The sequence below is a fragment of the Mesorhizobium sp. M0772 genome (assembly GCF_040320135.1).
Classification (GTDB): domain Bacteria; phylum Pseudomonadota; class Alphaproteobacteria; order Rhizobiales; family Rhizobiaceae; genus Mesorhizobium.
Genome location: NZ_JAMYPB010000007.1, coordinates 55,608 through 110,199, shown reverse-complemented (window position 1 = coordinate 110,199; position 54,592 = coordinate 55,608). Strand labels below are relative to the sequence as shown.

The window sequence follows — 54,592 nt, the reverse complement described above, 5'->3', positions numbered from 1 at the left end:
AATGGCTGAAGGACGGCAAGCCGCCGAAACCCGGCCGGCTCAACGATCTGCGCCACATCATCTACAAATCCGCCGATCATCCGTGGCGCCGCGCCCGGCGCAATCTCGGCCTGATGATGCGCGAGGGCCTGCTCAAGGAAAACATCGACGGCGAGGCGTTGTTATGGGCGCACAACCGGCTGATCGCCCGGCCCGAACAGCGCAAGATCCTGATGATGATCTCGGACGGCGCGCCGGTTGACGATTCGACGCTGTCGGTCAATCCTGGCAACTATCTCGAGCGGCACCTGCGCGCCGTCATCGAGCTGATCGAGACGCGCTCGCCGGTCGAGCTTCTGGCCATCGGCATCGGCCACGACGTCACCCGCTATTACAGGCGCGCCGTCACCATCGTCGATGCCGAGGAACTGGCCGGCGCCATGACCGAGCAGCTGGCCTCGCTGTTCGCCGAGGAAAACGTGCGCGATACACGCCGCGGCGGCTACCGGCGCGCCGGATGATTTTTTTGCGCGGCGGGTTTCGGCAGATGCTCTTCGCGGTCACTGCCTTGTCCGGCATGGCGTTTGCGCCGGCCATCGCCGCCGGCCCAAGCGCGGTCGAGCCGGTCGAAGTCTCGGCGCGGCCGATCACCACCTTCCATATCGGCAGCGCCGACAAGCAGTTTGGGCCGCTGGAATTCGTCGGCGGTCTTGAGATGAACTCGACGACGCGCGATTTCGGCGCGCTGTCGGCATTTCGGTTCGTCAAACCCGGTAGCGATTTCATCGGCGTCGCCGATACGGGCTTCTGGTTCTTCGGCTCGATCACCCATGATGCCGACAAGCGGCCGTCCGGCATCCAGAATTTCCGCATGCAGCAGATGGTCGATGAGAAGGGCCGGCCGATCGACAGGAAATGGGAAGTCGATGCCGAGGGCCTTGCAGTCAAGGACGGCATCGCCACCGTCGGCTTCGAGCGCGATCACCGCGTCGCCCAGTTCAAGATCGACCCCAGCAACATGACGGCGCCGTTCAAGCAACTGAACTTTCTGATTCCAGCCCGCGAACTGCGACAGAACCGCGGTTTCGAGACCGTCACCCACACCAATCCTAGCGGCCAGCACGAGGGCGGCCTCGTCGTGGTCTCGGAAAAGAGCTTGGACAAGGCTGGCAACATCTATGCCGCCATCATCGAAGGGCCGCACAAGGGCGTCTTCACGGTCAAGCGCAACGGTGATTTCGACATCACTGACGGCGCCTTCCTGCCGGATGGCGACCTGCTGCTTTTGGAGCGCAGTTTCTCGATGGCCGGCGGTGTCAGGATGCGGCTAAGGTGCATCTATGGCGAAAGCGTCGAGAAGGGCGCGGTTGCCGACGGGCCGGTGCTGATGGAAGCCGACATGGGCTACCAGATCGACAATATGGAAGGACTCGACGTCTGGACCCGCGATGACGGGGCGCTGATGGTGTCGCTGATCTCGGACGACAACCACTCGATCCTGCAGCGCAACCTCTATCTGGAATTCATCCTGCACCAGGATTGAGAGCCCTAAGGCTTGGTGGCGATCCAGATGACGTGGCGCGCGCCGCGCTTGCCATTGGCGCGCGTCTTCACCTCGTCCACGACAAAGCCCGCCTGCTTGAGCCTAAGTGTGAAGCCGGCATCGGGGCCTTGCGACCAAACAGCCAGCACGCCCCCAGGCCTGAGCGCTGCACGCGCCGCGCCGAGCCCGGCAGCGCCATAGAGGGCGTCGTTGCCCTTGTAGACGATGCCTTCGGGGCCATTGTCGACATCGAGCAGGATGGCGTCCCAGGCTGCCTTGTCGGATCTTATGATGTGCCCGACGTCGGCTTCGCGAACCGTCACACGGGGATCGTCGAGACAGCCGGCGAAGACCGCCTCCATGGGGCCGCGCGCCCAGGCGATGACGGCGGGGACAAGCTCGGCAACGGTGATGCCTGCGTCGGCGCCCAATTGGGCAAGCGCAGCGCGCAGCGTAAAACCCATGCCGAGGCCGCCGATCAGGATTTTCGGTTGGGCGCGGCCGCCGATCTTTTCACAGGAGAGCTTGGCCAGCGCTTCTTCGGAGCCGCTGAGGCGGCTGTTCATCAGCTCATTGGTGCCGAGCATGATCGAGAATTCGCTGCCGCGCTGCTTAAGGCGCAGTTCCTGTCCGCCGTCAGGCGTTTTGGCCGAGCCGAGCTGGACCCAAGGGATCACGGCCTAGACAGCCACGGCCGGCTGGCTCCAGTGGGCGGCGAGCAGCCGGTAGGGGATCAGGGCCACAACAGCGATGATCAGCTTCACCGAAAGGTCGCCCAGCGCCCAGGAGACCCAGCGCATGGTCTCGACCGGCAGCACGCCCATCAGCGGCGCCGTCTCCAGCGCAAAACTGTCGTTCGGGCCGGCAAAAGCGAAGGCGGCCGAAAAGGCGATGCTGAAGAACACCAGGGTGTCGAACACCGAGCCGACCAGCGTGCCGACGATCGGCGCGCGCCACCAGCTCTGCCGGCGCAACCGGTTGAACACGGTGACGTCGAGCAATTGCGCGCAAAGGAAGGCCGCGCCGGAAGCTGCGGCGATGCGCACCAGCCGGTCGGCTGATGTCTCGAACTCGATCAGGCCGTGGCGAAACAGGAAGGGCGGGACGAGAATCGAGCAGACCACCGCGGTCATGAAGCCGACAAGGACGATGCGGCGCGCCACCGTCGGGCCGTAGCGGCGGTTGGCAAGGTCGGTGACCAGGAAGGAGAAGGGATAGGTGAAGGCGCCCCAGGTCAGGATGTCGGCCAGCGACAGACCGCCGGCCTGACCCTGCATCGGGAACTGCACGAGGATGTTCGATACCACGACGACAAGCGCCATGGCGGCCACAAAGGGCAGATATCGCGAGAAGGAAGTCATTTTTTTATCCTGGGTAATGGAACCAGCCAGGCGCTAGCCGAAATCCGGATCGCGCTGCCTTGCAAGTTTTGAGCATCGGATTGCTCCGATGCTGCTGCCTTAGAAGTTTTGAGCATCGGATTGCTCCGATGCTCAGGGCGGTCGTCCCCCGCCTTGATATCGTTAAGCGGCGGGCTGGTCGGCCAGCTTCTTGGCGATCTGCTTCTTCAGCAGCCGCGCGCGCTGCGACAATTCCTTGGCGTCGGCCTTGGCCAGGAAGGCGTCGAGGCCGCCGCGATGCTCGACCGAACGCAGCGCGTTGGCCGAAATGCGCAGGCGCACATTCTGGTTCAGCGCTTCCGAAATCAGCGTCACATTGACGAGGTTCGGCAGGAAGCGGCGCTTGGTCTTGTTGTTGGCGTGGCTCACATTGTTGCCGGTCTGGACTGCCTTGGCAGTGAGTTCGCAGGTGCGGGACATGGTTCTAACCTTCAGTTCTGTCTAGCCTGCCAAACCTTGTTCGCCCGCGCCGGGTGGCGCGCGGTTTCAGTCAGGCGGCCTTATGGAAAAGTTGGCGTTCCATAGTTGCATTTCGCCAATGCGTCAAGCTCCGGCTTGCCCACGACTGTGACGAGCGTTTCACATAAAGGCCGGAATTCAGCCTATAAGCGGTCGGACAGGGACATCTCAAGCCGGAGTCGCCCGCCTCCGGTTAAAAAAATCAAGGACCGAGCCCGCCATGCTTCGCCCGTCACATGCCGTTGTCGCCATACTTGTCGCCGCCTTGCCAACATCAACCCTTGCCGCCGCGCCCGCAGCCACCGCACAGTCCTTCAAGGGCGAATACACGGTGTCGTTCCTCGGCCTTTCCGTGGCCAAGGCGACATTTTCCAGCCACTACGAAGGCGATAGCTATTCCATAGACGGCACCGTCTCCAGCGCGGGTCTCGCCACCTTGTTCGACGACACGAGCGGCACGATCTCGTCAAAGGGCAAGATTCTGGGCAAGCAGATGCAGCCGCAGGTATTTCGCGCCGATTATAAGTCCGGTAAGAAGGCTTCCATGGTCGATATCCGCTTTGCCAATGGCGCGGTGACCGCCACCCAGGTCATTCCCGAACCGAAAAAGCGCAATCCCAAAAACTGGATACCGCTGGGCAGCAACGATCTGGCATCTGTGCTCGATCCCATGGCGGCTACCGTTATCCATGCCGACAGCCTCGACCAGGTCTGCGGGCGCAAGGTGAAATTCTATGACGGCGAGATGCGCGCCGACCTGACGCTGACCTACGCCTCGAAAGGATCGATCTCGGTCAAGGGCTACAAGGGCGACACCGTTACCTGCAAGATGAGCTTCGAGCCGGTGGCAGGCTACCGCAAGGGCCGCAAGGCGCTGAATTACCTGAAGAAGAAGAGCCAGATGATGGTGACGTTTGCACCGCTCGGCCAAACCGGCATATATGCGCCGATCCACGCCACGGTCGGGACGCAGATCGGCACCTTGACTGTCAGCGCGGGGCGGTTCGAAGCTACTGAATAGACGCGCCCACCCGAATAGAAATGGGGCGAGTCGCCGGAGACGGGCATGGGGCGCGCAACACTGATCGGTTTCTCGGCGGTCGCCATGTGGGCGCTGCTGGCGTTGCTCACCGATGCGTCGGGCGCCGTGCCGCCATTCTTGCTCTCGGCCATCACCTTCACCATCGGCACCGCGGTCGGGCTGGTTGCCCGGCTGTTCATGCCGGCGACCGATAAAAGCCTGAAGATCCCACGCCAGGTCTGGGTGATCGGCATTGCCGGACTGTTCGGCTACCATTTCTTCTATTTCACCGCGCTGCGCAACGCGCCGGCGGTGGAGGCAAGCCTGATCGCCTATCTGTGGCCGCTGCTGATCGTGCTGGGATCAGCGCTGATGCCGGGCGAGAAGCTGGCCTGGAACCATGTCGTCGGCGCGCTGCTCGGGCTCGCCGGGACCGTGCTGATCGTCACCAAGGGTGGCGGCCTCGCCTTCGATGCTCGCTACACCTTCGGCTATGCGATGGCGGCCGTCTGTGCGCTGCTGTGGTCGTCCTATTCGCTGCTGTCGCGGCGCTTTCCGGCGGTGCCGACCTCAATCGTCACCTGGTTCTGCGCCGCCACGGCAGCCCTGTCCCTCATCTGCCATCTTCTGCTGGAAAAGACGGTGCTGCCCGATGGCCCCGGCCAGTGGCTGGCGGTGGTTGGTTTGGGGTTGATGCCGGTGGGTGCCGCCTTCTACGCCTGGGATATCGGCGTCAAAAGAGGCAACATCCAGGTGCTCGGCGCGGCAAGCTATGCGGCGCCACTGCTGTCGACATTGGTGCTGATCGCGGCGGGCGTTGCCGAGCCGTCGCTGCGTATCCTGGCGGCCTGCGTACTGATCACCGGCGGCGCGGCGCTGGCGGCGAAATCGTTGTTCCTGCGCAAGGCGGCAACTGGCGGGGCAAGCGCATGACGATGCCGTTTGCCGGCGGCATCGACGCCAACGCAAATGCAACATTGATTTTTTCGCTGGTGGCGGCGGTGATCTACGCCTTCACCCTGGACATGCGGCCGACGCTGGCCCACTCGGCGGCAAAGACGCTGGCCGTGGCCATGCTTGCGGCGCTGGCCTTCATGCAAGGTGGGCCGCTGTTGCTCGTCTCTGCGCTGGCGCTCAGCGCCGTCGGCGATGCCTTCCTGTCGCGTGACGGCGAAAAGGCCTTCCTCGGCGGGCTGGCCAGCTTCCTTGCGGCGCATGTCCTCTATGTGCCGCTCTTCCTGCTCGGCGGCGGCGGGCTGGATGTGCTCAGCACCGAGACATGGCGCGGCGCCATCGCGCTTGCCATGGCGGCCTTCGCAGTCGTCATGCTGGCGGCGCTCTGGCGCCGTGTCAGTCCCGGCCTGCGGGTGCCGATCGCCATCTATATCGCGGCCATTCTGGCGATGGGCATCTCGGCGTTGACGCTCGCCAATCCGTGGGTCATCGGCGGCGCTGTTATGTTCATGGCATCGGACGGGCTGCTTGCCACGGAGAAATTCCTGGTTCCGGCAATAGCACCCTATCGCGCCGGCATCCGTTATGCGGTCTGGGTGCTCTACTATGCCGCCCAGCTCTGCATAACTCTTGGTTTTCTTCTGGCCTAAGGCTGCCAGCCCGGCTCGGCCATTTCAAACGCGGCGAAGTCGAAGCCCGGCGCCACGGTGCAGCCGACCAACGTCCATTCGCCGAGGCTGCGCGCCGATTGCCACCAGCCGGCCGGCACGACGATCTGCGGCCGCTCGCCCGCCGCAAGCTCAATGCCGAGCACCTGCTCGATCACCTGGTTAAGCATTGGACTACCTTCCTCGCACATCGACAGCGCCAGCGGCGCTCCGGCATGGAAGTGCCAGACCTCGGCCGCGTCCTTGACCCGGTGCCAGGCCGAAATCTGGTCCTGTTCAAGGAGGAAATAGATCGCCGTCGAATGGCCGCGCCCGGCGCCGTCGCGAAAGGTCTCGGCATACCAGCCGCCTTCCGGATGTGGCTTGAGGCCGAGCGTGGCGATGATTTCAGCGGCGCTGGTCATGGCTGATCCCGGAATGATGCTCAGAAATTGTCCTTGCGCTTGCGGATTTCCGCGAACACTTCGGCGTCGGAGGCCGCCTCCATACCGAGATGCTTGCGGATCGCCGGGTCGTGCCAGCGCAGGAACGGATTGGTCGACAATTCCTCGCCGATCGTTGTCGGCAGCGTCGCCTTGTTGTCGGCGCGCAGGGTCTCGATCTTGGCGGCGCGTTCTTTCAGCGTCGAATTGGTCGGGTCGACGGTCAACGCAAAGCGGGCGTTCGAAAGCGTATACTCATGGCCGCAATAGATGACCGTGTCGGCCGGGAGTGCGGCGAGCTTCTTCAGCGACTCATACATCACCGGCGGCTTGCATTCGAACAGCCGGCCGCAGCCGAGCGCGAACAAAGTGTCGGCGGTGAACGCCACTTTCGAGGCCGGAAAATGATAGGAGACATGGCCCGCAGTGTGGCCGGGCGTGGCGATGACATCGATCCGCTCACCGCCGAGATGGACGACCGAGCCTTGCCCGACGGTCTCGTCGATGCCGGGGATCTTTTCCTTTTCCGCCTCCGGTCCGACGATGCGCAGCTTGAAGCGCTCCTTCAGCGCCAGATTGGCCTCGACATGGTCGACATGGTGGTGGGTGGTCAGGATCATTGTCGGCTTCCAGCCGGTACGCTCGATAGCGGCAATGATCGGCGCTTCTTCGGGTGCGTCGATAATGGCGGTCTCGCCGCTTTTCGGGTCATGCACCAGCACGCCGAAATTGTCGCTGCGGCACATGAACTGTTCGATTTCGACGGGCATTGGCATCTCTCCATCTGTTGGCGCAGACATAGGGCGCTTGGCCGCTGATGTCATCTAGCTTTGCAGAACGTGCCGGCTTTGTTGAACTTGGGCGGCATCGCAGCTACCGTCCCGCGCATGCATTCCGATATCGTCGATCTCCGCTCCTTCTATTCGACCACGCTCGGCCGCCTGGCTGAACGCTCGATCACCATGGCGCTGTCCTCAATATGGGCAACAGTGCCCAATGAGCGGCTGGTCGGGCTCGGCTATACCTTGCCGTGGCTGGAGCGGTTCGGCACCGATGCCGAGCGGGTGTTTGCCTTCATGCCTGCTACGCAAGGCGCCGTCGTCTGGCCGGCGAACGGGCCGACGGCTACGGCGCTGGTCTTCGACGAGGAATTGCCGCTGGTCGATTCCTGCATCGACCGCATGCTGCTCGTGCATTCGCTCGAACATGTCGAAAACCCGCGCGAGACGCTGAACGAGATCTGGCGGGTGCTGTCGCCGGCAGGGCGCGTCGTCATCGTCGTGCCCAACCGGCGCGGTGTCTGGGCGCGGTTCGAGCACACGCCGTTCGGCAATGGCCGGCCGTTCTCGCGCGGCCAGCTGACAGAATTGCTGCGCGAGGCGAATTTCACACCGGCTTCCTGGTCCGACGCGCTGTTCTTCCCGCCATCGCCGCGGCGCTTCATGATGCGGTTCCACAATGTGCTGGAGCGCGCCGGCCGGCGGTTCTGGCCGATCTTTTCCGGCGTCATCGTGGTCGAGGCGCAGAAGCGGCTCTATCAGGGCGTGCCGGTCGCGCAGCGCGCCTCGCGCCGTGTCTTCGTGCCGGTACTGTCACCGCACGGTGCGACGCGGCTTGGCCGCCGGGCGGAAGGGGTGACATCGACGACGCGTCAGGTGACACCTTCGTGATCATCATGAAAACTGGTGTTGCGTGGGTTTTTCCCACCTATCTGTCGCAGATGCATTCGCGGTCCGTTTGAGCGGCGGATGCCTTCAAGTCTCTCCATCTGGTTCAGCAACGCTTCTGAACGCAAGGACCTCGTGCATGGCTGATCAACCGGACAAGTCCGCCACCGCTCAGCCGGCAACCGTCGAAGCCAGCAGCCTGCGCGATCAGGTGGCGACGATCAAACGGGCGCTGGTAGGCTCACCGGTGCGCAAGTGGCTGGTCTGGACGTCGGTCGGCATTATGGCGGTCATCGTCGCCACGTCGATCGGCCAGGTTCTGCTCAACCGCTGGAACCAGCCTTTCTACGATGCGCTGGCGCGTCGCGACATGGCGGCCTTCCTGCATCAGCTGATGATCTTTGCCGTGATTGCCGGCACGCTGCTGCTGCTCAACATCGCTCAGACCTGGCTCAACCAGATGATCCGGCTGAAGCTGCGCGAGGCGCTGACGCTCGACCTGATCGACCAATGGATGCGGCCGGCGCGGGCCTTCCGGCTCGCCAATGCCGGCGCCATCGGCGTCAATCCCGACCAGCGCATGCAGCAGGATGCCGCGCATCTGTCCGATCTGTCGACGGACCTCGGCGTCGGCCTGCTGCAATCCTTCATCCTGCTGGTGTCGTTCGTCGGCGTGCTTTGGCAACTCTCGTCGGGCTTCGTCTTCCACATCAACGGCTGGTCGCTGGCGATACCGGGCTACATGGTCTGGGCCGCGTTCCTCTATGCCGGCATCGCCTCCTGGCTGAGTTGGCTGGTCGGGCGGCCGCTGATCCGCCTCAACAGCGACCGCTACACCCGCGAGGCCGAGCTGCGTTCCGGGATGGTGCGCGTCAACGAGAATGTCGACGCCATCGCGCTCTATCACGGCGAAGCCGATGCCAAGAGACGGCTCGAAATCGACCTTGGCACGGTGCTGGGCGCGATGCGAAACATCTACAAAGCGCAAATCAACCTTTCCTGGGTGACCGATACCTATGGCTGGATCACCGTGGTGGCGCCGATCCTTGTGGCATCGCCGGTCTATTTTTCAGGCGATATCAGCTTTGGCGGGTTGATGATGGCGGTCGGCGCCTTCAACCAGGTGCACTCGTCGCTGCGCTGGTTCATCAACAATATCGGCGGCATAGCCGACTGGCGCGCCACGCTGATGCGCGTTGCCGACTTCCGCATCGCGCTCGATGAAACCGATGTGCTGCACGACAAGGAAAAGCGCATCGAATTCGGCGACAACGCCAATGGCAGCCTGACCTTCGAGAAGCTCCAAGTGGCCTCGCCGGAGGGCTGCACCAAACTTTCAGACAGCCATGTCGAGATCCATCCCGGCGAGCGCGTCATGATCACCGGCGACCCAGGCGCCGGCAAGACATTGTTCTTCCGCGCCGTTGCCGGCCTTTGGCCCTGGGGCAGCGGGCGGATCGGCTTGCCGGCCGGAGAAACGCCGATTTTCGTGCCGCGTGTTCCGTATTTTCCTGCCGGCACGTTACGCGAAGTGCTGCATCCGAATGGCTCGGCGCCGGCTGGCGATGCTGATTTTGGGGCGATACTGGCCGAGGTCGGGCTCGAGCGGCTGTCATCCTCGCTCGACCGTTCCGCACGGTGGGAGCGTGAACTCAACGATGACGAACAGCGGTCGCTGGCCTTCGCCAGGCTGGCCTTGCGGCAGCCGAAATGGGTGATCATCGACGAAGCGATGGACGCGTTCGATGGTCCTTCGCTGCGAAGGGTACTGTCCATGCTGGAGAAACGCCTGCCGGAGACCGCGATCCTCAACATCGGGCGCGGACTGCACAATGGTCATTTCTTTCCACGCGCATTGAACATCGTGAAGGATACGGGTGCTGCGCCACTGAAACCCGCCCGAGTCAGGACCGGCGCCATCGACCCGCCGCCGAAAGCGGCCGTGCGGCGAAAGAAGTAGAAGGGGCTTTATTTCGCCGCGATCGCGGCGAAGATTCACGGGTCGAAACATCCGTGGTGCGGCCATGCTCGATGCGCTCGGCCTGCTTGCCTGCCTTGCCTGCACCACGCCCGTGGCTGCCCCGGCCGTTGCCGTGGATGTTGAACTGGTGCTGGCCGTCGACATCTCACAGTCGATGGACGAGAGGGAGTTCGCGCTGCAGCGCGCTGGCTATGTCGAGGCGCTCAGGCATCCCGATTTCATCAAGGCCGTGCGCTCGGGAACCACCGGGCGCATCGCGCTTGCCTATTTCGAATGGGCGGGCGTCGTGCGCGAGGATGGCGTCATCGCTTGGCAGGTGATCGACAGCGCAGAGAGCGCCAACGCCTTCGCCGACAGAATAGAAGCGCGGCCGTTCCGCAGCTTTCGCGGCACCTCGATTTCCGGTGCGCTTGCCTTCGGCGCCGGGCTGTTCGAGGGCACGGGGTTCGATGCGCCACGCAGCGTCATCGACATTTCCGGCGACGGTCCCAACAACACCGGGCTGCCCGTCGCCACGACACGCGATGCGGCGGTGGCCAAGGGCATCGTCATCAACGGCCTGCCGATCCTGATCAGCCCGTCGCCGACCTTCAGCCATCTCGACCAGTATTATGACGACTGCGTCACCGGTGGGCCCGGCTCCTTCGTGTTGCCGATCTATGCGGCCTCGGAATTCGCCACCGCCATACGCCGCAAGTTGATCCTGGAGGTGAGCGGCATCGCCGATGCGACCGTGGTCCCGATCGATGCCGCCGCACCCATGGACTGCCTGCAGGGCGAACGCGACCGGCGGCTATATTCCGACCCATATCTGCCGGAACTCGACAAATGAGGTTTGAGGCAGTTCGGAGGGGAAAGCCGCTGCGCGGCTTGTCGGCAAACTTCAGGCCGGCCGTGCACCGTATTTGTCGCGAAATTCGGCATAGAGATCGCGGCGCCAGCGCCGGCCGCCGACATAGCCACGCAACAGCTGCGGCAGCGAATAGCCAAGCGCCTTCGACGACCGGTTGGCCATATAGCCGGAGAACGCCTGCGAAACCCTGCCCTTGAGTGCATCGGCGATGAGCTGCCGGGCGATCATGTAAGGCGGAATGTAGGGGTAGCGGTCGGCGATATAGGGGTGCTTGTCGATCAAGCTCGCATAGGCTTCGACATAGCCGTCCCGGCGACCGGAGATCGAATTCTCCGAGTTGTACTTTTTCCAGTCGATCACTTCGGACAGCTGCGCGCCGCTGCGACGGGCAAAGCGCAGCAACAATTCGCGATCCTGCATGCGCGTGACGTCACTGTCGTAGCCGCCGATGGCCAGCAGCGACTCGCGCCGGGCGGTGATTGCCGACCCGGCAATGAAGATGGTCTGCGCGACAAGGGCCCGCTCCAGCGAGTCGCGGCTCAGCAGCGCTTCGCGGTTGACGCAGTTGGTGCGGCGATTGCCCTTCAGCGACACGAAGGAACTGATCAGCACTTCGAGCGAGGGATTGTTGTCGAACTGCTCCAGCGTCCGCGCCAGGCGATCCGGCAAATAGACGTCGTCGGAATCGAGGAATGTCACCACCGGCGCCTGCGCCCGCTCGATGCCGGCATTGCGGGCGGCATTGGCGCCGCGCCATTTCGAGCCAACATAGATCAGCCGTGGATCGCGGATTTCGGCAAGTGCGGCTGCCGTACCGTCGGTCGAGCCGTCATCGACGACAATGTGTTCGAACCGGGGAAAATTCTGCGCCAGCACGCTCTCCACGGCGCGCACCACCTTGCTGCGGCGATTGTGCGTCGGTGTGATCACCGAGATCAGCGGAGCGAGGTCGGTTGCCTTGGACATGTTGCTTCGATTGTGCCCCGAAATGCCTGGAGGCCGGAGGTTTTGATGGTCGCCGTCCAAGCCTTACCCCGGGATGGCATTCGATTCGACGCTACAAAAAACCAGCGGCAATGTCATCACAAACTGTTGAGCCAGGACGCCGGTAAGCCGGCCGATTACCCCAGACGTAATCGACCGATGGCCATCATGTCTGCAGATTGCGCCAACGAAGCCGGTCGTCGGGCTTCGATCTCACAGGGAGTTCAGCCATGGCCGCCTACGCCGTCGCCCATATGCGTCAAGTCACAATGGGCCCGCAGATTGTCGAGTATCTGCAGAGGATCGACGCCACATTGGAGCCGTTCGGCGGCCGCTTCCTTGTCCACGGCGGCGACATGGACGTGGTCGAAAACGAATGGCCCGGGCATCTGATCGTCATCGAGTTTCCGGACAGGGCGCATGCGTGGGGCTGGTACGATTCATCAGCCTATCGGGTGATTCTGGCCTTGCGCACCGACAACTCCCACGCCGATGTGATCATCGCCGATGGCGTTCAGCACCCGCACAAGGCGACGAACGTGCTGGAATAGGGGCAAACTACCGCTTCAGCAAGAACACCGCTTGCTGGCCGAAGAAATTCCAGAACCACCATGGCATCGACAGGCCGATCTTCTGGCCGTTGCCGTCGAGCGCGGTGGCTTTCTCGACCGAAGCGCCGAGTTCCTCGACCAGATTGACGAAGTCGCGGATGGTGCAGAAATGGATGTTGGGCGTGTCGTACCAGGAATAGGGCAGGTCCGCGGTTACCGGCATCCGGCCCTTGACGAACAGCGACAGCCGCACCCGCCAGTGGCCGAAATTGGGGAAGGAGACGATGGCGCGGTTGCCGATTCGCAGCAGCTCGTCGAGCACCAGCTTCGGGTTGCGGGTCGCCTGCAGCGTCTGTGACAGGACGACGAAGTCAAAACCCTTGTCCGGATAGAATTCGAGGTCGGTGTCGGCATCGCCCTGGATGACCGAGAGGCCGCGCGCAACGCATTCATTGACGCCGCGCTGTGACAGCTCCAGCCCGCGGCCGTCGACCTGCTTGGTCTCCTGCAGGAGTTCGAGCAGCAGGCCGTCGCCGGAGCCGACATCGAGCACCCGCGACTGCGGCGGTATCAGGTTGGCCACGACTTCGAGGTCGACGCGCTGGCTGCCATTGACGCTCATGAGGCGAGCCCCCTTGCGCGGGCCGCCGAGCCGATGAAGCCCTTGATGGCGGCAAACAGTTCGGGTTCATCGAGCAGGAAGGCATCATGGCCGCGGTCGGTGTCGATCTCGACGAAGGAGACGGAGGCGCCGGCGGCGTTGAGCGCATGCACGATCGAGCGGCTCTCCTCGGTCGGGAACAACCAGTCCGAGGTGAAGGACACCAGGCAGAAGCGGGTCTTGGTCCCGGCAAAGGCATCTGCCAACCGGCCGCCATGGTCGGCGGCGAGGTCGAAATAATCCATCGAACGGGTCATGTAGAGGTAGGAGTTGGCGTCGAAGCGGTCGACGAATGTCATGCCCTGGTGGCGCAGATAGCTTTCGATCTGGAAATCTGCGTCGAAACCGAAGGTCAGCGCTTCGCGGTCCTGCAGATTGCGGCCGAATTTCCGATGCAGGGCGGCTTCCGACAGATAGGTGATGTGGGCGGCCATGCGCGCCACGGCGAGCCCCTTTTCCGGGCGCTTGCCGTGCTCGAAATATTTGCCGCCATGCCAGTCCGGATCAGCCATGACAGCCTGGCGGCCGACCTCGTGGAAGGCGATGTTCTGCGAGGAATGGCGTGCGCCTGTGGCGATCGGCAGGGCCGAGAAGACGCGCTCGGAATAGCACGATGCCCATTCCAGCACCTGCATGCCGCCCATCGAGCCGCCGAGCACGCAAAACAGCTTTTCGATGCCGAAATGGTCGACCAGCATCAATTGCGCCCGCACCATGTCGCGGATGGTGATGATTGGCAGGTCGAGGCCGTAGGGCTTGCCGGTGGCGGGATTGGTCGAGGCCGGACCGGTGGAGCCGAGGCAGCCGCCGATGACGTTGGAGCAAATGACGAAGAAGCGGTTGGTGTCGATGATCTTGCCGGGACCGATCAGCACTTCCCACCAGCCGGGCTTGCCGGTCACCGGATTGGTGCTGGCGACATGCTGGTCGCCGGTCAGCGCGTGGCAGACCAGGATGGCGTTGGTGCGGGCATCGTTGAGGGCGCCATATGTCTGGTAGGCGATCTGGAACGGCGACAAAAGCGTGCCGGCGTCGAGCTTCAGCGGCTTGTCAGGGCCAAAACGCAACACAGGGCTCGACGGGTTGTCGGCCTCGTTGTTGGTTTTTGTAGCGCGGAGCGCGGCCATGTGACTCTCCTTGCCCGCCGTCAGGCAATAAAAAACCGGCAATGCGATCGCAAAGCCGGTTACGTCACGCAAACGGCCCTTTAGCGAGTTGTTTAACGTGGCTGCAAGCCGACCGGCCAAATCACCACGGAACTGTTGCGTTCTTCTAGAACTCGTGCGGCCCGGCGTCAACGGCCAGCTATTGCCCGCCTCTCGACATTCGCGGCTACGGCTTGTATTTCCGCTGCGGCCTCCGGACGGAGGCATTCTTGATGGATTTGCGACATGGACAAGACAGCGGACAAGGCACGGCCGACTCCCCGCGCGGGCATTATGGACATCGACGCCTATGTGCCGGGCAAGAGCACGGCACCGGCCGGCGTCGCCAAGGTCCATAAATTGTCGTCGAACGAGAACCCGCTCGGCCCGTCGCCGAAGGCGATCGAGGCCGCGCGCGAAGTGGCCAGCAAGCTCGATGTCTATCCCGACGGCACCGCCCGCCGGCTGCGCGAGGCGATCGCCGAGGTGCATGGCCTCAACCCGGCAAACATCATCTGCTCCAACGGTTCCGACGAGATTTTGGGCCTGCTGGCGCAGACCTATCTGGCGGCCGGCGATGAGGCCATCATCACCGAACACGCCTTCATGATCTACAAGATCTACATCCAGTCGGCCGGCGGGACACCGGTGACGATCAAGGAAACCGAGGAACGCGCCGACGTCGACGCGATCCTGGCCGCGGTGACACCGCGGACCAAAATCATCTTCCTCGCCAATCCCAACAATCCGACCGGAACCTATCTGCCGTTCCAGGAGGTCCGCCGCCTGCATTCCGCTCTCCCGGGCAACGTGCTTCTGGTGCTCGACGCGGCCTATGCCGAATATGTCAGGCGCAATGACTATGAGGCCGGCATCGAGCTGGCGGGCAGCGCACAGAATGTGGTCATGACCCGCACCTTCTCCAAGCTTGGCCTTGGCGGCGCGCGCATCGGCTGGATGTATGGCCCACTGCACATCGTCGATGCCATCAACCGCATCCGCGGCCCTTTCAACGTTAACGCAACAGCGATCGAGGCCGGCATTGCCGCCATCCGCGACCGCGCCCATGTCGAGCGCAGTTCGTTGCACAACGAGACCTGGCTTACCTGGTTGAATGAAGAACTGACGAAGCTTGGGCTGCGCGTGACGCCCAGCGTCGGCAATTTCGTCCTCATCCACTTTCCCGACGACAAGAAGCATTCGGCTGAGGCGGCGGACGACTACCTCACCCAGCGCGGCTATATATTGCGGCGCGTTACCGGCTATGGCTTTCCCAATGCGCTTCGCATGAGCGTCGGCACCGAAGAAGCCAATCGCGGCGTCATCGAGGCCCTCACGACATTCCTGAAAAGCTGAAACAATGACATTACCGATGTTTGAAAAGATCGCGCTGGTCGGCATCGGCCTGATCGGCTCGTCGCTGGCCCGAATCATCCGCCGCGAGGGCCTGGCCCGCCATGTCGCCATCGCGACGCGCAGCCCGGCCACGCTGGCGCGGGCGAAGGAGCTCGGTCTTGGCGAGAGCTACACCACCGGCGCCAGGGAAGCGGTCCGCGACGCCGACCTGATCATCGTCTCGGTGCCTGTGGGATCGTCGGGCGAGGTGGCGCAAGAGATCGCAGCGGCGCTGAAAAAAGGCGCCATCCTCACCGATGTCGGTTCGACCAAGGCCTCCGTCATTGCGCAAATGCAGCCCTATGTGCCGGACGGCGTGCACTTCATTCCGGGACACCCGCTGGCGGGTACGGAGAAATCGGGCCCGGATGCGGGTTTCGCCGAGCTGTTCGAAAACCGCTGGTGCATCTTCACGCCGCTGCCGGGAACCGATCCGGCCGCGCTGGAAAAGCTGTCGGAATTCTGGCGGCGCTGCGGCTCCAACATCGACACGATGGACCCGCAGCATCATGACATGACGCTGGCCATCGTTTCGCATCTTCCGCACATCATTGCCTACAACATCGTCGGCACGGCCGACGATCTGGAATCGGTGACCAAGTCGGAAGTGATCAAATATTCGGCTTCCGGTTTCCGCGACTTCACCCGTCTGGCCGCCTCCGACCCGACCATGTGGCGCGACGTGTGCCTGCACAACAAGGATGCCATCCTGGAAATGCTGGCGCGCTTTTCGGAGGACCTCGCCTCGCTGCAGCGGGCGATCCGCTGGGGCGACGGCGACAAGCTGTTCGACCTGTTCACCCGCACCCGGGCCGTTCGCCGTTCGATCATCGAGGCCGGCCAGGATATCGACGTGCCGGATTTCGGCCGCCAGGCGGTCGAGCACCCGGTGAAAAGTTAAATCTGTTTCAGACGGGCCAGGTCGCCGCGACCATGGCCATTGCCTCGTCCCTGTTTGGCGCCCCCAGCCGGCCGCCGAAGCGCTGGCATTTGAGCGCGGCCGCCGCGCTGGCAAAGCGCAACGCCTGCTCGATCGGCATGGTTTCCGCCAACGCGACAGCAAAGGCGCCGTGGAAGACGTCGCCGGCGGCAAGCGTGTCGATCGCCTTGATCTTCGGCGCCGCGATGTGGCGCACGCATCCGGCGGACCGGTCATGCCACCAGCTTCCCGCGGCGCCGCCGGTAACCGCCACGAAGGCATCGGTGCGGCTGGCGAGGTCGGCACAGGCGGTTTCGGGGTCCAGCGCATGGCCGCAGACGATGCGTGCCGCCGTCTCCGAAGCGACGATGTGCGATGCCAGCGGCAGCAGGCGCTCCAGCACCTCAACCGGCGCCGTGTCGGCGTCGAGGATGGCGGGACGGCCGGCGCTGCGCGCGGCGGTCAAGGCAAGAGCGGCGGCGCCCGGCCAGCGCACATCGACCAGCACGGCATCGAAGCCGGAAAGATCGGCGACAGGCACCGCCTCGGGGTCGGCCTGCGCCTTTGGGTCGTAGAAGGGCACGATGATGCGCTCGCCATGAGCGTCGACCAGGATCGCGGCCAGCGCCGAGCGGGCGCCTTCGACGCGGCGGACAAAGCGGCAATCGACGCCCTCGGCCTCGATGCCGGCCAGCAATTGGTCGCCGACGGCATCGTCACCTGCACTTGCCCACAGGAACACCTCGGCGCCGAGACGGCGGGCGGCGCAGGCAGCACTTGTCGCCATGCCCGAGGCGATCTGGATGCCGTCCGAGGCGATGAACTTGCCCTGATGCGTGGGCAGGGTTTCGACGCGCAGGATGGTATCCAGCGTCAGCGCGCCAACGCTCAGCAGTTTCACCGGTCGGTTCATGCGTCGGCTTGCTCGAGCACGATCTCTCCCCAAAAGCCGTTCCCGCTCTTTGCGATCATGCTCTATCTCTTTGTTTTAACGCAATTCCGGACGGAAAACCGCTCACAGTTTTCCTGGAATTGCTCTAATCGAGCGGCTTGATCTTGCCCAGCGGAATGAAGCCGAGCGAGGCCTTGCCCTTCACCACCTTGAGCGGCATCGACGGTTCGTTGCCGAGCAGCGCCAGACCGGCAAAGCCTTGCTCGATCTGGCTCTTCTGCTCGGGGATTGCGGTGGCGAGGATTGCCGCCACGGCTTTGGGATCCTGCAGCTTGATCGTCAGGTCGGCATTGACCTGGCCGTTGGCGTCGACCGACACCGGGCCGGAGACGGTGATGCGCGCGGTTCCCGACGACAGATCGAGCTTGTGGATGTCGACCGCCTGGCCGCGCAGGCTCCTGGCCTGCGTCTTCATCAGCGCGACGCCGTTCTTCAGCGTCGCGTCGCCGCTGCCGTCGAGCGGCGGCAGCACGCGCCCGCCGATCGCGTCGGCGTCGATCTCAAGATCGGTGAAGCTTCCGGTATAGCCAAGGTCCTGGCCGTCGGGTCGCAACTCGCCCGCCGCCGTTCCGGCGCTGAACAGTGAAACCGGGTCGGTGTCGTCGGCCGGATCGGTCTGGCCGGACAAGCTCTCGGCCTGCAGCGAAATGCTGCGTGGCAAGGGCCAGGAGAGCTTGGCATTGGCCTGCAGATTGTCCCAATCGATCCATAGCGGCGCCATCCCGGGCACCGAGGTCCGCAGTGGCCCACGCAACTCGGCGGCAGGCGACAAAGGCCGGATGAGTTCTGCAACGAAGTTGAAGCTGCCTGCCGAGGCGGCAACGTTTCTGGCGTCGTCCTCGTAAGCCAGATTGTCACAGGAGATGGCAAAACGCAGGGGGTAGCCGCTGACGGTGAGGTTGGCGCAGCCGGCCTCGATGCCTTTGTCCTTGAGCGAGGCCACCGCCTTGTCGGCTTCGCTGCTGACGCGACCGGCGACATAGAACCAGACCGCGCTGTAGGCGCCGAACAGCATAACGACCAAGGCAGCGAGCCACATCAGCCGGTGGCGAAACTTCGACGGACGCTCGTCACTTGACGTCATGCTGCGGCTTTCATTAACGCGGGCGTGTTGCGGGTGGACTGTGGTTACGCAACAAGCAAAAACACAGAAGAGCACCGATTCCGATGCGGCGGCGTCACCTTCGTGCAATCAGGCTTGGCGATATGGGCGATTTTTGGGTTTTTGGCTATGGCTCGCTGATCTGGCGGCCGGGATTTGCGCATGTGGAGACCCGCCGCGCGCGGCTTTACGGCTACCGCCGGTCGCTCTGCGTCTATTCCTTCGTGCATCGCGGCACGCGTCAGCGGCCGGGCCTGGTGCTCGGCCTCGACCGTGGCGGCTCCTGCATCGGGCTGGCGTTTCGCGTGCCCGGCGAGCTGCGCGATGAGGTGCTGACCTATCTGCGCGAGCGCGAATTGGTGACCAGCGTCTACCTCGAGCGTGTGCTCGATATCAGTCTCGACGTGAATGGTGCGGCCGCGGGAGAGAGAGTGAAAGCGGTCGCCTATATCGTCGACCGCCAGCATGAGCAGTATGCCGGCGGGCTCGATGCCGCGCATGCGGCAGGTGTTATCCGTGGCGCCGTCGGCCAGTCCGGAAACAACGAGGACTATGTGCTCAACACGCTGCAGCATCTCGCGGCGCTGGGTATCAGCGACCACTGGCTGGAAGAGGTGGCGAAGCGGATCGCCTCGTGAGCCGGTAGACCACGGCGAGCCTGCAGCGAAGCGCTCGCGCCTTTGTGAAGCGCTGGCCCGCTGGAAAAATTGGCTGAGGCCTTTGACCTCGGCGCGGCGAGACCTAGCTTAGCTGCGGCCCGAAGCATTCGGGTCGCCCGCCGCCAGCCCACGGAGCCCCGTCTTGCAAAAACGCCGTCTCGGTCAAACCGACCTTTCCATCGCGCCGCTGGTCCTGGGCGGCAATGTCTTCGGCTGGACCGCGGACGAGAAGACCTCCTTCGACCTGCTCGACCGGTTCGGCGACGCCGGCCTCAACGCTATCGATACTGCCGATGCCTATTCGCGCTGGGTGCCGGGCCACGCGGGCGGCGAGTCCGAGACCATCATCGGCAAATGGATGAAAAGCCGCGGCAACCGTGACAAGATCATCGTCATCACCAAGGTCGGCTCGGATATGGGACAAGGCAAGAAGGATCTGTCCGCTGCCCATATCGAAAGGGCGGTCGAGGCGTCGCTTGAGCGGCTGCAGACCGATGTGATCGACCTCTATTTGTCGCACTGGCCGGACCCGACCACGCCTTACGAAGAGACGCTCGGCGCCTACCAGAAGCTGCTCGCTGCCGGCAAGGTCCGCCATATCGGCGCCTCGAATCTCGACGCCGGCCAGCTGCGCGCCGCGCTCGATGTTGCCAGCCTGCGCGGGCTGCCGCGCTACAGCGTGCTGCAGCCGGAATACAATCTCTACGACCGCTCATCCTTCGACGGGCCGCTGCATGATCTGTGCGTGGCCGAGGATATCGGCGTCATCACCTATTTCAGCCTCGCCAAGGGGTTTTTGAGCGGCAAATACCGTAGCGAGGCCGATCTCGGCAAAAGTGAACGCGGCGGCGGCGTGAAGGCTTATCTCAATGCCCGCGGCATGCGCATTCTGGCCGCACTCGACACTGTGGCGGCGCGCCATTCGGCCAAGCAGGCGGAAGTAGCACTCGCCTGGGTGATGGCGCAGCCCGGCATCACCGCGCCGATCGCCAGCGCCACGACGCTGGACCAGGTCGACAGCCTGGTGCGCGCCGCATCGCTGAAGCTCAGCGCGGAGGATCTCGTGGCGCTGGACAAGGCCAGCGCCTAGCCGCGCAGGTTCGGCACGATCGTTCAAGACGACGGCTGTCCGCCTTGCCACACTGTTCTCCATTATTGCGGAGAAGAGGCAGCATGGCCGCAGACATTCTTTCGCAGGCGCAGCCCTGGCAGCAATTGCTGGCGCTGGTGCTGGCGGCAACCGTCGTCATGGGCAGTCCTGGCCCGGCGACGATCAGCGTCACGGCCATAGGGGCCGCCTTCGGCCTGCGCAATTCGCTTCACTACACATCGGGGATCATTTTAGGCACGGTCGCGGTGCTGCTGGTAGTGGCCACCGGCATCAAGGCTATCCTCACCTCGATGCCGGGCGTAGCGCCAGTGCTGGCGGTCGCTTCCGCCGCCTATATTCTCTACCTCGCCTACAGAATAGCGACAGCGCCGCCGCTGGCCGCGCGTGACAGCAGCGCGGTTCTGCCGACCTTCCTCGGCGGCTTACTGCTCGCCGTTGCCAACCCGAAAGCCTATGTGGCGATTGCTGCGGTCCTTGCTGGCTCCGCGACCGCAGCCGGCGCCGATGCTCTCGGCATCCCGGCCAGGCTGGCGGTTCTCACCCTGATGATCGTAGCCATCCATGTGCTGTGGCTGCTGGCCGGCGCGGCCTTCGCCCGCACCCTGCGCCAGCCGCTGGCGTCGCGGATCATCAATCTGGCCTTCGCGGCGACGCTGGTGCTGACCACGGCGCTGGCGGCGTGGCCTTGAGCCGGCCCGCAGAAGAGATCAAGCTTTGGTCTTTTTTGTTTTGGCGGAATACAGGACGGAAAAAACCGCTCACACTTTTCCTGGAATTGCTTTGGCGGCCGCGGCGAGTTCGGCCAGCCGCTTGACCGCCGTCGGCGGCATTTGCGGCGGGTTAGGAGCCTGCGATGCCTCGATCAGCAGCTGGTCGCAGGCGACTTCCGTATCGCCGATCAGCCGGTCCATGAATTCGTCCTTGCCGAGCCCGGGCGGAATCGGCGGCAGGAAGCGGGCCTTGATGGTGCCGGGAAAGCGCAAGAATTTGCGGCGAGGCCAATAGAGGCCGGCGACATGGGCGACCGGTACCACCGGGACGCCAAGCTGCGTATAGAGCTCGACAATGCCGTATTTGTAAGCCGGCTCGTCGCCTGGCGCTCGGCGCGTGCCTTCGGGGTAGATAATCAGCTGGCGCGGATTGCGCCCCATCTCCTGCTTTGTCGATGCAACGACCTGCTTCAACGCCTTGGAGCGGCTGCCGCGGTGAACCGGGATCATCCGCATCTTCAGGATGTACCAGCCGAAGAAGGGGATCCAGGTCAGCTCGCGCTTCAGGATATAAAGCGGATCGTGGAGGAAGGGAAAGAAAGCGATCGCGTCCCAAAACGACTGGTGTTTCGGCGCCAGGATGAAAGAGCCCTCCGGCAGGTTCTCGACGCCGGTGATGTCGCTCCTGGTGCCGGCGATCTTGTCGTAGAGCCACAGGCTGGTGCGCGACCAGAATTTCGGCACGAACCAGGCGCGATGGCGTGGCGAGAGGAAGTAGTAAGGGGTCCAGAGGACCATCTGGACGATCAGATTGACATAGAAGACGAAGTTGAACGCCAGCGAGCGGATATAGAGCATGCGGGGAAGGGCCCGTTGAGGAGGTGTGCGTTGGTTACACCAAGCGCGGGCAAAAAGGAAACGCCGCAATGGCCTGACATAGGCCGGCTCGCCACTGACTCAAGCCAGTCTCAACTCACCACGTCGCCTGCAATAGCCGCTGCTTCAGCCGCGGAGCGGCGAAATCGAGGAACGCCCTGAGTTTCACCGCCAGCAGGCCTTGGCCGGCATGGACGAGGCTCACCGGCCACGGCTGCGGCTCGAAGGGTCGCAAGACCGGGACGAGCACGCCGGAACGTACTGCGTCCGCGATCTGGTAGGAGAGCACCCGCGTCATCCCGGCGCCTGCAATCGCGGCATCGATTGCAGCTTCCGCCGTGTTGACGCGCAGCCGTGAGTGGATCGGCACGATCAGTTCGCCCTTGTCGCCGGCAAAGCTCCAGCTGGCGAGCGCTGCAGGCCCTTCGAAACTGATGCATTCATGCGCGGCCAGATCGTCCGGCGTCCGCGGCATGCCATGCGCGGCGATATAGGCGGGGCTGGCGCACACGACGCGACGGATCGCGCCGACGCGGATGGCAATGAGGCTCGAAGGCGCAAGCTCGCCGATGCGGATGGCAAGGTCGAGATGTTCCTCCGCCAGTTGGGTTATCCGGTCAGCCAGCGTCAGGCGAATGTTGACTTGAGGATAAGCCGCCAGGAATTCGGTGACGACAGGCAGCACGTGCAGGCGACCAAAGACGACCGGCGCGGTGATGAACAGGTCGCCGGTCGGCGTGCTGTATTCGCCGGCAGCGGTGCGTTCGGCTTCGCCGACCTCGCCGAGGATGCGGCGGCAGGCGGCGAGATAGGCCTGGCCGGCATCGGTCAGCGTGAGCTGCCGGGTCGAACGGTTCAGCAGGCGCGCCTGAAGATGCTTTTCGAGGTCGGAAACCTTGCGGCTGACCGTTGCCAGTGGAATGCCGAAATGGCGGCCGGCAGCGGAAAGGCTGCCCGCTTCCACCGCGGCGACGAACAGCGACATGGCTTCGAGACGATCCATAGTTTCTTCCGGAAATTGGAAGGATAGCTTGCAACTATGCCATCTACATCCAAAACATGGAAGGACCTACCTCTTCGCTTACAATGGCCGTGTTTCGGCCCCGCGGAGGCTTCCATGAATGCTCATACTTTCACCAGCGATGTCGCCTTCACGCCGACCGTCAAGGCGATCCAGACCCGCAAAGGTTCGCGCAAGGCCTATGCCAGCGCCGAGGAGCGCGGCGGATGGCGCGCCCATATCACGCCCGACCTCGCCGACTTCATCGCGGCGCAGACCAGCGTCTTCCTGTCGACGGCAAATGGCGAGGGTCAGCCCTATGTCCAGCATCGCGGCGGGCCAGCCGGCTTCCTCAAGGTGCTGGACGAGAAGACCATCGGCTTTGCCGATTTCTCCGGGAACAGGCAGTTCATCACGCAGGGGAATCTCGCCGACAACAACCAGGCATTCCTGTTCCTGATCGACTATGCGCATCGCCAGCGCGTCAAGATCTGGGGCACGGCGCGCGTCGTCGAGGACGATGCCGAGCTTCTGGCAAGGCTGATGCCGCAGGACTACAAGGCGCGCCCCGAGCAGGTCATCCTGTTCACCGTCTCGGCCTGGGATGCCAATTGCCCGCAACACATTCCGCAGCGATTCGAGGCCGCCGATGTCGCGGCCGCACTCGCCGAACGCGACAAGCGGATTGAAAGCCTCGAACAGGAGATTGCGCGGCTGCGTGGCCCGGAAGACGGCACGGTCAAGGGGTAATCGAGCGCCGTCAGAGTCGTCTGTTTGGACGCAATTCCCAAGGGAAAGCGTACGTGCTTTTCCCGGGGAAACCGCTACACACTTTTCCTGGAATTGCTTTAGTCCTTGGCGGTCGAAACCTCGGCCAGTGCGACGCTGTCGGCAGTCTGGCGGACCGGGACGACGCCGCGCGCAAGCGCCAGCAGGTATTTGCTGTATTCGGTCAGAAGCACGCGTAGCGCTTCCGGCTTGGTCAGCCAGTCGCCATTGTCCAGATTGGTGTTGACCACCGGATAGGGTTCAAGCCTGGCGCCATGCAGCAGGCGGCCCATCTCGAGCAGGCTGCGCGGCATGTGGTAATTGTTGGTGACGAGGATGACGCTGCCATAGGCGTGGCTCTCCACCCATTTAGCGCTTTCCTCGGCATTGCCGATCGTGTCGAGCGCGGCGCGGTCGATGTCGACACAGCAGGAAAACAGCGCCTTGTCGCCGCCGGTAGCAGCCTGCAATTGGCGGCGGCTGGCAGAGGGATGCACGCCTGAGATCAGCAGCCGCTCGCCCTTGCCGGAGGCAAGCAGATCGAGTGCTGCGTCGAGGCGGGCCTGACCGCCGGTCAAGACGATGATCGCATCGGCCTTGGCCGGGTTGGTCGGGGTCGTCATGTGGCTGACCTTGCTGGCGAACCAGCCGAAGCCACCGGCAAACAGGGCCACCAGCAGCAGTAGACAGAGGGAGGCGAGACGCAGGGCGGTGCGCAAACGGCCCAGCCCGGTACGCACACGCAAACGCACCACTGGCATCTGTCCAGCCGTTCCGGTCGACTCCCGCGCGTTCATCATCCTATGGTTAATCCTGAAATGCCCTTTTGGTAAGGAAAAAAGCGCACATTGCGTTACGTCGGTTTTCGATCCGTGATCGTCCCTTCCATTCCTGTCCTTGCCCCCGAACTGTTTTCGCTTCTGCCCTCACGGTTCACCCCGCATCCGGCTGGCGGACATCGATGTCGCTGAGATAGGCGACGACGGTGGCGTGCGAGGTCGCCGCTGTCAGTCCGCCGATCACCAGCACCATCAGGCCGACGCCGAGATAGCCTGCCGATCCGATGGCGAAATTGCCGAACAAAGCGGTGGCCTGGTCGGCCTGCGGCGTTGCCATGTTGCGCGACGACCACCAGGAAAAGACGATGAAAACCAGGATCGCGGCTGCGCCGCCGGCGGCCGCGCCCTTCATGCCGGTGACCAGGAAATGCCAGCGGAATTCGCGCGCGATGAAGCGCGCCTCGGCGCCGACGAAATGCAGCACTTCGATGATATGGCCGTTACCCGCCATAGCGCCGCGCGTCGCAAACACTACGGTCAGCACCGTCGCCGACAGCATCAGGACCAGCACGGCGATGCCGATGGTGACCGTGGTGCGGGCCATGGCGACCAGCCGGTCGACCCATGTACGGTGATCGTCGAGCGAAGCACTCGGCAGCTTGGGCGTGAGCGCCGCACGGATGGCGCTAAAGTCGGGCGGACTGGTCTCGTCGATGGTGACGATGATCAGGCGCGGCACCGGCAATTCGTCGATATTCAGGCCCGAGCCCAGCCATGGCTCCAACAGACGCGCGGTGGCGTCGCGATCGATGATCCGGGTTTCCTTCACGCCGGGGAATTCGCCGACGATCTGCGAGGCCTGGGCAAGGGCTGCCTCCATGTCGAGGCCGTCGACCGGTTTGATCTGAATCGTCGCCTCGCGCGAGATCTGGTTTTCCCAGACCGAGGCAGTGTCGCGCACCAGCGTGACGGCGCCGAAAGTCAGGCAGGACAGGAAGGTCATGATGGCGATGACCAGCACCAAGGCGCGGCCGGCAATATTCTGCGCCGGCACGATCGGCGCCATGCGGCGCTGGACGCGCTGCGTCGTCGTCGCGGGCTCGGCGGCGTCTTCATGCAGCTGTTCGGCCGATAGCTCAGTCATAAATATCCAGCCTTCCGCCGGCCAGGATCATGCGGCGCGCGTCGACCTGTTCCATCAGGCCGAGATCGTGAGTGGCGATCACCACAGCGGTGCCGAGCCGGTTGAGCTCGATGAACAGCCTGAGCAGCCGGCGTGCCAGCGGCGGGTCGACATTGCCGGTCGGCTCGTCGGCAAGCAGGATTTCGGGCTGTTCGATCAAGGCCCGGGCGATTGCCGCGCGCTGCTTTTCGCCACCCGAAAGGACCGGCGGCAGCACATGCATGCGCTCGCCCAGGCCAACCCATTTCAAAAGTTCGGTGACGTCGGTGCGGTAGCTCGCTTCCTCGCGGCCGCGCACGCGCAGCGGCAGAGCGACATTCTCATAGGTGGTCATGTGGTCGAGCAGGCGGAAATCCTGGAACACCACGCCGATCCGGCGCCTGAGATGCGGCAGTTCAGCGCGCGAGATGCGCGAGCGGTCCTTGCCGAAGATGGTGATCAGCCCGCGTGTCGGCTTCAGCGACATGAACAGAAGGCGCAGCAGCGTCGTCTTGCCGGCGCCGGAGGGCCCGCTCAGGAACTGGAAGGAGCTCTCCGGAATGTGCAGGGAGATGTCGCGGAGGATTTCCGGACCCATGCCATAGCGGAGGCCGACATTTTCGAAGCGGATCACGTGCGACGACCTGAGGGCGGCGGCGTGCCAGCCCTTTCTGTCCAACGACCATCGGCCGCCATGGTTAACCGTCGGTTAATTTTCGCTGTTCTTGAGTGCGTCACAAGGGTTCCGGAGGGAAGCGTTAACCATTTCCATTTACGCAAAAGAAACGAAGAGGCAACAGCGGGGCCATGATGGCTGAGCAGCGAACCGCGCGCCCGGTTTCCGGCGAAATCATGACCGGGACAAGTGTCGCACCGGAATCGCGTCCTGTGGCGACCGACATCGTCGATGCGGATTATGAGGTGCTGCCGCAGCCGATCCCATGTGTAGAAGCCATGCCGACGCCGGCGCGCGACATCGCGACGCCGTCGATCGAAGGCATGGAGATGCTGCGCAAATCAGATGCGTCAGCCGGGCGGCCGGCATCGCGTGGCGGGCCGATCTTCTGGATTGCCGGCATCGGTGCGGCGCTTGCCGCCTTCTGGGTCTCGGGTGGCCACGTGCTGGTGCGCCAGACGCCATTCTGGTCAGTCGAACAGCAGGAGGGCGCCGTACTCAGCATTGCCGGCGTCACCTCGCGTGTCGACGCCTCGGGACCCACCCCGGTGCTGTTCGTGGATGGCGAGGCCGTCAATGACGGTTTGAAGGCGGGACAATTGCCGCCGCTGGAGATACGTGTCACCGGCAATGACAGCCGCATCACCCGCTATACTCTGGGGACATCCAACCGTTCTCTGGCGCCCGGCGAAAGATTCGGCTTTTCCAGCCGCCTCGATGTGCCTAGAAACGGCGTCAAGGCCGTGGCGGTCACCTTCGCCGGCTAGTCGGTTTCTCTGGAAAGGTTGTTGATGCCAGTTGTGCGCGGCAAGGACATCGAGGTCCTGTTTTCGGCGTCCGCGATCGCGCGGCGCAATCTCGAACTCGCCAAGGAGATCGCCGAGCACGACTATCACGACCTGCTGGTGATTTCGGTGCTGAAGGGCTCGTTCATCTTCGCCGCCGATTTGATCCGCGCCATGCACGATGTCGGGCTGTCGCCGGAGGTCGAGTTCATCTTCATTTCCAGCTATGGCGCCGGCACCACCAGCGGCGAGGTGAGGGTGCTGCGCGACATCGACAATGAGGTCGCCGGCCGCGACGTGCTGCTGATCGATGATATCCTGGAATCCGGCAAGACGCTGTCCTTCACCCGCAACCTGATGCTGTCGCGGGGCGCCAAAAGCTGCGCCATCGCGGTGCTGTTGGACAAGCGCATGCGCCGCCAGACGGAGCTGAACGCCGACTATGTCGGCTTCGACTGTCCCGATTACTTCGTCGTCGGCTACGGCATGGACGTCGCTCACGCTTTTCGCGAACTGCCGTTTGTCGGTGTCGTCAAAGGCGATGCCTGAGAAAAGGCCCCCGACGCTTCAAATTTTCAGAAAAAGTCAACTTTTGCCCGCCAAATTCCGGCCCATGGCAAAGCTTCTGATCGTCGAGGACGATGAGTCCGTCCGCACCCTCGCCGCCCGCGCGCTCGAACGCGCCGGGCACTCGATCGATATCGCCGCCGACGGCGCGCAAGGGCTGGCGATGGTCAGTGCTGCAGGCGGCGGTTACGACCTCGTCGTCTCCGATATCCGCATGCCGGAAATGGATGGCATCGAGATGGCGATCGCCGCAGCCAGGCTTTTCCCTGACATGAAGATCCTGCTGATGACCGGCTATGCCGACCAGCGCGAGCGCGCCGAGGAATTGAACGGCATCATTATCGACGTCGTGCAAAAGCCTTTCACGCTGGCCGAAATCCGCTCGCGGGTCGACCAGGCGCTCGCCTGCTTCGCCTGACACGCTTCAGGCGGCATCCTGAGACGCGGCGAGGACAGGCGCAGCGCTCCGGCGCCGTTCGGTGTTGAGCGCCAGCAGACCGGCGCCGATGATCAGCGCCGCACCGATGGCGGTGGTCGAGCGCGGCACCTCGTCGAAGAACAGGAAGCCCCACAGCGGCGACCAGATAATCCCGGTGTATTCGAAGGTGGCGACGCGGTTGGCGGGCGCCAGCCTGTAGGCCTGCGACAGCAGAATCATGCCGGCCGAAGCGACGAAGCCGCAGGCCGCCATCTTGAGGAAATCCGGGGTCGTCGGCCAGACCCACGGCCGCACCAGGAATTCGAGGCTGGGGTGGACAGCATGGGTTATGCCGGCAAGCCAGAACGTGCCGGCAACCGCAGCGGCGCCGACCAGATAGGCGCCGTTCTGGTAGAAGGCCATGACGGTGGAGGATTCGGTGTCGCCGATCTTGCGCGCCATCAGCTGTGAAAAGCCGTAGAGCAAAGCCGAGCCCAACGAAAGCAGCGCCGCCCAGTCGAACAGGCCGGCGCCCGGGCGCAGCATCACGACCACGCCCAGCATGCCGATCAGCACGGTGGCGAGAGCCTGCCAGGATACCCGCTCGCCGAGATAGGGCCCGGCTATCGCCATGATGAACAGGGGCGCCATGAAATAGAGCGCCACCGCGTCGGCGAGCGGCAAGGCAGCGATCGCCAGATAGTAAACCGTATAGGAGGAGAACTGGATGAAGGCGCGTATCGTCAGCAGGCCGAACCGCTTCGAGGCGATGGCCCGCAGGCCGACGTCGGCGCGAACGAGAACGACCAGGATCGGCAAAGCGACGATCGAGCGGATCCACATCACCTCGGTCACGGGATAGCCGGCCGACACCGCCTTGACCAGCGGGTCCTGGAGCGAGAACACCAGGACGCCAAGGCACAGGCTGATGATGCCGAGAACGATCCGGTTGCGCATGTTGTTCTGCCGGCCCTTGCCTTAACTGCCCGCAGCCGCCCGGCCATGGGGTAAAAAGAACCCGCTACCGTTTCGGGCAGCGGGTATGAGTGAGGACTCTTTGATTGGTCCGCAGCCGGTTTCGCGGCGGCATATCCAATGGGTGAGCGGACTATGCTGCGGCGTTTGACATGTTGCAAACGAATTGGAATGATACCAGAGATCAAATTTGCTTATGACGGATTCGATGCGGCCGACCCTCGACAGCGATCTCCTGCGCACCTTCGTCGCCATTGCCGAAGCGGGCAATTTCACCCGGGCGGCGGAGCAGGCCGGGCGCACCCAGTCGGCGGTGTCGATGCAGATGAAGAAGCTCGAGGAGCTGGTCGGCGACAGCCTGTTCGAACGCGGCTCGCGCGGCGTGGCGCTGACGCGCCGTGGCGGCGAGCTGATCGTCAATGCCCGCCGCATCGTCTCGCTGCTCGACGAGACGGCGGCATCGATGGCGGCGGCACCGCTTGGCGGGCCGGTGCGCATCGGCATTCCCGAGGAATATGGTCACGCCATCCTGTCGCGCGCGCTCGGCGCCTTCTCGAAGCGTCACACCAAGGTCGAGGTCACCGTGCGCTATGCACATTCGGGCGCCCAGCTGGCAGCGTTGGCGGCCGGTGAACTCGACCTCGCCGTGGTGTTCGAATGGCAGGATCCTTCCGGCGGCGAGGTGCTGATGCACGATCCGACCGTGTGGGTGACATCGAGCCTGCATCACATGCATGAGGAGCGGCCGGTGCCGATCGCGCTCTACAACCGGGCCGGCTGGTGCAAGGACTTTGCCATCAAATCGCTTGAGCAGCGTGGGCTGGCCTACCGTGTCGCCTATACCAGCGACACCACCGGCGGCCTGAAGCTCGCCGTCACCTCTGGCCTGGCGATCGCGCCGATCTCGCACAGCAATATTCCGGACGGCTGTCGTGAACTCACCGCCGCTGACGGGTTCGGTCATATCGATTCCTCGAATGTGGTGATGCACCGCAGCCCAAATGCCTCAGGCGAGGCTATCGACGGCATGCAGGAGGCGATCCGCGAGGCGTTCGTCAACCGGCCGGCTTAGTCTGTTGCATCCTCGTAGAAATGCAGGCGATTGCCGAAGGGGTCGCCGACCGACACTTCACGGGTCTGCCACGACGTGGTTTCGAGGCCCGGCCGGGCGTAGCGGTATCTCTTGCCGATCAGTTCGCGGTGCAATGCCGCGATGTCCTCGACCTTGATGCGCATGGCTATACCCGGCGCGCCGTCGCCATGATGTTCGCTCAGATGCAGGACACAGCCGTCGCGGATTACACCCATATAGAGCGGCGCATTGTCGTCGAAGCGGTGCTCGAACTCGACCTTGAAGCCGAGAAAGTCGACATAGAATTCGCGTGCCTTGGCGATGTCGAAGATGCGCAGGATGGGCGTGACGGCACCGAGTTTCGGCATGGCGCTGATACCATTCAGTTCGACGGATGTTGCCTTGGAGGCTACTTCAGCTCCAGCAGCCGCTCGAGGTAGCTGCGCTCGATGTCGGGGCTGAGCGCGTTGCCGAGCCGCTTGCGAATCGCCTCGAGAATCTGGCGGGCGCGCTGCACGTCGATCTCGTCGGGCACCTTCACCGAATCGCCGAAATCGGGTCCGCGGCTGGCGCGTGGTCGGCCCAGCGGATCGCGGCCGGCGTCCTGTTGGCGGCCGCCTTCCTGGCTGCCGCCCTGGTCGCCCTGCATCGCCTGCAGCTGCTTCATCATCTCCTTGGCGCCCTTGCGCAGCGCTTCCAGCGCGCGACCCTGGTGGCCGACTGCCTGGTCGCCTTCGCCTTCGCCAAGCGACTTTTCGGCATTGCCCATGGATTTGCCAGCGTCGCCAAACCCCTCATTGGGTTGCATGCCCATGCCTTCCAGGCCCTTCTTCAGCTTGTCGAGTTCGCTCTGCAACTGGCCCTGGCCTTCCTGCAGCTGCTTCATCGCATCGGCGAATTCCTGCGGTGTCATCGACTTCGGCCGGGCGAGAGGATCGCGATCCTTGCCGACGCCCGGCTGGTCCGGGTCGTCGCCATTGCCTTCGCCGGGCTGCTGATTATCTCCGCGCTGCATCTGGTCCATGCGGTAGGTGTCGTTCATCATCTCCTGCTGGCGGCGCATGATCTCGCCCAGCTTGTCCATCTGCTGGCGCATCTCGCTGTCCTGCTCGCCGCCCTGCTGCTGACGGCCGGCCTGCAGGTTGTTCATCATGTTTTCCAGCTGCGACAGCAGCTCCTGCGCCTTGTCGCGGTCGCCCGACTTCGCCAGGTTCTCGATCTGGTCCATCATGCGGTCGATATCACTCTGACGCAGCTCGCGACCATTCTGCTGCATCTGCGGCGCGTTCGGGTTCTGCTTGGCGCGCTCGGCGAATTCCTGCAGGAATTCGTTCATCGCCTCGCGCAGTTCCTTCATCGCCTTTTCGATCTCTTCGTCGCTGGCGCCGCGCTTGATGGCGTCCTGCAGCGCCTGCTGGGCCTGGCGGAGCCGCTTTTCGGCGGACGAGAGATTGCCTTCCTCGATGCCGAGCGCGATTTCCCAGAGATAGGCAACCTCGTTGCGCAACTGATCGTCGCTGTCCGACATCTTCAGCCGGCTGCGGGCGCTCATGATGGCGAGGTAATGCGACATGTTGTCGAACGTGTCCTCGGGCCGCAGCGTGATGGCGTCCATCAGGTCGAGCACGCGCGGCTTGGCATTGGCGTCGAGCGCCAGCAGGCGGCGCTGCTCGACCACCGCCCGCGCCAGCGGGTTGGCGAAGGGCCGCTCCGGCATCACAATAGTCTTGGTTTCGCTGGTCGCGGTGTGTCCGGCATCGTCGGTGGCCACAAGCGACAGCTTGATGCTGGCGCCGGCCCAGACATGCTCGGTGAGGTCCTTAGTGGTCTTGGCGGCGTTCGCCTTGCCGCCGCGGCGCGGCAGCGCCAGCGGCAGGTCAGGCGGACCGTAGAGCGGATGCGCATCGGGCGCCGCCGGATCGGCCAGCGCGAAAACCGCCTTGGCGGTGGCCGCGCCATAGTCGTCGTCGATCTGGTAGTTGAGCTCGAAGGCGCCGTTGACGGCGCGCTTGGGCTCGCCGACGAAGCGGATCGTCGGCGGCTTGTCGGGGATCACCGCGAAGGCCCAGCGACCGAGATCGGCTTCGCCCGACTTCAGCGTCAGCGTGCCGTCGGCGGTCAGCTTGCCGGTGAACTGGCGCAGCTTGGGGGTCGCGGGGTTGACCGCCGCTGCCTTGACGGCCGCCACCTGTGGTCCCGACGGGTCGATGGCGCGAGCATTGCCGCCCTTGTCGGCAAAGCTTAGCGTTTCCTCGCCGGAGCCGCCGGTCACGCGCAGCGAGACGTCGCTGCCTTGCGGCACGGTGAAGGTGGCAACCGCCTGCTTGGCGTTGCCATCGATGACTGGCGCGGTCAAGAAGATGGGCGGCTTGCCGGTATAGGCCGGCGGGGTCACCCAGGCATCGATGCGCGGCGGTACGATGTCGCGCGCCGCATGGGCACTGAAACCATCGGACAGCCTGCCGCCGGACGGTCCGAAGGAGAAGGCAAAAGCGGTGACCAACAGCAGCGCCGCCACGGCACGCAATGCCCACGGATCGCGCTCCGGCACGCGCGTACGCGGCAGGTCGGCGCCAAGGCTGCCGAGCTTGTCGGCCATGCGCTTTTGGTGTTCGCGCCACAACGCCTGGGAAAAGATGCTTTCCTTGCCGCTGGGACGGTCGGTCTGCACCAGCACCGGGCTGTGCTGCAGCTGGTTGGCGGCCTCGATACGGCGGTCGATTTCAGCGGCGGATGGAAGCTTGAAGAAACGCAGCGGATAGAGCGCCGCCAGCGTGGCAATACCGAACGCCGTGACCAGGATAACGCGCGCAATGTCAGGCAGCCGGGGGAAAAGGCCGAGCCAGGAGAGGCTGAGAAACAGGCTGGCGATGATGAGCAGCGGCAGAAGCAGCGGCCAGCCGCGCTCGACCGTCATCGAGACCCGTGTCGCCAGCCGGCTCAGGGCAAGCCGCCCGGCCAGGCTGCGATCGCCACTGGAAATGGGGCGTTCCGTCATCGGCCCTTCCTGCCCGGGCGGGATGGCCCGGACTCAACAAGCAGAAGTTTACCAGCAAACACGGCAAAGGCGAGGCGGTTCCGGAAAACTTGAAAAGCTTTGACGGGTTTGCGTCCCACTTCAGTCGAAGCAAGGTTTAGAATTTCGCCGGATCGGTATTCGAGCCGCAGACAAGGACGGCGATCCGCTCGCCCGGCGCCGGCGTGTAGCGGCCGGACAGCAGCGCTGCGAAGGCCGCTGCGCCGCCCGGCTCGGCGATGATCCGCACCCGCTCCCACAGCGCCTTTTGCGCGGCGATGATGGCGTCGTCGGTGACCAGGATGGAGCGTTCGACGAAGGCCTCGGCGATCGGGAACATCATCTCGCCGACGCGTTTGGGCGCCAGCGAATCGGCGGCGACGCCTTCGGCCGGCGCATCGACGGGGTGGCCGGCCTCGAAGGCGCGATGCAGCGTCGGCGCGCCTTCGGGCTCGATGGCGATGATCCTGATGCGGCCGGCAAACCAGGCGGCGATGCCGCCGATCAGGCCGCCGCCGCCGACAGCGACCAGCAGCGTGTCGATGTCTGGCAGATCGGTTTCGATTTCGAGGCCGAGCGTGCCCTGGCCGACCAATGTTTCCTCCTGGTTGAAGGCATGGATCTGCAGCGCGCCGGTCTTTTCAGCAAAAGCCTCGCTGGCGGCCAGCGCCTCGGCATAGCGGGCGCCGCCGACCATCAGTTCGGCGCCGTAGCCGCGGATGCGCTGCAGCTTGGCCGGTGGGCTGACTTCGGGAACGAAGATCGTCGCCTTGTGGCCAAGCCGCATGGCGGCATAGGCGACCGCGGCGCCATGATTGCCGCCCGAAGCCGCAACCACGCCGGCCGCAGGCACCGGCCGTTCGAGCAGATTGGTGAAGGCGCCGCGCGCCTTGAACGAACCGGAATGCTGCAGGCATTCGAGCTTGAGGTCGACCGCCAGCGGCGGCCGGTCGAAATCGGCCATGTCGACGCGCAGCACCGGCGTGTGCCTGATATAGCGGCGGATGCGCGGTTCCATCGCGGCAATGCGTTCGCGCGTGACGGTGTTGCCGTTCGTCATGACCATCTCCTTGGGATTGACAGCAATTAGTAACTTGGCAAAATGGCTAAATGCAAGAGGTTGATGTCTTCAAGGCGATCGCCAATGAACGCAGGCTGCAGATCCTCGACTGGCTGAAGGATCCGCAGGCGCATTTCCCGGCCCAGGCAGACGGCGATCTGGTCGAGGATGGCGTTTGCGCGCTGCTGATCGCGGAGAAGCTCGGCATTACGCAGGCGACGCTCTCCGAACATATGCGCGTGCTTACCCAGGCCGGCCTGCTGCGGCCCAAGCGCATCAAGCAATGGACGTTCTACCGCCGCGACGAGGACAGGATCGCCGACACAAGGATGCTCATCCAAAACCGGCTGTAGCGCAGCCGCCGTGGCGGCTCCTATGCAAGCCAGTCGGGCACCGAATCCAGGCCGATAAGCTCGTCATAGGTCTGGCGCCGGCGTACGACATGGAAACGGTCGCCGTCGACCAGAACCTCAGGCACAAGTAGGCGGGTGTTGTAGGTGCCGGATTGCACCGCGCCATAGGCGCCGGCGGTGGTGACGGCAATGAGGTCGCCAGACTTGAGCCGGGGCAGGTCACGGTCGAGGCCGAGATAGTCGCCGGTCTCGCAGACCGGGCCGACGACGTCGACCGCCATGCGCGGCGTGTCGGCCGGCGGCTGCACCACCGGCTTGATGTCGTGGAAGGCATCGTAGAGCGTCGGCCGGATCAGATCGTTCATGGCGGCGTCGACGACGAGGAAGTTCTTGGCGTCGCCTTCCTTCACGAATATCACTTCCGAGACCAGGATGCCGGCATTGCCGACGATCAGCCGGCCCGGCTCGAACATCACCCTCACCCCAAGCTTTGTCAGATGCTTCCTGACGATATCGGCATAGGCATCGGGCAGAGGCGGCGGGCTGTTGTCGGTGCGGTAGGGGATGCCGAGGCCGCCACCGAGATCGACATGCTCGACGGCGTGGCCATCGGCGCGCAGCGCGCCGACCAGTTCCGCCAGAAGCGCGAAAGCATCGTCAAAGGGCTGCAACTCGGTGATCTGGCTGCCGATATGGGTATCGATGCCGATGGGCTTGGTGCCCGGCAAACCGGCCGCGCGGGCATAGACCTGGCGCGCCCTTTGCCATGGAATGCCGAACTTGTTCTCGGCCTTGCCGGTGGAGATCTTCCTGTGCGTCCTGGCGTCGACATCCGGGTTGATGCGCAGCGACACCGGCGCCACCTTGCCGAGCGCGGTGGCGCGGGCCGACAGCAATTCAAGCTCCGGCTCGGATTCGACATTGAAGCAGAGAATGCCGGCCTCGAGCGCGAAATCCATCTCGCGCGCGGTCTTGCCGACACCGGAAAACACGATCTTGTTGGCCGGGATTCCGGCGGCGAGCGCGCGGCGCATTTCGCCTTCCGAGACGGTGTCGGCGCCGGCGCCGAGCTTTGCCAGCGTTCGCAGCACCGCCTGGTTGGAATTCGCCTTCAAGGCGTAACAGACCAGCGTGTCGAGCCCGGCAAAGGCCCCGGCGAACACCCGGTAGTGCCTCGTCAAGGTTGCCGTCGAATAACAATAGAACGGCGTGCCGACGCTTGCGGCGATGTCTGGTATCGCCACGTCCTCGGCATGGAGCACGCCGTCGCGGTAATCGAAATGGTTCACGAGAGTGTTTCCGGAAGTTGGAGCACGAGACCTAGTTAGCACGAGACCTGGTCAGAAAGACCAAGCCGGTCTCATCGGCTCTAGATCAGCGGGTCGAGGATGAACTTCTTGTCCACGACCGGTTTTTCCGGCTCCGGCGGCACCGGCTGTTTGGCGCGCTCGGCGTCCTTGCGGGCCTGGACGGCCGCTTCATAGGGCGTATCGAGACCAGCCTTACGGCCGCAAGCGGTCACGGCAGCCATCGCCGTCAGCAGCGTCAGCGTCACCAAAATCCTGCTTGCGGTCATCGATCCATCCGTCCGAAACTTTATGTGCTGCGCTTTTAACCGAGTTTTAGGCGCATTGCACCCCGGCATCATGCCTTGGCGATGCGCTTTTTCCAGCTGCGGATCTGCTTCCTGACCTCCGACGGCGCCGTGCCGCCGAAACTGGTGCGGCTCTTCACCGAATTCTGCACGGCCAGAACCGAGAAGATGTCTGCCGTGATGCCGGGGTTGATCGACTGCAGATCTTCCAGCGACAGCTTTTCAAGGCTCACCTTCTTCTCTTCGGCCACCGCCACCGCGCGGCCGGTGACATGGTGTGCCTCACGGAAGGGCAGGCCCAGCGTGCGCACCAGCCAGTCGGCGAGGTCGGTCGCGGTCGCGTGGCCCGAGCCGGCGGCCTTCTTCATGGCGGCGGCATTGACCGTCATGTCGCGCACCATGCCGGTCATCGCCGCCAGCATCAGATCGAGCGTCTCGGCGGCGTCGAAGACCGATTCCTTGTCTTCCTGCATGTCCTTGCCGTAGGTCAGCGGCATGCCCTTCATCACCGTCAGCAGCCCGACCAGATGGCCGGTGACGCGGCCGGTCTTGCCGCGCACCAGTTCGGCGGCGTCCGGGTTCTTCTTCTGCGGCATGATCGAGGAGCCGGTGGAGAAGGAATCCGACAGCCTGACAAAGCCGAATTGCGGCGTCGACCAGATGATGATTTCTTCGGCGAGCCGTGACAGATGCGTGGCGCAGATCGCGGCCAGGCTCAAGAACTCCAGCGCGAAATCGCGGTCGGAGACGCTGTCGAGCGAATTGCGCATCGGCTCGCGAAAGCCGAGCGCCTTCGCGGTCTTGTGGCGGTCGATCGGAAAACTGGTGCCGGCAAGCGCTGCCGCGCCGAGCGGGCTTTCATCCATCCGCTCGATGGCATCGCGGGTCCGCGACAGGTCGCGCGAAAACATCTCGACATAGGCCATGCAATGATGGCCGAAGGTCACCGGCTGCGCCGCCTGCATGTGGGTGAAGCCGGGCATCACGGTCGCCGCATGCTCCTCGGCGCGGTCGAGCAAGGCTGAGATCAGCCCCTTCAGCGCCTCGGCGACGCGAAAGCACTCGTCCTTGACCCAAAGCCGGAGATCCACCGCCACCTGGTCGTTGCGTGACCGCGCCGTGTGCAGGCGGCCGGCGGCCGGGCCGATCAGGTCGGCAAGGCGGGCCTCGACGTTCATGTGAATGTCTTCCAGCCGGGTCGAGAACTCGAACGTGCCGGCCTCGATCTCTTTCAGGATCGTGTTCAGCCCGTGAGCGATTTTTTCTTGATCGGCCGCCGAAATAATGCCCGTTTCAGCCAACATCTCGCTGTGGGCGACCGAACCTCTTATGTCTTGGGCATAGAGTTTGCGGTCGAACGAAATCGATGCGTTGATCGCTTCCATGATCGCGGCCGGACCCGAGGCAAAACGTCCGCCCCACATCTGGTTGCTGGCCTTCTTGTCGCTCATCGCTATAACCCGTGCTCCGGAGCAGTCTTAGAAAAATGGCAGACGGTAACAGATACTTCCCGGCCCCGCGCCTGATCCTCGCCGCTTTGCTGGCGGGCGTGCTGGCCAGCGCGGTCGCGGTATATGTCAGCGAGAGCGGGTCTGGCAACAACGCAGCCACCGGCAGCGCACCTGCGGCCGGCGCGGGCAACAGCAAGGACGACGTCGCCTGCGCCGCCAAGAGCGACCGCGCCAAAAAAGTTGCCGCCGCGGCCACCGGCCAGGTTGCGGCATTGCTGCCCGCCGATCCGCCGCAATCGCTGGAAAGTCTCGCCTTCAACGGTCCCGACGGCAAGCCGATGACGCTCGCCGATCATGCCGGCAAGACCGTGCTGCTCAATCTGTGGGCAACGTGGTGCGCGCCCTGCCGCGCCGAAATGCCGGCGCTCGACGCCTTGCAGAAGGAAAAGGGCAGCGATGCCTTCGAAGTGGTCGCGGTCAATGTCGATGCCGGCGACGATGTGAAGCCCAAGAAGTTCCTCGCCGATATCGGCATCGGGTCGCTCGGCTACTACCGCGATTCGACGCTGGCGCTGTTCAACGACGTCAAGACGCGTGGCTTGGCGCTAGGCCTCCCCGTCACCATGCTGATCGATGGCGAAGGCTGCCTGATCGCGCATATGAACGGACCGGCCGAATGGTCAGGACCGGATGCCAAGCGCCTGGTCGAGGCCGCACTCGCCCCTTAGAGCGGTTCACCGTTTCGTCGAAACGGCCCGCGCTAACTTTTTTGTTTCGACGCAATTTCGGACGGAAAACCGTTTCACACTTTTCCTGAAATTGCTCTAGGCTGAGCGCAGGGCCGCCGCCGGCGGCAGCATCAAGATGCTGCCGCCGCGTTGTTTAACGCCGGCGTCGTCTTGTGCCGCCGGTGCCGCTACGCCGGTCAATTCGCTGAACGCCTCGATCGGGCTGGGCCGGCCTAGATAGTAGCCCTGGCCGATCTCGCAGGCCTCGGCGTCGAGGAATTTCAGCTCGCCCAGCGTCTCGACGCCCTCGGCCAGAACCGGCAGGCCGAGACCGCGGCCAAGCCCCAGAACGGCGCGCACGATGGCTGCCACCTGGCCGTTGCTGTCGACTGATTTGATGAATGAGCCGTCGATCTTGATCTTGTCGAAGGGGAAGGCGCGGAGATTGGACAGCGAGGAGTAGCCGGTGCCGAAATCGTCCATCGCCACACGCACGCCAAGCGCCTTCACCTGGCGCAAGGTCGCCAGCGCGCGCGGCATGTCCTTGACCAGCGCCGTTTCGGTGATCTCGAGTTCGAGCCTGCCGGGCGTCAGGCCGGAGCCGAGCAGGACTTCATGCACCTTGCGGCTGAAATTCGGATTGTGGAGCTGCACCGCCGAGACATTGACCGCGACGGTGAGAGGGTTCTTCCAGCGCGCAGCCTCGGCGCAGGCCGTCGCCAGCACCCATTCGCCGATCTGGATGATGACGCCGCTGTCTTCGGCCACCGGGATGAAGGTCGCCGGCGACACGTCGCCGCGCTGCGGATGGCGCCAGCGGATCAGCGCTTCGAACCCGACCATCCGCCCGCTGCTGATCTCCTTTTGTGGCTGGTAGACGAGGCGAAACTCATCGCGCGCCATCGCCTGGCGCAGTTCGTGCTCCATCACGCGCCGGTCTCGCGCCTCGGCGCCCATCGAGGCCTCGAAGTAACGGTAAGTGTCCTTGCCCTCGGCCTTGGCGCGGTAGAGCGCGGTGTCGGCGTGGCTGACCAGGAGTGTCGGCTCATCGGCGTCGAGCGGATAAAGTGCAATGCCGATGCTGGCCGACACCAGCCCGCCACCGACCGACAGCCGGTTTTCCTCGCGCATGGCCGCCAGCACCGCCTCGGCGATGCGGCCGGCCGCCTGCGGATCGGGAAGGTTCGGAGCGATGATGGCGAACTCGTCGCCGCCGAGACGCGCCAGCATCTGTCCGTGGCGGAGCACGGCGGAGGCGCATAGCGCCACCTTCTGCAGCATGGCATCGCCGGCGCCATGCCCGAACAGGTCGTTCACTTCCTTGAAGCGGTCGAGGTCGAGCAGCAGCAGCGCAAGATGCCCACCCTTGCCGCCGCGGTCCATTGCGGCAATTTCGGCCTCGAGCCGGCCGGAGAAACTGCGGCGGTTGGGGAGCCCGGTCAGCGGGTCGAAATGGGCGAGGCGCAGGATCTCCTGCTCGGCCTTCCTGCGTTCGCGGATGTCGCGCACGGCGACAACGCTGTGCCGCTTGCCGCAATAGTCGATGCTTCTGGCGATAAGTTCGACGGGGATGGTGGCGCCGTCATGGGCTCTGAGTTCGGCTTCCTGTGCCTGTCCGCTGCAGTCGGACATGCCGGCCGCGGTGCGTTCGCCGAAGAGATCGCCAAGCAGCATCGCGTTCAGCACTTCCGGCGCAATGCCGGTGAGTGCCGCGATGCTGTCATTGGCGCTGACGATGCGGGCGCCATCGCAGACGATCAGCCCCTCGACGGCGGCGTTGGCGAGGCCGTGCATGCGCTCGGCCTCGAGCTTGTGACGCCGGAAGCGAAGGTCGATCCACAATGCTGCGGCTGAAAGCACCAGGATAGCCAGGCTGACTGCAGCGGCGGCGAAGGCCTGCGACACCGGTTCGACCGTGAACTGCGATATCTCGATGGAGGAGTCCGGGAAGATCGACACCGCGCCCATGGCGATGAAGTGCAGGCTGCAGATCGCCAGCGTCAACAGGATGGCGGCGGCGATTGTGGCCTGCATGGACGGCCGTCGCAACACCACCAGCAGCGCCAGCGCGGCGAGGGTGACGCCTGTCAGCACCGAGACGCCGACCAGCAGCGGGTTCCAGACGATGCGCCCTTCGACCTCGAAGGCGGCCATGCCGATATAGTGCATGGCGGCGATACCAGCGCCGAGGACCGCGCCGCCGACCAGAGGGTAGTCGATGCCCCGGCGCAAGGTGGCGATCCACATGCCCGCAGCGGTCAGGGCGACGGAACCGGCGAGCGAAAGCGCCGACATTTCCGTATTGTAGGCGTTGGGGATTCCGGGAGAAAAGGCAAGCATTGCGATGAAGTGCGTCGCCCAGATACCGAAGCCGGTGGAAGTGGCTGCTATCATCAGCCAGGTATAGCGGTTGCGCTCGCTCGAGCGGTCGACATGGCGAAGCAGGTTGACCGCCGAGAAGGAAGAAATACCGCAAATGAGCGCTGCCAGTGCGACCAGTCTCAGATCGTGCTCATGCACGATACAATTATAGACCGTCAGCATCTCGCCCCACCTGCTCTCCCACAGCAATCAAGCCGTCCACTTGATTAGTATGCCACGCTTGACGAAGAATCGGTTATGCGAACTACAACTACAGCGGGTTTTTCGGGTTGTACGTTGCGGCGATCCTGTCTCATTCCAGACGCACGGTTACAGCAGCGCCTGGCGCGATGCCGCTCGGCCGATCTCGATCTGGCCGAGCGCCGGTTTGGCGGCCGCACGGTGCAGGTGCGTGGCGCTGTCACGCGGGCCCTTCACGCATCGCTGGGCGGTCGGCGATCCTTGCAGGCCCACCATGCCCCATTCTATCGCTGAGCCGGCTTGGCATTTCTCTCGGTCCTCGTTGCAAGGCGAGGGGGCGCGAAGTTAGCCGGGTATGAAATTCACGAAACAGCAACAAATCCGTTGTCCGATTGTCATCAGAGACACATATTGCGTTCGCGGGAGCGCCCCTTTCGCCAATGACAAACGGGAGATGAAACATGAAGTTGTTCGGCTTTGCGGCCGGTGTTGCCGCCACCTTGACCCTGCTTTCCACCACCTCCGCCTTCGCCGCCACCCAGATCAGTTGGTGGCATGCAATGACCGGCGCCAATGCCGAGGTGGTCGACAAGATCGCCAAGGATTTCAATGCCAGCCAGAGCGACTATGAAATTCTCCCTGTTTTCAAGGGCACCTATCCCGAAACGCTGAATGCCGGCATCGCTGCCTTTCGTGCGGGGCAAGCGCCCGACATCATCCAGGTGTTCGACGTGGGTACCGGCGTCATGATGGCCGCCGAAGGTGCGATCAAGCCGGTGGCCGATGTGCTGACCAGCGCCGGCGTGACCTTCGACAAGAGCCAGTATTTGCCCGGCATCGTCGGCTACTATTCGAAGCCGGACGGGACCATGCTGTCCTTCCCCTATAATTCCTCGTCGCCCATCCTCTACTATAACAAGGATATCTTCCAGAAGGCCGGGCTTGATGTGAACAATCCGCCAAAGACCTGGAACGAGGTGTGGGAAGCCGCCAAGAAGATCAAAGCGAGCGGCGCCGCTTCCTGCGGCTATACCTCGACGTGGTTGACCTGGATCCACCTTGAGGCCTTCGCTGCCTGGAACGACGTTTCCTATGGCACCAACCAGAACGGACTTGCCGGAACCGACGTCGAGCTCAAGATCAATGCGCCGATCTTCGTCAATCATTTCCAGGCGCTCGCCGACCTGGCCAAGGACGGCACCTTCAAATATGGCGGCCGTACATCCGAAGCCAAGCAGATCTTTCTTGCCGGAGAATGCGGCATCTTCACCGAATCGTCGGGGGGTCTCGGTGACATCGTCAAGTCGGGCATGAACTACGGCATCGGCCAGCTTCCCTATGATAGTGACGCAAAGGGCGCGCCCCAGAACACCACGCCGGGCGGCGCCAGCCTGTGGGTGTTCGGCAACAAATCGGACGAGGAATACAAGGGCGTCGCGGCGTTCTTCTCCTACCTGTCCAAGACCGAAGTGCAGGAGTATCTGCACCAGAAGTCGGGTTATCTGCCGGTGACGCTCGCTGCCTATGAGGCGACCAAGAAGTCCGGCTTCTATGACAAGAATCCGGGCCGTGAGACGCCGATCCTGCAGATGCTGGGCAAGGCGCCGACCGAGAACTCGAAGGGCGTGCGCCTCGTCAACCTGCCGCAGGTGCGCGACATCGAGAACGAGGAGTTCGAGAAGATGCTGGCCGGCCAGCAGACTGCGCAGCAGGCGCTCGACAACGCGGTCGCACGCGGCAACAAGGCGATTCAGGAAGCGATCGGAAACTGAAGCGATTTGTCAGTTGAACCTCGTCCACGCGGACCCGCGTGGACGATTTCCTGCACAGCGAGGGAATCACCCTGTCTCCACGCGTCGTCTTTCCCAACAAGACCCTGCCTTATCTGCTGGTGGCGCCGCAACTCGCCATTACGCTGATCTTTTTCTACTGGCCGACGGGGCAGGCGCTCTACCAGTCGATGCTCAGGGAAGACCCGTTCGGGCTGAAGAGCAAGTTCGTCGGGCTCGCCAATTTTCGCAAGGTGCTGGCCGACCCGGCCTACCTCAACTCGATCAAAGTTACGCTGGTGTTCTCTCTGGCGACCGCGATGGTCGCCATGGGTGTGGCCCTGTTGCTTGCCGTCATGGCCGAGAAGGTGGTGCGCGGCAAAGGCCTTTATCGCACGCTGCTGATCTGGCCGTATGCGGTGGCGCCGGCGATTGCCGGCATGTTGTGGCTGTTTCTGTTCAACCCCTCGATCGGTTCGCTGGCCTACGCGTTGAGAGGTCTCGGCATCGCCTGGGATCCCTTGCTTAACGGAAACCAAGCCATGATCCTGCTGGTATCTGCGGCTGCCTGGAAGCAGATCAGCTACAATTTCCTGTTCTTCGTCGCCGGGCTGCAGGCGGTGCCGAAGACGTTGATAGAGGCGGCGGCCATGGACGGCGCCGGGGAGACGAAGCGCTTCTGGACCATCGTCTTCCCGCTGCTCGCACCGACGACCTTCTTCCTGCTGGTCGTCAACACTGTCTATGCGCTGTTCGACACTTTCGGTATCGTTCATGCCGTCACCGGCGGCGGGCCAGGCAAGGCCACCGAGACGCTGGTCTACAAGGTCTACAATGACGGTTTCGTCAATTTGATCCTCGGCGATTCGGCCGCGCAGTCGGTCATCCTGATGGTCATCGTCATCTCACTCACGGCCATCCAGTTCCGCTATGTGGAACGCAAAGTCCACTACGGTTGAGCGCGAGCGATGATTGGTCAGTCCCCGCTTCGCGCCCTCATCGCCCACGCCGTGCTCATCCTGGGCATCCTGATCGTCGCTTTCCCGATCTACTACACCTTCGTTGCCTCCACGCAGACGCTGCAGACCATCCTCAAGCCGCCATTGCCTCTTTTGCCCGGCGACCAGGTCTGGAACAATTACAGCGAGGCGCTGTTCGGCGGTGTCGGCCGCATCGGCGGCGTCAGTGTCGGCCGATTGCTGCTCAACACCACGATCATGGCGCTCGGCATCGCGGTGGGGAAGATTTTCATCTCGATCCTTTCGGCCTATGCGATCGTGTTCTTCCGTTTTCCGCTTCGGATGGTCTTCTTCTGGCTGATCTTCATCACGCTGATGCTTCCCGTCGAGGTGCGCATCCTGCCGACCTACAAGGTGATGGTCGATCTCGGCATGATCGACACCTATGCCGGCCTGATCATTCCGCTGATCGCCTCGGCCACCGCCACGCTTCTGTTTCGCCAGTTCTTCATGACCATCCCAGGTGAGTTGGTGGAAGCGGCGCGTGTCGACGGCGCCGGACCATGGCGATTCTTTTTCGACATCCTGCTGCCGCTGTCGCGCACCAACATCGCGGCGCTGTTCGTCATCCTCTTCATTTATGGCTGGACGCAGTACCTGTGGCCGCTGCTCGTCACCAACAGCAATGACATGAACACCATCGTCATCGCACTTAGAAAGATGGTCTCCTTCGCCGATGCCGATACCCAATGGCATCTGGTCATGGTCACCGCGATGCTGGCCATACTGCCGCCGATCCTGATCGTGGTGCTGATGCAACGCTGGTTCGTGCGCGGACTTGTCGATTCCGAAAAGTGAGAAGCTGATGGCGACCGTCGATCTGAAGGATGTGAAGAAAGTCTATCCCGGCGGCGTCGAGGCGGTGAGGGGTGTCTCGATCGCCATTCCCGACAAGGAGCTTTGCGTGCTGGTTGGGCCGTCCGGCTGCGGCAAGTCCACGCTGCTGCGGATGATCGCCGGGCTTGAGACCATTTCTTCCGGCACCGTCGCTATCGACGGCAAGATCGTCAACACGATCGGTCCGACCGAGCGCGACATCGCCATGGTGTTCCAGAACTATGCGCTCTACCCGCATATGAAGGTCTACGACAACATGGCCTACGGGTTGCGCAACCGGGGTACTCCCAAGGACGAGATCGACAGCAGGGTTCGCTCGACCGCCAAGGTGCTGGAACTCACGGCGCTGCTCGACCGGCGCCCACGCGAGCTTTCCGGCGGCCAGCGCCAGCGCGTGGCCATGGGTCGCGCAATCGTGCGCAATCCGAAAGTCTTCCTGTTCGACGAGCCGCTTTCCAACCTCGACGCCAAACTGCGCGGCCAGATGCGGGTTGAAATCAAGAATTTGCAGCGCTCGCTCGGTGTCACCTCGGTCTACGTCACCCACGATCAGCTTGAGGCGATGACGCTGGCCGATATTCTCGTCGTCATGAATGGCGGATTGGTCGAGCAGACGGGCGCGCCGCTTGACATTTACGAGAAGCCGGCCTCGACCTTCGTCGCCTCCTTCATCGGCGCGCCCCCGATGAACCTTTTGCCTCTTTTGCAAGCATCGGCTGGTCCAGCGCTGATTGATGGCAAGACGATTGACTTTGCGCCCACGAACGCCGCCACGCTTGGCTTCCGCCCTGAGGATGCCGACGTCACCTTCAGTGCCGAGGCATCATCCGGCGCGCTTATTCTGCCTGCGGCGGTCGAGGCGGTCGAACCTGTGGGAGCCGAAAGCTTTCTTCACTGTGCCGCCGGCGGCAACCGCATCGTCGTGCGTGTGGCCGGCCGCGCCACGGCCAAACCCGGCGATCAACTGCGCGTCGTGGCCAGGGCCGAGAAGCTGCATTGGTTCGACAATGCTGGGAAACGAGTCGATTGACGCAGCCGCTCGCGCCAATCCGACGCATCGGCAGTTCAGGCGAAGACATGCGCCTTGCCGGAGACGGTCAGGCGCACGATCTCGCCGACGGAAGGCGCGTCGATACCCGGTTTGCGCAGGATCAGCGGCGTGCTGCCTATTGCCGCGGCGTCGGGCGGATCGGGGTTGTTCAACAGCCGCACGGCAATGGTGCACATCGAGCCTGCGAATTCCGAGTCCGTCACCTCGGCGAATATCGTGCCCGCAGGACCCGACATGCCTTCGCGCGACGTGCGCTTTACCTGCACCTGCTCCGGTCGCAGCATGATGCGGGCGATGTCGCGCCGCTCCTTCGAGTCGAGGGCTATGCGACCAAGCGAGGAGGTGGCGAAGCCGCCTGAAATCTTTGCCGGCAGGATGATGGCGTCGCCAAGAAACTCGGCAACCATGCGGTCTTTCGGCTGCAGATAGAGTTCTCGCGGTGTGCCGATCTGAGAGAACTTTCCGTCGCGCATGACCGCCACCTGGCTGGCGAAGGACAGCGCCTCGGCCTGGTCGTGGGTGACCAGGATGGTGGTGATGCCGGCGGCTTCGAGTAGTTCGGCGACCGCCTTGCGCATCGAGGCGCGCAGACCAGTGTCGAGCGCCGAGAACGGTTCGTCGAGAAGCATCAGCCTGGGCTTCATCGCCATGGCGCGGGCCAGCGCCACACGCTGCTGCTGGCCGCCGGAGAGCTGGTGCGGGCGGCGCTTGAGGATCGCCTTGTCGAGCCCGACGGTATAGGCGAGCTCGGCGATGCGCTCGGCGCGCTGGTCCTCGCCGCGGGCCATGCCAAAGCCGATATTGTCGCCGATGCTGAGATGCGGGAACAGGGCGCCGTCCTGCGCCACCAGGCCAATGCCGCGGCGGTGCGCCGGCACCGCATGGCCGCCATTGGCCAGCACCTCGCCGTCGAGCACGACGCGGCCCTGGTCGGGCGCCTCGAAGCCGGCGATCAGCCGCAGCAACGTCGTCTTGCCGCAGCCGGACGGGCCGACGATCGCGGTGCGACTGCCGCTTGCGGCGCTGAGCTCGATGCCGGCAAGGGCTGCGACCGGGCCGTAGTGCTTGGTGAGGCAACTGATTTCGAGAAAGCTCATCGCCCGGCCATCCGTTTCGACTGGACATAGAGCAGCCAGGTCAGCGGCAGCGACATCGCCACCATGATGAAGGCGTAAGGGGCGGCGGAGGCATAGTCGATCTCGCCGCTATAGGACCAGAACGCCATGGCCAGCGTGCGCGTGCCGTTGGGCGCCAGCATCTGGGTGGCGGTCAGCTCGTTCATGATGCCGAGCGCGACCAGCGCCATGCCGGCCGCAGCCCCCGGCGCCGACAGGCGAATCGTTGTCGACCAAAGCGCCTTCAGCGGCGGCCGGCCAAGGCTGGCGGCGGCGCGTTCGAGCTCGACCGGCGCCTGTGCGATCGAGGCTCTGAGGCTGATCAAGGCGCGCGGCAGGAACATCAGGGCATAGGCGACCAGGATTGTGAACAGCGTCTGGTAGAGCGGCATGGCGATGCGCACGGTAATGGTGACCAAGGCCAGCGCGATGACCACGCCGGGCAGCGAACCGACAATGTAGTTGCAGCCTTCGAGCAGCCGCTGCAGCGGTCCCGGCGCGCGGATCGAGATCCAGGCCATCGGCATGGCGGCGATGGTCGCAAGCAAGGCGCCGGCCAGCGCCAGGAACAGCGTCTGGCCAAGCGCCAGGCCGATCTCGTCCAAACGCCAGACGTCGGCGCCGCCGGCGACCAGCCAGCGGCCGATGGTGACGAAGGGCACGCCGATGGCGAGAAGCGTGGCGATGGCAGGCAGAGCCAGGCAGGGCAGGGTGGCGCGACCGAGCCTGGTGCGCTGCTGGCGGCGCGCGGCACCCGAGCCTACGCGGGCATAGCGTTCCTCGCCGCGCACCAGCACCTCCAGCGCGAGCAGCACGAAGCAGCAAGTCACCAGGACGCCGGCCAGCATGTTGGCGGCGGGACCGTTGAAGGTCGACTGGAACTGGTCGACGATCGCCGTGGTGAAAGTGTCGAAGCGGATGAAGACGTAGAGGCCGTATTCGGCCAGCAGATGCAGGCCGACCAGCAGCGCGCCGCCGCAAATGGCCAGTCTCAGCTGCGGCAGCACGACACGCCAAAACACCCGCCATGGTCCAAGGCCGAGTGCTGCGGCCGCATCTTCCAGGGCGGGATCCAGCCGGCGCAATGCGGCCGCTAGTGGCAAATAGAGGAATGGGAAATAGGCAAGGACCGACACCAGCACGCCGGCCCACAGGCCATGCAGTCCCGGCACCAGGGTAATCCAGGCATAGGAGTGCACGAAGGCGGGGATGGCAAGCGGCGCTACCGACAGCCAGGCCCAGAGGCGGGCGCCTGGCAGGTCGCTGCGCTCGGTCAGCCATGCCAGCATCACCGACAGCACGGTGGCGATCGGCACGGTGAGCGCCACCAGAAGCACGGTGTTGACCAGAAGTTCGCCGACGCGCGGCCGGAAGACCAGGGCCGAAGCAGTGTCCCAGCCGATCTGCACACCGATCCAGATGATGAACGCCAGCGGCAGCAGCGACAGCAGCGAGACAATTATGGCGGCAAGCGCGATCCAGGACATGGGCTTCCGGCGGGACCGCCCGACTGTCTGGCCTGAACGTGCGAGATCGACCGCAGTTTGCATCAGCTCGACCGCGCCACTGCCGCCGGGGCGGGGGCGCCGCAGGCGCGGCCGGAAACGCAATGTGTTGTCATGGACAATGCCATCTCGAAAACAGAGCGCTCCTGCGGAAAGTCCGGCAGGAGCGCAATCGTTGCCCTTTTAGGACGAACCCAGCCTAAAGCAAGCCGGCTGCCGTCATCAGGTCCGTCACCTTTTTGGAGTTCAGTGTCGCCGGATCGACCTTCGGCGCCTGCAGGTCGGCCAGCGGCACCAGCTTGGGATTGGACTGCGCGCCCTTGCCGATAGCGTATTCGAAGGATGTGCCGGTCTTCAGCACGTCCTGGCCGCCTTTGCCGGTCACCCATTTGAGAAACGCCTGGGCTTCCTTCGGGTGCTTGCTCGAGGCCAGCACGCCGCCGCCGGAGATCGAGACGAAAGCGCCGGGATCCTGGTTCTTGAAATAATGCAGTTCGACATTCCCGCTGTTTTCGCCGGTCTTTGCCTGATCGCCGAAATAGTAATAGTGGTAGATGATTCCGCCTTCGATCTCGCCGGCATTGACCGCCTTCATCACCGTGCCGTTGCCCTTGTAGGCGGTGAAATTCTCCTTCATGGCCTTCAGCCAGTCGGCGGTTGCGGCTTCGCCCTTGAGCTCGAGCAACGCGCTGACGATGGCCTGAAAATCGGCGCCGGAAGGCGAGGCTGCCCAGCGGCCTTTCCAGCTCGGATCGGCGAGATCGAGCATCGATTTGGGCAGCTTTTCGGCCGTGAGCTTGGTTTTGTTGTAGGCAAAGACGGTGCTGCGCGCCGCGACACCCACCCATTTGCCGCTGCTCGGCTGGAATTCGGCCGGGACTTGCGCCAGCGTGTCGGCGTCGACTGGCGCGAAAAGGCCCGCCGCTTCGACCAGGGTCATCGCCGGCGAGTTTTCGGTCAGGAACACGTCGGCCGGCGAAGAAGCGCCCTCGGCGACGATCTGGTTGGAGAAATCGCTGTCGCCGCCATTGCGCAGCGTGACCTTGATGCCGGTTTCCTTGGTGAAACCTTCGACCCATTCCTTGGCCAGGCTCTCATGCTGGGCGTTGTAGACGATGATGCCGGCATCCGCGGCCATCGCCGGCCCGGCGATCATGCTCACGGCCAGCGCTGTGGCCCCCGCTAGGGTGGAGAGCGTGTATCTCATGGCGTCATCCTCAATCTCGGTGGTTCTGGTTTCGCAGGCTGCACCTATCGATACCTGACAGCAATAGTCAACATTGCTCGGCTGCTTCAATCGGTCGCCGCTCCCGCAAACTTTCGTGATTTTGCGGCACTTTGGCTTGGACATCATTTCGCCGGACACGTAACAAATCGGTGCCGAGGCGCGAAGATCGGGGAGTGAACTCTTGTGAGCGGCAAGGATGAGGCCGAGCTTTCCCGGCTGATGCGGGCCGCGATCGCGGGAGATGAAAGGGCCTACGCCGACTTTTTGCACCGGATCGCCGCGCTGGTTCGCGGCTTTGCGAGGCGCAAGATCGTACAGGGCGGGGTCGATCCCGAGGATGTTGTGCAGGAAACCTTGCTGGCCATTCATGTGAAACGGCATACCTGGCGCCAGGACGCGCCGGTGTTGCCATGGATCTATGCGATAGCCCGCTTCAAGCTGATCGATGCTTTCCGGCGGCGCGGACGGCGCATCGAAATCGAGATCGACGAGATCGCCGAGACCTTTGCCGAGCCGGAAACCGAGACCGTCAGCGAACGCGACATCAACCGGGCGCTGGACGGACTGCCGGCTGCGCAGCGTTCCGTCGTTTCTTCGATCTCGGTCGACGGCCGCTCCATCGGCGAGACGGCGGCCAGGCTCGGCGTCAGCGAGACGGCGGTGCGGGTGTCGCTGCATCGCGGGCTTGCCGCGATCGCCAAGCGATTTGGGCAGGGGCGCTTCGGGCGGCAGTGACATGAGGACGGAGGATCTCATCAAGGCACTCGACGCCGACACAAGCAGCAAGGCGATGCCGCTGCGCTCGGCCTGGTTGATGGCGGCGGCAGCCGCGGCGGTGATCGCGGCTCTGGTCTTCTTTCTCACCATCGGCCCGCGTCCCGACATCATGACCGCCATGCACACGATGCGGTTCCTGGCGAAGTTCGTGTTCACCATCGTGCTCGCCGTCACCGCCTTTGGCCTGGTCCGGGCGTTGTCGACGCCGGGCGCTTCGACGGCAAGAGCCGCGGCCTGGATGCTGGCGGCGCCGCTGCTGGTGGCCGTGGCGGTGGCTCTCGAACTGTTCATGGTGCCGGAGCCGATGTGGAGCACGCGCATGGTCGGCTCCAACATGATGATCTGCATGGGCTTCATCCCGCTGATCGGAATCGGCCCGCTTGCCGTCTTCCTGTGGATGCTGCGCTATGGAGCGCCGACGCGGCCGGTGTTGGCCGGGGCGGTCGCGGGACTGCTCGCCGGCGGCCTGGCGGCGACCTTCTACGCCGCGCACTGCTTCGACGATTCGCCGCTTTTCGTCGCCACCTGGTACACGCTCGCCATCGCCGTCCTCGCCGGTCTGGGCGCGCTCGGGGGACGGTTCTTCGTGCGCTGGTGACCGGGCCGTCCAAGATCGCCCAATAATCACCGATCCTTAATCATGCCGGGAATTGTTTGCGGGTTCACCGTGTTGCCGGTGGCTCCGGCGCAACCTTTCCTTAAAATCGATCATCCAGTGTTTTTTGCAGAAATGTGTTGCGCATGGGGTGGCATGCACAGTGATGCGACGAGAGCGAAAAAGCCTGCGGGCTGACAGTCACGTGGCTTTGGTGCTTGCGGCCGGAGGGCTTTGCGCTGCCGTGGTCGCGCTCCTGCTGCCGCGGCTCGATGTCAGCGCCGAAGTGCTGAAACTCTGCCTGCAGATATCGGTGCCGGTCGCCGCCGTTGCGCTGATTCTCGCCGCCCTGTTCATTTACCGGATACTGGACGACCGCCGGCAGATCGCCGAAAGCGAGCAGCGTTTCCGCCGCGCCATGGAGGATTCGGCGATCGGCATCGCCATTGTCGGCCTCGACGGCCGCATCCATGAAACCAACCCGGCCTTCGCCGCCATGCTCGGCTATAGCAAGCAGGAGATCGAGGCGCTGACCTTCTTCCAGATCACCCATCCCGACGATGTGCAGATCGGCCGTGAGACGATGGACGGCATGCGGGCGGGCACCGTCAACGCCTTCCACTTCGAAAAGCGCTACCTCAGGAAGGACGGCACGCCGGTATGGGCCCATCTTGCCGGTTCCGTCATTCGCGACGAGAAGAGCGGGAGCCCGCTCTACCTGGTCTCCCAGATCGAGGATATCGATGCGCGCAAGCAATCCGAGGCGCGCATAGCCGAAGCCGAAACGCGCTGGAATTTTGCCCTGGCCAGCGCCGGACAAGGCGTCTGGGATCTTGATATGCGGAAGGGCGGCACCACCTACTCCGCCACCTGGGTGAAGATGCTGGGCTATGCCGATGGCGAACTGGACGGCGACCCCGACCGCTGGCTGGCGATGATCCACCCCGACGATCGCGAAAACGTCGCCGAAGCCGATCGTGCCCATCTGGAGGGCAGGACACCGTTCTTCGAAGCCGAGTTCCGGATGCGCCACAAGGATGGCCACTGGGTCTGGATCCTCGACCGCGGCAAGACGCTCGAACGCGACAAGGACGGACGGCTGGTCAGGGCCATCGGCAGCCTGACCGACATCACCCAGCGCAAGCAAACCGAGGAAAGCCTCATCGTATCGGCGGCAATGCTGGCCGACGAGAAGGAGCGGCTGAGGGTGACGCTGCAGTCGATCGGCGACGCCGTCATCTGCACCGATGCCGCCAACCGCATCACCTTCATGAACCCGGTCGCCGAAAAGCTCACCGGCGTTGTTGGCGCGGAGGCGCTCGGCAAGACGCTTGGCCATGTCTACTGGGCGGTGGACGAAGAAACCGGGCAAAGGATCGGCATGACGCGGCCGGCGCTCGGCAGCGCCAGCCCTGCCGACCAGAACAGTCGCGCCGTCCTCATCCGTCGCGACGACACACGCTGCAGCATCCGCCAGGTGGTGTCGCCGATCATGAACGACCGCCAGGAGTTCTGCGGTCTTGTCATTGTCTTCCAGGACTTCACCGATGCGCGCGCCTTGCAGCGCCAGCTCGCCTATGCCGCGGCGCATGATGCGCTGACTGGCCTTGCCAACCGTTCGAGCTTTATCCGCACCATGGAGGAACTGGTCGACCGGAGCCGCAAGGCCGGCACAGCCAGGCCGGCGGGCGAACATCATTTCATGTTCATCGATCTAGACCATTTCAAGCTGGTCAACGACACTGGCGGGCACGCCGCCGGCGACGCCTTGCTGAAGCGGGTTGCCGAGGCCATTCGCGGTGCGCTTGGGCCGGAGGATATCGTGGCCCGCCTCGGCGGCGACGAATTCGCGGTCATCCTGAAAGCCGGGCCGAGCGCCGGCGCCAGGATTGCCGCACGCTCGGTCATCGACGCCATCCGCGGCCTGCAGTTCAGCTGGGACGGCCGGCCGCATGCGATCGATGCCAGCATCGGGCTGGCGCCAATCCACAGCAACAGCGGTGAAGTCGACGAGATCATCGCCCGGGCCGATGCTGCCTGCTATGCGGCCAAGGCCGCCGGCCGCGGCTGTGTTTCCGTGGCGCCTGACGATACCGGGTCAAGCGGCCAAGCAGAGCCGCCGCTTGCAGCGGCGTCCTGAGGGAGCACGGAACTTTCGTTCTGGTGGTTAGCGCGTCGGAACCGGATGCTCGCCGCGATAGTCGTAGAAGCCGCGCCCGGTCTTGCGGCCGAGCCAGCCGGCCTCGACATATTTCACCAGCAGCGGGCAGGGGCGATATTTCGAATCCGACAGGCCGTCATGCAGCACCTGCATGATCGACAGGCAGGTGTCGAGGCCGATGAAATCGGCGAGCTGCAGCGGTCCCATCGGATGGTTGGCGCCGAGCCGCATGGCGGTGTCGATGGCATCGACCGAGCCGACCCCCTCATAGAGCGTGTAGATCGCCTCGTTGATCATCGGCAACAGAATGCGGTTGACGATGAAGGCCGGAAAATCTTCAGAGACGGTGATCGTCTTGTCGAGCTGTTTCACATAGGCCTTGGCCGCCTCGAAGGTCTGATCCTCGGTAGCGATGCCGCGCACCAGTTCGACCAGCTTCATTAGCGGCACGGGGTTCATGAAATGTATGCCGATAAAACGCTCGGGACGGTCGGTCTGCGCCGCAAGCCGGGTGATCGAAATCGACGAGGTGTTGGTCGCCAGAATGGCTTCCGGGTTGAGCTGGGGACAGAGCTGCGCGTAAATCTTGCGCTTGACCGTCTCGTCCTCGGTCGCCGCCTCGATCACCAGATCGGCACCGGCGAGATCAGCCATGGTGGGGGCTGCGGAAATGCGCGCCATCGCTTCGTTACGCAGCTTTTCCTCAAGCTTGCCGGAGCCGACCTGGCGGGCCATGTTGCCGCTGACCGTGGCAATACCCTTCTCGATACGGTCGGGCGAGACGTCGTAGATCAGCACCTTGAAACCCGAAAGTGCTGATACATGCGCGATGCCGCCGCCCATCTGGCCGGCGCCGATGATGCCGATCGTCTCGATCTTGGCCATTTGCAGCGATCCCGTCGAAAAGGCCTTTGCGGCCTGCTTTTTGTGCAGTGCAAACTAAAAGGGTGGGGCAGCTTCGTCTACCCCACCCTTTCACAATTTAATACGCTTTGGCAGAAAGCGTCAAAGCGCCTTTTGCAGTTCCGGCAGGATGACGAACAGGTCGCCGACCAGGCCATAATCGGCAACCTGGAAGATCGGCGCCTCTTCGTCCTTGTTGATGGCGACGATGACCTTCGAATCCTTCATGCCGGCAAGGTGCTGGATGGCGCCGGAAATGCCGACGGCAATATAGAGGTCAGGCGCCACGACCTTGCCGGTCTGGCCGACCTGCCAGTCATTCGGGGCGTAGCCGGCGTCGACGGCAGCGCGCGAGGCGCCGACGGCTGCACCGAGCTTGTCGGCGACCGGCAGGATGACTTCCTGGAACTTTTCCGAGGAACCGAGCGCGCGGCCGCCCGAAATGATGATCTTGGCCGAGGTCAGCTCCGGACGGTCGGTTTCCGAGAGTTTGTTCTCGACGAAAGTGGAGAGGCCGGGATTGGCCGCGGCCTTGACCGTCTCGACAGCTGCCGAGCCGCCCTCCGGGGCAGCCTGGAAGGAGGCGGTGCGCACAGTGATGACCTTCTTGGCGTCGCTCGACTGCACCGTCTGGATGGCGTTGCCGGCATAGAT

Annotated in this window: 57 protein-coding genes and 1 riboswitch (2 of these 58 only partly in view); of the genes, 28 read left to right on the top strand and 29 right to left on the bottom strand. The window is 63.8% G+C overall.

The window, feature by feature from the left end; all coding sequences use genetic code 11:
- On the top strand, positions 1–500 hold the 3' portion of the coding sequence (gene cobT, locus NKI06_RS07000; protein ID WP_352984608.1) for a cobaltochelatase subunit CobT. The gene continues 1,399 nt to the left of window position 1, outside the view; 500 of the gene's 1,899 nt are visible here — the last part of the coding sequence; the start codon falls outside the window, past its left edge; the stop codon is at positions 498–500.
- Positions 497–1,522, top strand: a complete 1,026-nt coding sequence (locus NKI06_RS06995) for an esterase-like activity of phytase family protein (RefSeq protein WP_023711705.1) — start codon at positions 497–499, stop codon at positions 1,520–1,522. The genes cobT and NKI06_RS06995 overlap by 4 nt, the downstream gene beginning before the upstream one ends.
- A 5-nt stretch (positions 1,523–1,527) precedes the next feature.
- On the opposite strand, the gene NKI06_RS06990 is transcribed toward NKI06_RS06995, so the two are convergent.
- The 3 genes from NKI06_RS06990 to rpmB form a co-directional block, all read right to left on the bottom strand.
- Positions 1,528–2,199 carry a polyamine aminopropyltransferase gene (locus tag NKI06_RS06990; RefSeq protein WP_023711706.1) on the bottom strand — a complete coding sequence of 224 codons (672 nt, stop codon included), beginning with the start codon at positions 2,197–2,199 and terminating at the stop codon, positions 1,528–1,530.
- Between the two features lie 3 nt (positions 2,200–2,202).
- On the bottom strand, positions 2,203–2,883 hold the full coding sequence (locus tag NKI06_RS06985; protein WP_352984606.1) for a queuosine precursor transporter: 681 nt from the start codon (positions 2,881–2,883) through the stop codon (positions 2,203–2,205).
- A 162-nt stretch (positions 2,884–3,045) separates the two neighbouring features.
- On the bottom strand, positions 3,046–3,342 hold the full coding sequence (rpmB, locus tag NKI06_RS06980) for a 50S ribosomal protein L28 (RefSeq protein ID WP_023670682.1): 297 nt from the start codon (positions 3,340–3,342) through the stop codon (positions 3,046–3,048).
- A 259-nt stretch (positions 3,343–3,601) separates the two neighbouring features.
- Here rpmB and NKI06_RS06975 point away from each other — a divergent pair, with 259 nt between their 5' ends.
- Genes NKI06_RS06975 through NKI06_RS06965 form a run of 3 tightly spaced genes read left to right on the top strand, consistent with a single transcriptional unit; the run spans position 3,602 to position 6,006 of the window.
- Positions 3,602–4,402, top strand: a complete 801-nt coding sequence (locus tag NKI06_RS06975; protein ID WP_023711708.1) for a DUF3108 domain-containing protein — start codon at positions 3,602–3,604, stop codon at positions 4,400–4,402.
- Positions 4,403–4,447: 45 nt separating this feature from the next.
- Positions 4,448–5,335: an aromatic amino acid exporter YddG gene (yddG, locus tag NKI06_RS06970; RefSeq protein WP_023670684.1), complete on the top strand. Its 888-nt coding sequence runs from the start codon at positions 4,448–4,450 to the stop codon at positions 5,333–5,335.
- Entirely contained in the window at positions 5,332–6,006 is a 675-nt protein-coding gene (locus NKI06_RS06965; RefSeq protein WP_023711709.1) for a lysoplasmalogenase family protein, read from the top strand. Before yddG ends, NKI06_RS06965 begins: the two co-directional genes overlap by 4 nt.
- Here the strand turns inward: NKI06_RS06965 and NKI06_RS06960 are convergent.
- Both NKI06_RS06960 and gloB read right to left on the bottom strand, forming a co-directional pair.
- Entirely contained in the window at positions 6,003–6,428 is a 426-nt protein-coding gene (locus tag NKI06_RS06960; RefSeq protein ID WP_023706325.1) for a cupin domain-containing protein, read from the bottom strand. The genes NKI06_RS06965 and NKI06_RS06960 overlap by 4 nt on opposite strands.
- A 20-nt stretch (positions 6,429–6,448) precedes the next feature.
- Entirely contained in the window at positions 6,449–7,216 is a 768-nt protein-coding gene (gene gloB, locus NKI06_RS06955) for a hydroxyacylglutathione hydrolase (protein WP_352984603.1), read from the bottom strand.
- Positions 7,217–7,333: 117 nt separating this feature from the next.
- Here gloB and NKI06_RS06950 point away from each other — a divergent pair, with 117 nt between their 5' ends.
- From NKI06_RS06950 to NKI06_RS06940, 3 genes are all read left to right on the top strand, one after another.
- On the top strand, positions 7,334–8,116 hold the full coding sequence (locus NKI06_RS06950; protein ID WP_023670688.1) for a class I SAM-dependent methyltransferase: 783 nt from the start codon (positions 7,334–7,336) through the stop codon (positions 8,114–8,116).
- A 136-nt stretch (positions 8,117–8,252) separates the two neighbouring features.
- Positions 8,253–10,073 carry an ABC transporter ATP-binding protein/permease gene (locus NKI06_RS06945; protein WP_352984601.1) on the top strand — a complete coding sequence of 607 codons (1,821 nt, stop codon included), beginning with the start codon at positions 8,253–8,255 and terminating at the stop codon, positions 10,071–10,073.
- Positions 10,074–10,137: 64 nt separating this feature from the next.
- Positions 10,138–10,926, top strand: coding sequence for a DUF1194 domain-containing protein (locus NKI06_RS06940; RefSeq protein ID WP_023685356.1), 789 nt, complete (start codon positions 10,138–10,140; stop codon positions 10,924–10,926).
- A 51-nt stretch (positions 10,927–10,977) separates the two neighbouring features.
- On the opposite strand, the gene NKI06_RS06935 is transcribed toward NKI06_RS06940, so the two are convergent.
- The gene (locus tag NKI06_RS06935) at positions 10,978–11,913 is read right to left on the bottom strand and encodes a glycosyltransferase family 2 protein (RefSeq protein WP_023673297.1); all 936 of its coding nucleotides are present in this window, start codon (positions 11,911–11,913) and stop codon (positions 10,978–10,980) included.
- A 248-nt stretch (positions 11,914–12,161) separates the two neighbouring features.
- On the opposite strand from NKI06_RS06935, the gene NKI06_RS06930 reads away from it, so the two are divergent.
- A complete protein-coding gene (locus NKI06_RS06930) occupies positions 12,162–12,482 on the top strand; it encodes a DUF1330 domain-containing protein (protein WP_023735197.1) in 321 nt (106 codons plus the stop codon).
- A 7-nt stretch (positions 12,483–12,489) separates the two neighbouring features.
- On the opposite strand, the gene metW is transcribed toward NKI06_RS06930, so the two are convergent.
- Both metW and metX read right to left on the bottom strand, forming a co-directional pair.
- Complete coding sequence (metW, locus tag NKI06_RS06925; RefSeq protein ID WP_023685353.1) at positions 12,490–13,104, bottom strand: methionine biosynthesis protein MetW; 615 nt, start codon at positions 13,102–13,104, stop codon at positions 12,490–12,492.
- A complete protein-coding gene (gene metX, locus NKI06_RS06920; protein ID WP_023685352.1) occupies positions 13,101–14,270 on the bottom strand; it encodes a homoserine O-acetyltransferase MetX in 1,170 nt (389 codons plus the stop codon). Before metX ends, metW begins: the two co-directional genes overlap by 4 nt.
- A gap of 60 nt (positions 14,271–14,330) precedes the next feature.
- Positions 14,331–14,408: riboswitch (SAM riboswitch) on the bottom strand.
- Between the two features lie 126 nt (positions 14,409–14,534).
- On the opposite strand from metX, the gene hisC reads away from it, so the two are divergent.
- The gene (gene hisC, locus NKI06_RS06915; protein WP_352984598.1) at positions 14,535–15,644 is read left to right on the top strand and encodes a histidinol-phosphate transaminase; all 1,110 of its coding nucleotides are present in this window, start codon (positions 14,535–14,537) and stop codon (positions 15,642–15,644) included.
- A gap of 4 nt (positions 15,645–15,648) precedes the next feature.
- Positions 15,649–16,584 carry a prephenate/arogenate dehydrogenase family protein gene (locus tag NKI06_RS06910; RefSeq protein WP_352984596.1) on the top strand — a complete coding sequence of 312 codons (936 nt, stop codon included), beginning with the start codon at positions 15,649–15,651 and terminating at the stop codon, positions 16,582–16,584.
- 7 nt (positions 16,585–16,591) lie between these two features.
- On the opposite strand, the gene NKI06_RS06905 is transcribed toward NKI06_RS06910, so the two are convergent.
- A complete protein-coding gene (locus NKI06_RS06905) occupies positions 16,592–17,515 on the bottom strand; it encodes a sugar kinase (protein ID WP_023742894.1) in 924 nt (307 codons plus the stop codon).
- Between the two features lie 124 nt (positions 17,516–17,639).
- Positions 17,640–18,638, bottom strand: a complete 999-nt coding sequence (locus NKI06_RS06900; RefSeq protein ID WP_023704327.1) for a DUF2125 domain-containing protein — start codon at positions 18,636–18,638, stop codon at positions 17,640–17,642.
- A gap of 122 nt (positions 18,639–18,760) precedes the next feature.
- Here NKI06_RS06900 and NKI06_RS06895 point away from each other — a divergent pair, with 122 nt between their 5' ends.
- The 3 genes from NKI06_RS06895 to NKI06_RS06885 all read left to right on the top strand — a co-directional run bounded on the left by NKI06_RS06895 (position 18,761) and on the right by NKI06_RS06885 (position 21,115).
- The gene (locus NKI06_RS06895) at positions 18,761–19,294 is read left to right on the top strand and encodes a gamma-glutamylcyclotransferase (RefSeq protein WP_023754180.1); all 534 of its coding nucleotides are present in this window, start codon (positions 18,761–18,763) and stop codon (positions 19,292–19,294) included.
- A 163-nt stretch (positions 19,295–19,457) separates the two neighbouring features.
- Positions 19,458–20,405 (top strand): aldo/keto reductase, encoded by a 948-nt coding sequence (locus NKI06_RS06890; RefSeq protein WP_023731073.1) that lies wholly within the window; start codon positions 19,458–19,460, stop codon positions 20,403–20,405.
- Between the two features lie 83 nt (positions 20,406–20,488).
- A complete protein-coding gene (locus NKI06_RS06885; RefSeq protein ID WP_352984592.1) occupies positions 20,489–21,115 on the top strand; it encodes a LysE family translocator in 627 nt (208 codons plus the stop codon).
- A 69-nt stretch (positions 21,116–21,184) separates the two neighbouring features.
- Here the strand turns inward: NKI06_RS06885 and NKI06_RS06880 are convergent, their stop codons facing one another.
- Positions 21,185–21,994, bottom strand: a complete 810-nt coding sequence (locus tag NKI06_RS06880; RefSeq protein ID WP_023742891.1) for a lysophospholipid acyltransferase family protein — start codon at positions 21,992–21,994, stop codon at positions 21,185–21,187.
- Between the two features lie 115 nt (positions 21,995–22,109).
- Positions 22,110–23,015, bottom strand: coding sequence for a LysR family transcriptional regulator (locus NKI06_RS06875; protein ID WP_023685345.1), 906 nt, complete (start codon positions 23,013–23,015; stop codon positions 22,110–22,112).
- A 114-nt stretch (positions 23,016–23,129) separates the two neighbouring features.
- Here NKI06_RS06875 and NKI06_RS06870 point away from each other — a divergent pair, with 114 nt between their 5' ends.
- Complete coding sequence (locus NKI06_RS06870; protein ID WP_352984590.1) at positions 23,130–23,762, top strand: pyridoxamine 5'-phosphate oxidase family protein; 633 nt, start codon at positions 23,130–23,132, stop codon at positions 23,760–23,762.
- 98 nt (positions 23,763–23,860) lie between these two features.
- On the opposite strand, the gene NKI06_RS06865 is transcribed toward NKI06_RS06870, so the two are convergent.
- The 3 genes from NKI06_RS06865 to ftsE form a co-directional block, all read right to left on the bottom strand.
- Positions 23,861–24,580: a YdcF family protein gene (locus NKI06_RS06865; RefSeq protein WP_023673311.1), complete on the bottom strand. Its 720-nt coding sequence runs from the start codon at positions 24,578–24,580 to the stop codon at positions 23,861–23,863.
- Between the two features lie 133 nt (positions 24,581–24,713).
- On the bottom strand, positions 24,714–25,703 hold the full coding sequence (locus tag NKI06_RS06860; RefSeq protein WP_023673312.1) for a cell division protein FtsX: 990 nt from the start codon (positions 25,701–25,703) through the stop codon (positions 24,714–24,716).
- Entirely contained in the window at positions 25,696–26,355 is a 660-nt protein-coding gene (gene ftsE, locus NKI06_RS06855; RefSeq protein WP_023685344.1) for a cell division ATP-binding protein FtsE, read from the bottom strand. Before ftsE ends, NKI06_RS06860 begins: the two co-directional genes overlap by 8 nt.
- A 173-nt stretch (positions 26,356–26,528) precedes the next feature.
- On the opposite strand from ftsE, the gene NKI06_RS06850 reads away from it, so the two are divergent.
- From NKI06_RS06850 to NKI06_RS06840, 3 genes are all read left to right on the top strand, one after another.
- Positions 26,529–27,164 carry a hypothetical protein gene (locus NKI06_RS06850; RefSeq protein WP_352650923.1) on the top strand — a complete coding sequence of 212 codons (636 nt, stop codon included), beginning with the start codon at positions 26,529–26,531 and terminating at the stop codon, positions 27,162–27,164.
- Between the two features lie 24 nt (positions 27,165–27,188).
- Positions 27,189–27,731 carry a hypoxanthine phosphoribosyltransferase gene (gene hpt, locus NKI06_RS06845; RefSeq protein ID WP_023673315.1) on the top strand — a complete coding sequence of 181 codons (543 nt, stop codon included), beginning with the start codon at positions 27,189–27,191 and terminating at the stop codon, positions 27,729–27,731.
- A 64-nt stretch (positions 27,732–27,795) separates the two neighbouring features.
- Positions 27,796–28,167 (top strand): response regulator, encoded by a 372-nt coding sequence (locus tag NKI06_RS06840; RefSeq protein WP_023673316.1) that lies wholly within the window; start codon positions 27,796–27,798, stop codon positions 28,165–28,167.
- Positions 28,168–28,173: 6 nt separating this feature from the next.
- On the opposite strand, the gene NKI06_RS06835 is transcribed toward NKI06_RS06840, so the two are convergent.
- The gene (locus NKI06_RS06835) at positions 28,174–29,124 is read right to left on the bottom strand and encodes a DMT family transporter (RefSeq protein WP_023686707.1); all 951 of its coding nucleotides are present in this window, start codon (positions 29,122–29,124) and stop codon (positions 28,174–28,176) included.
- A 226-nt stretch (positions 29,125–29,350) separates the two neighbouring features.
- On the opposite strand from NKI06_RS06835, the gene NKI06_RS06830 reads away from it, so the two are divergent.
- Positions 29,351–30,214 (top strand): LysR family transcriptional regulator, encoded by an 864-nt coding sequence (locus NKI06_RS06830; RefSeq protein ID WP_023701399.1) that lies wholly within the window; start codon positions 29,351–29,353, stop codon positions 30,212–30,214.
- Here the strand turns inward: NKI06_RS06830 and NKI06_RS06825 are convergent.
- The 3 genes from NKI06_RS06825 to NKI06_RS06815 all read right to left on the bottom strand — a co-directional run bounded on the left by NKI06_RS06825 (position 30,211) and on the right by NKI06_RS06815 (position 34,290).
- A complete protein-coding gene (locus NKI06_RS06825) occupies positions 30,211–30,582 on the bottom strand; it encodes a glyoxalase superfamily protein (protein ID WP_023685340.1) in 372 nt (123 codons plus the stop codon). The two genes, NKI06_RS06830 and NKI06_RS06825, sit on opposite strands and share 4 nt — an antisense overlap.
- 41 nt (positions 30,583–30,623) lie before the next feature.
- The gene (locus NKI06_RS06820; protein ID WP_023686705.1) at positions 30,624–33,212 is read right to left on the bottom strand and encodes a TIGR02302 family protein; all 2,589 of its coding nucleotides are present in this window, start codon (positions 33,210–33,212) and stop codon (positions 30,624–30,626) included.
- Between the two features lie 136 nt (positions 33,213–33,348).
- Positions 33,349–34,290, bottom strand: coding sequence for a threonine/serine dehydratase (locus NKI06_RS06815; RefSeq protein WP_023743994.1), 942 nt, complete (start codon positions 34,288–34,290; stop codon positions 33,349–33,351).
- 50 nt (positions 34,291–34,340) lie between these two features.
- On the opposite strand from NKI06_RS06815, the gene NKI06_RS06810 reads away from it, so the two are divergent.
- Positions 34,341–34,643: an ArsR/SmtB family transcription factor gene (locus NKI06_RS06810; protein ID WP_023694025.1), complete on the top strand. Its 303-nt coding sequence runs from the start codon at positions 34,341–34,343 to the stop codon at positions 34,641–34,643.
- 20 nt (positions 34,644–34,663) lie between these two features.
- Here the strand turns inward: NKI06_RS06810 and lysA are convergent, their stop codons facing one another.
- The 3 genes from lysA to argH form a co-directional block, all read right to left on the bottom strand.
- Complete coding sequence (lysA, locus tag NKI06_RS06805) at positions 34,664–35,932, bottom strand: diaminopimelate decarboxylase (protein ID WP_352984588.1); 1,269 nt, start codon at positions 35,930–35,932, stop codon at positions 34,664–34,666.
- A gap of 80 nt (positions 35,933–36,012) precedes the next feature.
- Complete coding sequence (locus tag NKI06_RS06800; protein ID WP_023673325.1) at positions 36,013–36,219, bottom strand: hypothetical protein; 207 nt, start codon at positions 36,217–36,219, stop codon at positions 36,013–36,015.
- Positions 36,220–36,287: 68 nt separating this feature from the next.
- Complete coding sequence (gene argH, locus NKI06_RS06795; RefSeq protein ID WP_023828410.1) at positions 36,288–37,688, bottom strand: argininosuccinate lyase; 1,401 nt, start codon at positions 37,686–37,688, stop codon at positions 36,288–36,290.
- Between the two features lie 35 nt (positions 37,689–37,723).
- Between argH and tlpA the strand changes: the two genes are divergently transcribed.
- On the top strand, positions 37,724–38,416 hold the full coding sequence (tlpA, locus tag NKI06_RS06790) for a thiol:disulfide interchange protein TlpA (RefSeq protein WP_352811814.1): 693 nt from the start codon (positions 37,724–37,726) through the stop codon (positions 38,414–38,416).
- Between the two features lie 96 nt (positions 38,417–38,512).
- Here tlpA and NKI06_RS06785 read toward each other — a convergent pair whose 3' ends face one another.
- Positions 38,513–40,960, bottom strand: a complete 2,448-nt coding sequence (locus tag NKI06_RS06785) for a bifunctional diguanylate cyclase/phosphodiesterase (protein WP_023704311.1) — start codon at positions 40,958–40,960, stop codon at positions 38,513–38,515.
- A 147-nt stretch (positions 40,961–41,107) separates the two neighbouring features.
- Complete coding sequence (locus NKI06_RS06780; protein ID WP_023685332.1) at positions 41,108–41,254, bottom strand: hypothetical protein; 147 nt, start codon at positions 41,252–41,254, stop codon at positions 41,108–41,110.
- A 185-nt stretch (positions 41,255–41,439) separates the two neighbouring features.
- On the opposite strand from NKI06_RS06780, the gene ugpB reads away from it, so the two are divergent.
- The 4 genes from ugpB to NKI06_RS06760 all read left to right on the top strand — a co-directional run bounded on the left by ugpB (position 41,440) and on the right by NKI06_RS06760 (position 45,633).
- Positions 41,440–42,750 (top strand): sn-glycerol-3-phosphate ABC transporter substrate-binding protein UgpB, encoded by a 1,311-nt coding sequence (gene ugpB / locus NKI06_RS06775; RefSeq protein ID WP_023685331.1) that lies wholly within the window; start codon positions 41,440–41,442, stop codon positions 42,748–42,750.
- Between the two features lie 71 nt (positions 42,751–42,821).
- On the top strand, positions 42,822–43,706 hold the full coding sequence (gene ugpA / locus NKI06_RS06770) for a sn-glycerol-3-phosphate ABC transporter permease UgpA (protein ID WP_023685330.1): 885 nt from the start codon (positions 42,822–42,824) through the stop codon (positions 43,704–43,706).
- 9 nt (positions 43,707–43,715) lie between these two features.
- A complete protein-coding gene (gene ugpE, locus NKI06_RS06765; protein WP_023698704.1) occupies positions 43,716–44,564 on the top strand; it encodes a sn-glycerol-3-phosphate ABC transporter permease UgpE in 849 nt (282 codons plus the stop codon).
- A gap of 7 nt (positions 44,565–44,571) precedes the next feature.
- Entirely contained in the window at positions 44,572–45,633 is a 1,062-nt protein-coding gene (locus NKI06_RS06760; RefSeq protein ID WP_023701409.1) for a sn-glycerol-3-phosphate import ATP-binding protein UgpC, read from the top strand.
- A 35-nt stretch (positions 45,634–45,668) separates the two neighbouring features.
- Here the strand turns inward: NKI06_RS06760 and NKI06_RS06755 are convergent, their stop codons facing one another.
- From NKI06_RS06755 to NKI06_RS06745, 3 genes are all read right to left on the bottom strand, one after another.
- Positions 45,669–46,751, bottom strand: a complete 1,083-nt coding sequence (locus NKI06_RS06755) for an ABC transporter ATP-binding protein (RefSeq protein ID WP_352984585.1) — start codon at positions 46,749–46,751, stop codon at positions 45,669–45,671.
- Positions 46,748–48,319 (bottom strand): ABC transporter permease, encoded by a 1,572-nt coding sequence (locus NKI06_RS06750; RefSeq protein ID WP_352984583.1) that lies wholly within the window; start codon positions 48,317–48,319, stop codon positions 46,748–46,750. The genes NKI06_RS06755 and NKI06_RS06750 overlap by 4 nt, the downstream gene beginning before the upstream one ends.
- Positions 48,320–48,473: 154 nt before the next feature.
- The gene (locus tag NKI06_RS06745) at positions 48,474–49,481 is read right to left on the bottom strand and encodes an iron ABC transporter substrate-binding protein (protein WP_352984581.1); all 1,008 of its coding nucleotides are present in this window, start codon (positions 49,479–49,481) and stop codon (positions 48,474–48,476) included.
- A gap of 204 nt (positions 49,482–49,685) precedes the next feature.
- On the opposite strand from NKI06_RS06745, the gene NKI06_RS06740 reads away from it, so the two are divergent.
- The 3 genes from NKI06_RS06740 (at position 49,686) to NKI06_RS06730 (ending at position 53,014) form a co-directional block, all read left to right on the top strand.
- Positions 49,686–50,237, top strand: a complete 552-nt coding sequence (locus NKI06_RS06740; RefSeq protein ID WP_023671665.1) for a sigma-70 family RNA polymerase sigma factor — start codon at positions 49,686–49,688, stop codon at positions 50,235–50,237.
- 1 nt (position 50,238) lies between these two features.
- Positions 50,239–50,877, top strand: a complete 639-nt coding sequence (locus NKI06_RS06735; RefSeq protein ID WP_023671666.1) for an NrsF family protein — start codon at positions 50,239–50,241, stop codon at positions 50,875–50,877.
- 202 nt (positions 50,878–51,079) lie between these two features.
- Entirely contained in the window at positions 51,080–53,014 is a 1,935-nt protein-coding gene (locus NKI06_RS06730) for a PAS domain S-box protein (protein ID WP_352984579.1), read from the top strand.
- A gap of 27 nt (positions 53,015–53,041) precedes the next feature.
- Here the strand turns inward: NKI06_RS06730 and NKI06_RS06725 are convergent, their stop codons facing one another.
- A complete protein-coding gene (locus tag NKI06_RS06725) occupies positions 53,042–53,920 on the bottom strand; it encodes a 3-hydroxybutyryl-CoA dehydrogenase (protein WP_023671668.1) in 879 nt (292 codons plus the stop codon).
- 120 nt (positions 53,921–54,040) lie between these two features.
- Positions 54,041–54,592, bottom strand: the 3' portion of a protein-coding gene (locus NKI06_RS06720) for an electron transfer flavoprotein subunit alpha/FixB family protein (RefSeq protein WP_023685323.1). 378 nt of this gene lie beyond the right edge of the window; the window shows 552 of its 930 coding nt (coding positions 379–930); its start codon lies off the right edge, out of view — the gene reads right to left on this strand; its stop codon occupies positions 54,041–54,043.

Excerpts from the sequence above, each read along its gene's own strand:
- NKI06_RS06995 (WP_023711705.1), top strand. The coding sequence starts at position 497 with ATGATTTTTTTGCGCGGCGGGTTTCGGCAGATGCTCTTCGCGGTCACT.
- NKI06_RS06985 (WP_352984606.1), bottom strand. The coding sequence starts at position 2,883 with ATGACTTCCTTCTCGCGATATCTGCCCTTTGTGGCCGCCATGGCGCTT.
- rpmB (WP_023670682.1), bottom strand. The coding sequence starts at position 3,342 with ATGTCCCGCACCTGCGAACTCACTGCCAAGGCAGTCCAGACCGGCAAC.
- NKI06_RS06975 (WP_023711708.1), top strand. The coding sequence starts at position 3,602 with ATGCTTCGCCCGTCACATGCCGTTGTCGCCATACTTGTCGCCGCCTTG.
- yddG (WP_023670684.1), top strand. The coding sequence starts at position 4,448 with ATGGGGCGCGCAACACTGATCGGTTTCTCGGCGGTCGCCATGTGGGCG.
- NKI06_RS06965 (WP_023711709.1), top strand. The coding sequence starts at position 5,332 with ATGACGATGCCGTTTGCCGGCGGCATCGACGCCAACGCAAATGCAACA.
- NKI06_RS06960 (WP_023706325.1), bottom strand. The coding sequence starts at position 6,428 with ATGACCAGCGCCGCTGAAATCATCGCCACGCTCGGCCTCAAGCCACAT.
- gloB (WP_352984603.1), bottom strand. The coding sequence starts at position 7,216 with ATGCCCGTCGAAATCGAACAGTTCATGTGCCGCAGCGACAATTTCGGC.
- NKI06_RS06950 (WP_023670688.1), top strand. The coding sequence starts at position 7,334 with ATGCATTCCGATATCGTCGATCTCCGCTCCTTCTATTCGACCACGCTC.
- NKI06_RS06945 (WP_352984601.1), top strand. The coding sequence starts at position 8,253 with ATGGCTGATCAACCGGACAAGTCCGCCACCGCTCAGCCGGCAACCGTC.
- NKI06_RS06940 (WP_023685356.1), top strand. The coding sequence starts at position 10,138 with ATGCTCGATGCGCTCGGCCTGCTTGCCTGCCTTGCCTGCACCACGCCC.
- NKI06_RS06935 (WP_023673297.1), bottom strand. The coding sequence starts at position 11,913 with ATGTCCAAGGCAACCGACCTCGCTCCGCTGATCTCGGTGATCACACCG.
- NKI06_RS06930 (WP_023735197.1), top strand. The coding sequence starts at position 12,162 with ATGGCCGCCTACGCCGTCGCCCATATGCGTCAAGTCACAATGGGCCCG.
- metW (WP_023685353.1), bottom strand. The coding sequence starts at position 13,104 with ATGAGCGTCAATGGCAGCCAGCGCGTCGACCTCGAAGTCGTGGCCAAC.
- metX (WP_023685352.1), bottom strand. The coding sequence starts at position 14,270 with ATGGCCGCGCTCCGCGCTACAAAAACCAACAACGAGGCCGACAACCCG.
- hisC (WP_352984598.1), top strand. The coding sequence starts at position 14,535 with ATGGACAAGACAGCGGACAAGGCACGGCCGACTCCCCGCGCGGGCATT.
- NKI06_RS06910 (WP_352984596.1), top strand. The coding sequence starts at position 15,649 with ATGACATTACCGATGTTTGAAAAGATCGCGCTGGTCGGCATCGGCCTG.
- NKI06_RS06905 (WP_023742894.1), bottom strand. The coding sequence starts at position 17,515 with ATGAACCGACCGGTGAAACTGCTGAGCGTTGGCGCGCTGACGCTGGAT.
- NKI06_RS06900 (WP_023704327.1), bottom strand. The coding sequence starts at position 18,638 with ATGACGTCAAGTGACGAGCGTCCGTCGAAGTTTCGCCACCGGCTGATG.
- NKI06_RS06895 (WP_023754180.1), top strand. The coding sequence starts at position 18,761 with ATGGGCGATTTTTGGGTTTTTGGCTATGGCTCGCTGATCTGGCGGCCG.
- NKI06_RS06885 (WP_352984592.1), top strand. The coding sequence starts at position 20,489 with ATGGCCGCAGACATTCTTTCGCAGGCGCAGCCCTGGCAGCAATTGCTG.
- NKI06_RS06880 (WP_023742891.1), bottom strand. The coding sequence starts at position 21,994 with ATGCTCTATATCCGCTCGCTGGCGTTCAACTTCGTCTTCTATGTCAAT.
- NKI06_RS06875 (WP_023685345.1), bottom strand. The coding sequence starts at position 23,015 with ATGGATCGTCTCGAAGCCATGTCGCTGTTCGTCGCCGCGGTGGAAGCG.
- NKI06_RS06870 (WP_352984590.1), top strand. The coding sequence starts at position 23,130 with ATGAATGCTCATACTTTCACCAGCGATGTCGCCTTCACGCCGACCGTC.
- NKI06_RS06865 (WP_023673311.1), bottom strand. The coding sequence starts at position 24,580 with ATGATGAACGCGCGGGAGTCGACCGGAACGGCTGGACAGATGCCAGTG.
- NKI06_RS06860 (WP_023673312.1), bottom strand. The coding sequence starts at position 25,703 with ATGACTGAGCTATCGGCCGAACAGCTGCATGAAGACGCCGCCGAGCCC.
- NKI06_RS06850 (WP_352650923.1), top strand. The coding sequence starts at position 26,529 with ATGATGGCTGAGCAGCGAACCGCGCGCCCGGTTTCCGGCGAAATCATG.
- hpt (WP_023673315.1), top strand. The coding sequence starts at position 27,189 with ATGCCAGTTGTGCGCGGCAAGGACATCGAGGTCCTGTTTTCGGCGTCC.
- NKI06_RS06840 (WP_023673316.1), top strand. The coding sequence starts at position 27,796 with ATGGCAAAGCTTCTGATCGTCGAGGACGATGAGTCCGTCCGCACCCTC.
- NKI06_RS06835 (WP_023686707.1), bottom strand. The coding sequence starts at position 29,124 with ATGCGCAACCGGATCGTTCTCGGCATCATCAGCCTGTGCCTTGGCGTC.
- NKI06_RS06830 (WP_023701399.1), top strand. The coding sequence starts at position 29,351 with ATGCGGCCGACCCTCGACAGCGATCTCCTGCGCACCTTCGTCGCCATT.
- NKI06_RS06825 (WP_023685340.1), bottom strand. The coding sequence starts at position 30,582 with ATGCCGAAACTCGGTGCCGTCACGCCCATCCTGCGCATCTTCGACATC.
- NKI06_RS06820 (WP_023686705.1), bottom strand. The coding sequence starts at position 33,212 with ATGACGGAACGCCCCATTTCCAGTGGCGATCGCAGCCTGGCCGGGCGG.
- NKI06_RS06815 (WP_023743994.1), bottom strand. The coding sequence starts at position 34,290 with ATGACGAACGGCAACACCGTCACGCGCGAACGCATTGCCGCGATGGAA.
- NKI06_RS06810 (WP_023694025.1), top strand. The coding sequence starts at position 34,341 with ATGCAAGAGGTTGATGTCTTCAAGGCGATCGCCAATGAACGCAGGCTG.
- NKI06_RS06800 (WP_023673325.1), bottom strand. The coding sequence starts at position 36,219 with ATGACCGCAAGCAGGATTTTGGTGACGCTGACGCTGCTGACGGCGATG.
- argH (WP_023828410.1), bottom strand. The coding sequence starts at position 37,688 with ATGAGCGACAAGAAGGCCAGCAACCAGATGTGGGGCGGACGTTTTGCC.
- tlpA (WP_352811814.1), top strand. The coding sequence starts at position 37,724 with ATGGCAGACGGTAACAGATACTTCCCGGCCCCGCGCCTGATCCTCGCC.
- NKI06_RS06785 (WP_023704311.1), bottom strand. The coding sequence starts at position 40,960 with ATGCTGACGGTCTATAATTGTATCGTGCATGAGCACGATCTGAGACTG.
- NKI06_RS06780 (WP_023685332.1), bottom strand. The coding sequence starts at position 41,254 with ATGGTGGGCCTGCAAGGATCGCCGACCGCCCAGCGATGCGTGAAGGGC.
- ugpB (WP_023685331.1), top strand. The coding sequence starts at position 41,440 with ATGAAGTTGTTCGGCTTTGCGGCCGGTGTTGCCGCCACCTTGACCCTG.
- ugpE (WP_023698704.1), top strand. The coding sequence starts at position 43,716 with ATGATTGGTCAGTCCCCGCTTCGCGCCCTCATCGCCCACGCCGTGCTC.
- NKI06_RS06760 (WP_023701409.1), top strand. The coding sequence starts at position 44,572 with ATGGCGACCGTCGATCTGAAGGATGTGAAGAAAGTCTATCCCGGCGGC.
- NKI06_RS06755 (WP_352984585.1), bottom strand. The coding sequence starts at position 46,751 with ATGAGCTTTCTCGAAATCAGTTGCCTCACCAAGCACTACGGCCCGGTC.
- NKI06_RS06750 (WP_352984583.1), bottom strand. The coding sequence starts at position 48,319 with ATGCAAACTGCGGTCGATCTCGCACGTTCAGGCCAGACAGTCGGGCGG.
- NKI06_RS06745 (WP_352984581.1), bottom strand. The coding sequence starts at position 49,481 with ATGAGATACACGCTCTCCACCCTAGCGGGGGCCACAGCGCTGGCCGTG.
- NKI06_RS06735 (WP_023671666.1), top strand. The coding sequence starts at position 50,239 with ATGAGGACGGAGGATCTCATCAAGGCACTCGACGCCGACACAAGCAGC.
- NKI06_RS06725 (WP_023671668.1), bottom strand. The coding sequence starts at position 53,920 with ATGGCCAAGATCGAGACGATCGGCATCATCGGCGCCGGCCAGATGGGC.